49 protein-coding genes and 1 tRNA gene (1 of these 50 running past the window's edge) are annotated in these 57671 nt (G+C 37.9%); 23 read left to right on the top strand and 27 right to left on the bottom strand.

Translation table 11 applies throughout. The annotated features are described in order from the left end of the window. The 5 genes from leuB to bshC all read right to left on the bottom strand — a co-directional run. Positions 1 to 843, bottom strand: partial view of a 3-isopropylmalate dehydrogenase gene (leuB, locus tag EGI26_RS09375; protein WP_255077874.1) — the 5' portion only. The gene continues 228 nt to the left of window position 1, outside the view; the window shows 843 of its 1071 coding nt (coding positions 1-843); its start codon is at positions 841 to 843; its stop codon lies off the left edge, out of view. Between the two features lie 70 nt (positions 844 to 913). Beyond that, a complete protein-coding gene (locus tag EGI26_RS09370; protein ID WP_255077873.1) occupies positions 914 to 2425 on the bottom strand; it encodes an alpha-isopropylmalate synthase regulatory domain-containing protein in 1512 nt (503 codons plus the stop codon). Between the two features lie 89 nt (positions 2426 to 2514). Then, complete coding sequence (gene leuD / locus EGI26_RS09365) at positions 2515 to 3108, bottom strand: 3-isopropylmalate dehydratase small subunit (RefSeq protein ID WP_255077872.1); 594 nt, start codon at positions 3106 to 3108, stop codon at positions 2515 to 2517. 62 nt (positions 3109 to 3170) lie between these two features. Next, positions 3171 to 4568, bottom strand: coding sequence for a 3-isopropylmalate dehydratase large subunit (gene leuC, locus EGI26_RS09360; protein WP_255077871.1), 1398 nt, complete (start codon positions 4566 to 4568; stop codon positions 3171 to 3173). Between the two features lie 278 nt (positions 4569 to 4846). Continuing rightward, positions 4847 to 6391, bottom strand: a complete 1545-nt coding sequence (bshC, locus tag EGI26_RS09355; RefSeq protein ID WP_255077870.1) for a bacillithiol biosynthesis cysteine-adding enzyme BshC — start codon at positions 6389 to 6391, stop codon at positions 4847 to 4849. An 80-nt stretch (positions 6392 to 6471) separates the two neighbouring features. Here bshC and mnmD point away from each other — a divergent pair, with 80 nt between their 5' ends. The 5 genes from mnmD (at position 6472) to EGI26_RS09330 (ending at position 10656) form a co-directional block, all read left to right on the top strand. Beyond that, positions 6472 to 7104, top strand: a complete 633-nt coding sequence (mnmD, locus tag EGI26_RS09350; RefSeq protein ID WP_255077869.1) for a tRNA (5-methylaminomethyl-2-thiouridine)(34)-methyltransferase MnmD — start codon at positions 6472 to 6474, stop codon at positions 7102 to 7104. Positions 7105 to 7173: 69 nt separating this feature from the next. Then, entirely contained in the window at positions 7174 to 8520 is a 1347-nt protein-coding gene (locus tag EGI26_RS09345) for a sugar porter family MFS transporter (RefSeq protein ID WP_255077868.1), read from the top strand. 244 nt (positions 8521 to 8764) lie between these two features. After that, on the top strand, positions 8765 to 10036 hold the full coding sequence (locus EGI26_RS09340; RefSeq protein WP_255077867.1) for an aminotransferase class V-fold PLP-dependent enzyme: 1272 nt from the start codon (positions 8765 to 8767) through the stop codon (positions 10034 to 10036). A gap of 79 nt (positions 10037 to 10115) precedes the next feature. Continuing rightward, positions 10116 to 10373, top strand: a complete 258-nt coding sequence (locus EGI26_RS09335; RefSeq protein ID WP_255077866.1) for a type II toxin-antitoxin system ParD family antitoxin — start codon at positions 10116 to 10118, stop codon at positions 10371 to 10373. After that, on the top strand, positions 10366 to 10656 hold the full coding sequence (locus EGI26_RS09330; protein ID WP_255077865.1) for a type II toxin-antitoxin system RelE/ParE family toxin: 291 nt from the start codon (positions 10366 to 10368) through the stop codon (positions 10654 to 10656). Before EGI26_RS09335 ends, EGI26_RS09330 begins: the two co-directional genes overlap by 8 nt. A 42-nt stretch (positions 10657 to 10698) precedes the next feature. Here EGI26_RS09330 and EGI26_RS09325 read toward each other — a convergent pair whose 3' ends face one another. Then, positions 10699 to 12687: a hypothetical protein gene (locus EGI26_RS09325; protein ID WP_255077864.1), complete on the bottom strand. Its 1989-nt coding sequence runs from the start codon at positions 12685 to 12687 to the stop codon at positions 10699 to 10701. A gap of 221 nt (positions 12688 to 12908) precedes the next feature. Here EGI26_RS09325 and EGI26_RS09320 point away from each other — a divergent pair, with 221 nt between their 5' ends. Together EGI26_RS09320 and accD are read left to right on the top strand one after the other, a co-directional pair. Continuing rightward, the gene (locus tag EGI26_RS09320) at positions 12909 to 14009 is read left to right on the top strand and encodes a M48 family metalloprotease (protein WP_255077863.1); all 1101 of its coding nucleotides are present in this window, start codon (positions 12909 to 12911) and stop codon (positions 14007 to 14009) included. 145 nt (positions 14010 to 14154) lie between these two features. Then, positions 14155 to 15003: an acetyl-CoA carboxylase, carboxyltransferase subunit beta gene (gene accD, locus EGI26_RS09315; RefSeq protein WP_255077862.1), complete on the top strand. Its 849-nt coding sequence runs from the start codon at positions 14155 to 14157 to the stop codon at positions 15001 to 15003. Between the two features lie 18 nt (positions 15004 to 15021). On the opposite strand, the gene EGI26_RS09310 is transcribed toward accD, so the two are convergent. After that, positions 15022 to 15918 (bottom strand): DUF4249 domain-containing protein, encoded by an 897-nt coding sequence (locus tag EGI26_RS09310; RefSeq protein ID WP_255077861.1) that lies wholly within the window; start codon positions 15916 to 15918, stop codon positions 15022 to 15024. 5 nt (positions 15919 to 15923) lie between these two features. Next, positions 15924 to 18314 (bottom strand): TonB-dependent receptor domain-containing protein, encoded by a 2391-nt coding sequence (locus EGI26_RS09305; protein ID WP_255077860.1) that lies wholly within the window; start codon positions 18312 to 18314, stop codon positions 15924 to 15926. A gap of 213 nt (positions 18315 to 18527) precedes the next feature. Here EGI26_RS09305 and nagB point away from each other — a divergent pair, with 213 nt between their 5' ends. Next, entirely contained in the window at positions 18528 to 20447 is a 1920-nt protein-coding gene (nagB, locus tag EGI26_RS09300) for a glucosamine-6-phosphate deaminase (protein ID WP_255077859.1), read from the top strand. 141 nt (positions 20448 to 20588) lie between these two features. Beyond that, positions 20589 to 20744: a hypothetical protein gene (locus EGI26_RS09295; RefSeq protein ID WP_255077858.1), complete on the top strand. Its 156-nt coding sequence runs from the start codon at positions 20589 to 20591 to the stop codon at positions 20742 to 20744. Here EGI26_RS09295 and EGI26_RS09290 read toward each other — a convergent pair. From EGI26_RS09290 to EGI26_RS09260, 7 genes are all read right to left on the bottom strand, one after another. Further along, complete coding sequence (locus EGI26_RS09290) at positions 20741 to 21472, bottom strand: RluA family pseudouridine synthase (RefSeq protein WP_255077857.1); 732 nt, start codon at positions 21470 to 21472, stop codon at positions 20741 to 20743. The two genes, EGI26_RS09295 and EGI26_RS09290, sit on opposite strands and share 4 nt — an antisense overlap. Before the next feature lie 2 nt (positions 21473 to 21474). Continuing rightward, the gene (locus EGI26_RS09285) at positions 21475 to 22626 is read right to left on the bottom strand and encodes a 1-deoxy-D-xylulose-5-phosphate reductoisomerase (RefSeq protein ID WP_255077856.1); all 1152 of its coding nucleotides are present in this window, start codon (positions 22624 to 22626) and stop codon (positions 21475 to 21477) included. Between the two features lie 183 nt (positions 22627 to 22809). Beyond that, a complete protein-coding gene (locus EGI26_RS09280) occupies positions 22810 to 23370 on the bottom strand; it encodes a GNAT family N-acetyltransferase (protein ID WP_255077855.1) in 561 nt (186 codons plus the stop codon). A 62-nt stretch (positions 23371 to 23432) separates the two neighbouring features. Then, complete coding sequence (gene ahcY / locus EGI26_RS09275) at positions 23433 to 24746, bottom strand: adenosylhomocysteinase (protein ID WP_255077854.1); 1314 nt, start codon at positions 24744 to 24746, stop codon at positions 23433 to 23435. Between the two features lie 223 nt (positions 24747 to 24969). After that, on the bottom strand, positions 24970 to 25836 hold the full coding sequence (locus EGI26_RS09270) for an FKBP-type peptidyl-prolyl cis-trans isomerase (protein WP_255077853.1): 867 nt from the start codon (positions 25834 to 25836) through the stop codon (positions 24970 to 24972). 42 nt (positions 25837 to 25878) lie between these two features. Next, complete coding sequence (locus EGI26_RS09265) at positions 25879 to 26715, bottom strand: FKBP-type peptidyl-prolyl cis-trans isomerase (protein ID WP_255077852.1); 837 nt, start codon at positions 26713 to 26715, stop codon at positions 25879 to 25881. Positions 26716 to 26743: 28 nt separating this feature from the next. Continuing rightward, complete coding sequence (locus EGI26_RS09260; protein ID WP_255077851.1) at positions 26744 to 27802, bottom strand: bifunctional oligoribonuclease/PAP phosphatase NrnA; 1059 nt, start codon at positions 27800 to 27802, stop codon at positions 26744 to 26746. Between the two features lie 110 nt (positions 27803 to 27912). Between EGI26_RS09260 and EGI26_RS09255 the strand changes: the two genes are divergently transcribed. After that, positions 27913 to 28332 (top strand): nucleoside-diphosphate kinase, encoded by a 420-nt coding sequence (locus EGI26_RS09255; RefSeq protein ID WP_255077850.1) that lies wholly within the window; start codon positions 27913 to 27915, stop codon positions 28330 to 28332. 73 nt (positions 28333 to 28405) lie between these two features. Next, positions 28406 to 29920, top strand: coding sequence for a trehalase family glycosidase (locus EGI26_RS09250; protein ID WP_255077849.1), 1515 nt, complete (start codon positions 28406 to 28408; stop codon positions 29918 to 29920). Here the strand turns inward: EGI26_RS09250 and EGI26_RS09245 are convergent, their stop codons facing one another. Together EGI26_RS09245 and EGI26_RS09240 are read right to left on the bottom strand one after the other, a co-directional pair. After that, positions 29921 to 30562, bottom strand: coding sequence for an outer membrane lipoprotein carrier protein LolA (locus EGI26_RS09245; RefSeq protein ID WP_255077848.1), 642 nt, complete (start codon positions 30560 to 30562; stop codon positions 29921 to 29923). 70 nt (positions 30563 to 30632) lie between these two features. Beyond that, positions 30633 to 33116, bottom strand: coding sequence for a DNA translocase FtsK (locus EGI26_RS09240; RefSeq protein WP_255077847.1), 2484 nt, complete (start codon positions 33114 to 33116; stop codon positions 30633 to 30635). A gap of 300 nt (positions 33117 to 33416) precedes the next feature. On the opposite strand from EGI26_RS09240, the gene EGI26_RS09235 reads away from it, so the two are divergent. The 3 genes from EGI26_RS09235 to EGI26_RS09225 are packed head-to-tail and all read left to right on the top strand — an operon-like array spanning position 33417 to position 37941. After that, positions 33417 to 34271, top strand: coding sequence for a ThuA domain-containing protein (locus EGI26_RS09235; protein ID WP_255077846.1), 855 nt, complete (start codon positions 33417 to 33419; stop codon positions 34269 to 34271). A 27-nt stretch (positions 34272 to 34298) separates the two neighbouring features. Further along, entirely contained in the window at positions 34299 to 37457 is a 3159-nt protein-coding gene (locus tag EGI26_RS09230; RefSeq protein ID WP_255077845.1) for a PVC-type heme-binding CxxCH protein, read from the top strand. A gap of 13 nt (positions 37458 to 37470) precedes the next feature. After that, complete coding sequence (locus tag EGI26_RS09225) at positions 37471 to 37941, top strand: FKBP-type peptidyl-prolyl cis-trans isomerase (RefSeq protein ID WP_255077844.1); 471 nt, start codon at positions 37471 to 37473, stop codon at positions 37939 to 37941. A gap of 73 nt (positions 37942 to 38014) precedes the next feature. On the opposite strand, the gene EGI26_RS09220 is transcribed toward EGI26_RS09225, so the two are convergent. Next, positions 38015 to 38596 (bottom strand): TIGR00730 family Rossman fold protein, encoded by a 582-nt coding sequence (locus EGI26_RS09220; RefSeq protein WP_255077843.1) that lies wholly within the window; start codon positions 38594 to 38596, stop codon positions 38015 to 38017. A gap of 224 nt (positions 38597 to 38820) precedes the next feature. On the opposite strand from EGI26_RS09220, the gene EGI26_RS09215 reads away from it, so the two are divergent. Next, a complete protein-coding gene (locus tag EGI26_RS09215; RefSeq protein ID WP_255077842.1) occupies positions 38821 to 39285 on the top strand; it encodes a lipocalin family protein in 465 nt (154 codons plus the stop codon). Positions 39286 to 39337: 52 nt separating this feature from the next. Here EGI26_RS09215 and EGI26_RS09210 read toward each other — a convergent pair whose 3' ends face one another. The 3 genes from EGI26_RS09210 to EGI26_RS09200 all read right to left on the bottom strand — a co-directional run bounded on the left by EGI26_RS09210 (position 39338) and on the right by EGI26_RS09200 (position 41959). Then, positions 39338 to 40600, bottom strand: a complete 1263-nt coding sequence (locus EGI26_RS09210; protein WP_255077841.1) for a sorbosone dehydrogenase family protein — start codon at positions 40598 to 40600, stop codon at positions 39338 to 39340. 87 nt (positions 40601 to 40687) lie between these two features. After that, positions 40688 to 41641, bottom strand: coding sequence for an alkaline phosphatase family protein (locus tag EGI26_RS09205; RefSeq protein ID WP_255077840.1), 954 nt, complete (start codon positions 41639 to 41641; stop codon positions 40688 to 40690). Positions 41642 to 41886: 245 nt separating this feature from the next. Then, positions 41887 to 41959, bottom strand: a tRNA-Met gene (locus EGI26_RS09200). A gap of 80 nt (positions 41960 to 42039) precedes the next feature. Here EGI26_RS09200 and EGI26_RS09195 point away from each other — a divergent pair. The 4 genes from EGI26_RS09195 (at position 42040) to EGI26_RS09180 (ending at position 46398) form a co-directional block, all read left to right on the top strand. Beyond that, positions 42040 to 43956, top strand: coding sequence for an LTA synthase family protein (locus tag EGI26_RS09195; protein WP_255077839.1), 1917 nt, complete (start codon positions 42040 to 42042; stop codon positions 43954 to 43956). After that, a complete protein-coding gene (gene era, locus EGI26_RS09190; RefSeq protein ID WP_255077838.1) occupies positions 43953 to 44840 on the top strand; it encodes a GTPase Era in 888 nt (295 codons plus the stop codon). The genes EGI26_RS09195 and era overlap by 4 nt, the downstream gene beginning before the upstream one ends. 177 nt (positions 44841 to 45017) lie before the next feature. Then, entirely contained in the window at positions 45018 to 45527 is a 510-nt protein-coding gene (locus tag EGI26_RS09185) for a phosphoheptose isomerase (protein WP_255077837.1), read from the top strand. 82 nt (positions 45528 to 45609) lie between these two features. Then, entirely contained in the window at positions 45610 to 46398 is a 789-nt protein-coding gene (locus EGI26_RS09180) for a hypothetical protein (RefSeq protein WP_255077836.1), read from the top strand. An 8-nt stretch (positions 46399 to 46406) separates the two neighbouring features. Here EGI26_RS09180 and EGI26_RS09175 read toward each other — a convergent pair whose 3' ends face one another. Then, positions 46407 to 47309 carry an SMP-30/gluconolactonase/LRE family protein gene (locus EGI26_RS09175; protein WP_255077835.1) on the bottom strand — a complete coding sequence of 301 codons (903 nt, stop codon included), beginning with the start codon at positions 47307 to 47309 and terminating at the stop codon, positions 46407 to 46409. Between the two features lie 6 nt (positions 47310 to 47315). Beyond that, positions 47316 to 48992: an amino acid permease gene (locus EGI26_RS09170; protein ID WP_255077834.1), complete on the bottom strand. Its 1677-nt coding sequence runs from the start codon at positions 48990 to 48992 to the stop codon at positions 47316 to 47318. Between the two features lie 232 nt (positions 48993 to 49224). Here EGI26_RS09170 and purH point away from each other — a divergent pair, with 232 nt between their 5' ends. The 3 genes from purH to EGI26_RS09155 all read left to right on the top strand — a co-directional run bounded on the left by purH (position 49225) and on the right by EGI26_RS09155 (position 52865). Continuing rightward, positions 49225 to 50739, top strand: a complete 1515-nt coding sequence (gene purH, locus EGI26_RS09165; protein WP_255077833.1) for a bifunctional phosphoribosylaminoimidazolecarboxamide formyltransferase/IMP cyclohydrolase — start codon at positions 49225 to 49227, stop codon at positions 50737 to 50739. A 243-nt stretch (positions 50740 to 50982) separates the two neighbouring features. Next, a complete protein-coding gene (locus EGI26_RS09160) occupies positions 50983 to 52377 on the top strand; it encodes an MBL fold metallo-hydrolase RNA specificity domain-containing protein (RefSeq protein ID WP_255077832.1) in 1395 nt (464 codons plus the stop codon). A gap of 32 nt (positions 52378 to 52409) precedes the next feature. After that, complete coding sequence (locus EGI26_RS09155; RefSeq protein WP_255077831.1) at positions 52410 to 52865, top strand: protein-disulfide reductase DsbD domain-containing protein; 456 nt, start codon at positions 52410 to 52412, stop codon at positions 52863 to 52865. On the opposite strand, the gene EGI26_RS09150 is transcribed toward EGI26_RS09155, so the two are convergent. The 4 genes from EGI26_RS09150 to EGI26_RS09135 form a co-directional block, all read right to left on the bottom strand. Continuing rightward, on the bottom strand, positions 52862 to 53086 hold the full coding sequence (locus EGI26_RS09150) for a hypothetical protein (protein ID WP_255077830.1): 225 nt from the start codon (positions 53084 to 53086) through the stop codon (positions 52862 to 52864). The two genes, EGI26_RS09155 and EGI26_RS09150, sit on opposite strands and share 4 nt — an antisense overlap. Further along, positions 53083 to 54030: a hypothetical protein gene (locus EGI26_RS09145; protein WP_255077829.1), complete on the bottom strand. Its 948-nt coding sequence runs from the start codon at positions 54028 to 54030 to the stop codon at positions 53083 to 53085. The genes EGI26_RS09150 and EGI26_RS09145 overlap by 4 nt, the downstream gene beginning before the upstream one ends. A 98-nt stretch (positions 54031 to 54128) precedes the next feature. Next, entirely contained in the window at positions 54129 to 54851 is a 723-nt protein-coding gene (locus tag EGI26_RS09140) for a hypothetical protein (RefSeq protein ID WP_255077828.1), read from the bottom strand. A gap of 102 nt (positions 54852 to 54953) precedes the next feature. After that, positions 54954 to 56426: an ATP-binding cassette domain-containing protein gene (locus EGI26_RS09135; protein WP_255077827.1), complete on the bottom strand. Its 1473-nt coding sequence runs from the start codon at positions 56424 to 56426 to the stop codon at positions 54954 to 54956. A gap of 116 nt (positions 56427 to 56542) precedes the next feature. Here EGI26_RS09135 and EGI26_RS09130 point away from each other — a divergent pair, with 116 nt between their 5' ends. Then, complete coding sequence (locus EGI26_RS09130) at positions 56543 to 57493, top strand: N-acetylornithine carbamoyltransferase (protein WP_255077826.1); 951 nt, start codon at positions 56543 to 56545, stop codon at positions 57491 to 57493. Positions 57494 to 57671: the final 178 nt, after the last annotated feature.

Genomic DNA, 57671 nt, shown 5'->3' with positions numbered 1-57671 from the left:
ATGGCCAGAGCCGTGAATGGGCTCATAAACGCCTGTACTTTCGCCAACTGAGGCCGAAGCAAGCATTCCCATAGATCCAGCTATTTGAGACGCCTCATCGGTCAATATATCACCAAATATATTTCCTGTCACCACCACATCAAAACGCTTCGGGTCTTTGATTAAAAGCATAGCTGCGGCATCAATAAATTGGTGCTCCAGTTCTACTTCAGGATAATCTTGGGCTACTTCAAGTACTGTTTCTCTCCATAGTCTGCTTGACTCCAACACGTTGGCTTTATCAACTGACATTAGTTTTTTACCACGCGTCATAGCAGCATCAAAAGCTTTACGAGCTATTCTTTCTACTTCATATTTGCTATAAATCATGGTGTCGTAGGCAGTTTTCCCTTCGTCTAAACGACCTCTTTCACCAAAATAAACGTCTCCTGTCAATTCTCTAAAGAAAAGGATATCTGCTCCTTTCAAGATTTCTGGTTTGATGCTTGATGCTCCCAATAACTCATCAAATAATTTGATAGGGCGAAGGTTGGCAAACAAACCCAATTCCTTTCGCATTCTTAAAAGACCTTGCTCAGGACGAACCTTTGCATGTGGGTCATTGTCGTACTTTGCATGTCCCACAGCACCGAAAAGGATGGCGTCAGAAGCACGCATTTTTTCTAACGATTCTTCCGGTAAAGGATCTCCAGTAGCTTCGATAGCCACGTGGCCCATAAGTGCCTCATCGTAGGTGAAATCATGGCCAAACTTGGCAGCGATTTTTTCTAAAGCCTTTTTACCTATTACGGTAACTTCTTGTCCGATGCCATCTCCTGGCACTACTAAAATGTGTTTTTTCATTTTGCTTTGTTTTGTATCACAGAGGTACACTAGGTTTTTCACAGCGTAACTCTTGTTTTTGAGTAAAATTTCAAATAATATTAAGCATCTTCCTGGTCGCCTCTATGGCCGATACCGTTTGGTCGGAGTCTAGTCCTCTGGTTTTTACGTCTTTGCTGTTGATGCTCCAAGTGATGATGGTTTCACATAGAGCGTCGGTTTTTCCACCTGGAGGTATTCTTACGGAATAATCTGTTAGCAATGGTAGCTCTTTGCCTTTTTTGATATAGATTTTCTTTAGAGCGTTCATAAAAGCATCGTATTGGCCATCTCCTTGGGCATTTTCTTGAAAAATCTCATCGCCAATTTGTACCTGTAAAGTAGAAGACGGCTGGAGGTTTTTAGAATGAGTTAGTACGTAATTAAGGATTTTTACATTCTCCGAAACAGCACTTGTGTCTAATACGTCAGAAATTATGTAAGGCAAATCTTCCTTTGTTACATTTTCTTTTCTATCTCCGAGTTCAATTATTCTCTGGGTTACTTTTTTGAGGTCAGCATCATTCAATTTTATGCCCAACTCTTGAAGGTTTTTTTCAATATTGGCTTTTCCAGAAGTCTTTCCAAGGGCATATTTTGTTTTTCTCCCAAAACGTTCGGGACTCAAAGTGCTCACATAAAGGTTGTTCTTTTTGTCTCCATCAGCATGAATACCAGCAGTTTGTGTAAATACATTTTCTCCCACAATTGGTTTATTGGCAGGAATTCTTAGACCTGAAAACGATTCAACAATTTTACTTATAGAATATAATGATTTCTCAACCACAGATGTCTTAAACTCGGGCATAAAATCGTTTATCACAGCCACAGCACTAGATAAAGCGGCATTACCGGTTCTTTCACCCATTCCATTTACAGTTAAATGTAAGCCGTGTACTCCCGCACGCAGGGCTTCCATTACATTGGCTGTTGAAAGGTCATAGTCATTATGTGCATGAAAATCGAAATGTGTATTTGGATATTCATTAATAATGGACTTCAGATAAGTATAGGTCTCTGAGGGCGTTAAAACCCCTAGTGTATCGGGGAAAAGAATACGCTTGACAGGTTGCTTAGTTAGAAAAGCCAAAAATTGAAAGACATAATCAGGAGAATTTCTCATGCCATTGCTCCAATCTTCAAGATAAACATTTACGGTTATGTCATTTTCAATGGCCAAGGCTATTACCTCTTCTATTTCCTTGAAGTGCTGTTCTGGTGTTTTTTGGAGCTGATGCGTGAGGTGATTCATGGAGCCTTTTGTAAGAAGATTCATCACTTTGGCTCCTGCCTGAAGCATCCAATCGATAGAAGCTTGGCCATCAACAAATGTCAAGACTTCTACTTTTTCAAGAAAACCATTTTCTGCAGCCCAATTGGTTATCAGCTTTACTGCTTGGAGCTCACCATCAGAGACTCTGGCTGAGGCCACTTCTATCCTGTCTACTTTTACTTCTTGTAGCAAAAGTTGGGCTATCGTAAGTTTCTCAGACACAGAAAACGATACTCCGCTAGTTTGTTCACCATCGCGGAGTGTGGTGTCCATTATTTCGATATGTCTCATCAGCTAAAAATTATGCTGTTGGCCATAAAACCAACAGCATGGATTATTTTATTGTACTCTTTTGAATAAATTCAAAAAATTGGGTTTGATCAAATACGTGTTTTTTCGAATTCACCAATTTCAGCTTTCATAGATTGCAGATAATCTATGTCGTCGAAACCGTTGGTCATATTATGTTTTTTGTAACCATTGATATCAAATGATTCTGATTCACCAGTGGCGGCAATTGTTACTTTTTGACTTGGCAAATCTACTATTACCTCTGCTTTTGGGTCGCTTTCGATAGCAGTAAATATTTTATCCAAAAACTCAGGACTAACCGTCACTGGCAATATCCCTATGTTTAGTGAATTTCCTTTGAAAATATCAGCAAAAAAGCTGGAAATCACACAACGGAATCCATAGTCATAAATGGCCCAAGCGGCGTGCTCACGACTAGAACCAGAGCCGAAGTTACGACCTGCCACAAGAATTTTTCCCGAATAAGTTGGGTTGTTAAGAACGAAATCAGCCTTTGGAGTGTCATCTCCATTGTATCGCCAATCTCTAAAGAGGTTATCCCCAAAACCTTCTCTTTTTGTCGCTTTCAAGAAACGAGCAGGAATAATCTGATCTGTGTCCACGTTTTCCAAAGGAAGAGGAACACAGCTAGATGTTAAGATTTTAAAACTATCGTATGCCATAATTTTTTATTTTTCAGCATAGGATTCAAACTAGAATCCTATTTTTTTAACTTAGATGTTAATTATAAAAATACTCTTGGATCCGTTACTTTACCAGTAACCGCCGCCGCCGCCGCCACCAATGGAGAAGCTAAAAGAGTTTTGGAGTTTGGTCCTTGACGACCTTCAAAGTTTCTATTTGAAGTAGAAACAGCTAATTTTCCAGCTGGAATTTTATCATCATTCATTGCCAAACAAGCCGAACATCCTGGCTGACGGAGAGCAAAACCGGCTTCGGTCAAGATATCCAAAATACCTTCTTCTTTGATTTGAGATTCTACGATATGAGAACCTGGAACCAACCATGCGGTGATATTATCTGCTTTTTTGCGTCCTTTCACAATCGAAGCAAAGGCTCTAAAGTCTTCTATACGTCCGTTTGTACAGCTTCCTAAAAAGACATAATCAACCTCTTTACCTATCATGCTTTCGCCTTCTGCAAACCCCATGTAAGCCAATGATTTTTTGTAGCTGGCTTCGCCATCTTTTACTTCACTTGCTTTAGGTATATTTCTAGAGATGCCAGTACCTAAACCAGGGTTGGTACCATAAGTGATTTGAGGCTCGATGTCAGCTGCGTTGTACGTAAGTTCTAAGTCAAACTCCGCACCTTCGTCAGATTTTAAAGTTTTCCAGTATGCAACTTGCTTGGTCCATTCTTCTCCTTTTGGACTTTTTTCACGACCTTCAAGAAACGCGAAAGTGGTTTCATCAGGGGCAATCATACCACCACGAGCACCCATTTCTATTGACATGTTACAAACCGTCATACGGCCTTCCATGCTCATGTTTTCGAAAACGTCCCCGGCGTATTCGGCAAAGTAGCCTGTAGCACCTGAAGCAGAAATTTGAGCAATAATATAAAGTGTTACGTCTTTTGGTGTTACTCCTTTTCCAAGTTTACCATTAACATTAATTCTCATTTTCTTTGGTTTCGGCTGCATGATACATTGTGAAGCGAGCACCATTTCCACCTCAGAGGTACCGATTCCAAAGGCAATAGCCCCAAATGCACCGTGCGTAGAAGTGTGTGAGTCGCCACAAACGATGGTCATGCCCGGTTGTGTAATACCGTTTTCTGGCCCTACCACGTGAACAATGCCATTTTTAGGATTTCCTAAGCCCCAGTGCGAAATACCATATTTACCAGAATTGGTCTCCAAAGCTTTAAGCTGATTGGCTGAAAGTGGGTCTTCAACTGGCAAGTGCTGATTGATGGTTGGCGTGTTGTGGTCTGCTGTTGCAAATGTTCTTTCAGGAAACAACACTCCAATTCCACGTGATTCAAGTCCGAGAAACGCCACGGGACTTGTAACTTCATGAATAAAATGACGGTCGATAAACAAGACATCTGGGCCATCTTCGATGTGCTTTACCACATGCGAGTCCCAAACTTTGTCAAAAAGAGTTTTCTTAGACATATTTTTCTTTTGATAAATTTTCGATGACAAAATTGCATGAAATAAAGGAAAGTGTGATTATCGAATTCGACCAAATAATAGCGTTTTTGGCTCAAATGACAAAATGGTCTAAATAAACAATAAAAAAGCGAAAGAAGAAACTTCCCTCGCTTTGTGTATATGTATAACCTATGATTGAATAAAAGAAGCACAAATGTAAAATAAACGCTTATCCTATTCAAAGGAATTGGTGTAATTTTTCGATACTATTCTGCTTTATTTTGAAGTCAAAAAGAATTTCAAACAAAAATAATGTTGAATTTAAAGTCCAAAGGGTCAAAGTTTTGTGAAATTTTCGCAATAAACTCGTGGTCGTTTAAATAGAAATTAAGGAAATTTTCGGAACGTTCTTGTAAGCCACCATTGGGGAATAGTTTTTCTTTCAGACCCTGTAACTGAGCCAAGGATGTTTCAAATTTTTTCTCTTCGGCTTTCTTGATTCTTTTCTCTAAATGCTCCAAGGATGTGGCATTTTTGACTTTCTCTGATTCCATAGCTGGCTTTAGCGTTGGATCAACTTCGGCTGCTTTTTTGATGATTTGGTCAAATGCCGCGGCTATTTGGTTTATTTCATCTGCTAATGAAAGAGAATTTTCAGAGTTTTTTTCTACAAAATTTCTTTTCAGAGTCACGTCGTCTTGAAACAACTCCTCAGCTTCTATTCCGAGTTTTTCCATTCGCTTTTTCGTGCCTTCATTTATGGCTAACCCAAGATTTCTTGGCAAAAGAATAGGAAATTGCACCTGGTGATGTTCAAAAATATCTTTTAGTTGCAACCAATAACAAACTTCAGACGGTCCACCAAGGTAAGCAAGGTTAGGTAAAATGGTTTCTTGGTAAATCGGTCTCAGAACTACATTTGGACTAATTTTTTCAGGAGTTTTTTCTAAAATCTCTAATATTTCGGATTCTGTAAAGCTTAAATCTGTGTTTACAACCACGTACTTTTCTCCGTTTTTCTCTATTCTTTCGCGTAGGTTTTCGTCTAAATAGAAGAAATTGATGTTTCGAGCGTGAATCTGTGTTTTGTATCCTTGATTTTCTAGACGAGCAGAGGTTTCGGCCACAATCTTTTCAGCTGCATTCTCCGTAATGTCTTTTTTTATTATTGGAGCAAATACTGACTTTAGTAATCTGTCATCACCGTCAATGCAGACCAATCCTTCAGCTCCGAAAAGCTCGTGCATATATTGTCTGACAGCTCCCGCTAAGGTACTATTTTCTCCATAAGCTCTTGCAAACACCTCGGGTTTATCTCTCAGGCCTTCAATGATTTGCAATAATTCAGATGGATTCATTCTACCCACCCCGCCTTTTTGTTCGGTTTCCCATTTGTGTTTTTGACCGAAGAGATTGAAGTAAGATATTTCTTCAAAATCATGATCTTCTGTGGCCATCCAATAAACGGGCACAAAGTTATATGCTGGAAAAGCCGCCTTCAGTTTTTTGGCCAAATTGATGGTACTCACTATTTTGTAAATCACATAAAGAGGTCCCGTAAAGATGTTGAGCTGATGGCCAGTGGTTACCGTAAATGTATTTTCGTCAAGCAGAATGTCAATATTGGGAGGATTTTCTATGCCTTGATATTGATGATTCAAAGCCTCAACCAACTCTTTTCTATGGCTAAATTTACGTTTAGAAATTGTTTCTTTGAAACCAGCTAGATCGGGAAAAGAACCGTAAAAACCACTCAATTGAGGATTTCTATCTATATAATCTGTGAAAAGTTTAGGAAAATGAGAGGCTTGCGAAAAAGGTATCTGCTTGTGAGTAATTTCCAAAATAGTTTGATTTTAAAAATGAAAACAAAGAAAAGCATGAATGGGTTTCAAAACTTATATTTGTGTCAAATTTAGCACAAATGATTGTTAGAACTACGGAAGACGGCTCCAAAACTGTTTATTCGGAGCAATTTAAACAATATTATCATTCGGTTTTTGGTGCGAAAACAGAATCGGAGTGGGTTTATATAGATCTGGGATATTTGGATGCCATCAAGAAATTCGGGGAAATTAGAATTCTGGAAATCGGATTCGGAACTGGCCTAAATGCTTTTTTAAGTCAGAAAATGGCAGAGGAACATCAAATCCCAACTTCTTATGTTGGTCTAGAAGCTTTTCCAATTCAGCCAGATTTATTTCAAAGCCTGAATGAGGATTTGCAAATTTATCACACTTGTGAGTGGGAGAGGCGGCTTAGGCTTTCGAAATATTTTAGCTTTGAAAAAAAGGAAATTCAAGTAGAAAACTACGAATCCAACCAAACTTTCCATTTGATTTATTTTGACGCTTTTGCTCCAGATGCTCAGCCTGAGCTTTGGACTGCCGAAGTTTTCGAAAAATTAAGAAAAATGCTCGTTAAAGATGGAGTTTTGACCACTTATTGCTCAAAAGTTATGGTACAGAAAAACCTGAAGAAAGCGGGTTATAAAATAGAAAAACACCAAGGACCTCCCCATAAAAGAGAAATCTTGAGGGCTATAAACTTGGGTTAATGCTTCTTCAGAAATTTATATAAATGCCAATTATTTTCATAGTTTTGTGAAAAATACATTACAAAACCTATGAGCAAAAACACTATTATTTATTTTATTGCTGCCGTAGCAGCCACAGGAGGCCTACTCTTCGGTTTCGATACGGGTGTTATCAATGTTGCCCTTCCTTCACTTCGTGAACAATTACAACTTACCCCATCGCAAGAAAGTATGGTGGTAGGAGCGGTACTCTTCGGGGCAATGTTTGGTCCTTTTATTTCAGGATTTTTAACAGACAAATTGGGTCGTAAAAAAATCAACATCATTGCATCTTTGGTTTTTGTGGTGGGTTCAATATTGGCGGCTATCGCTCCAGATACCAATTCACTCATTGCAGGTAGATTGCTTTTGGGTTTGGCTATTGGTATCGTGGCAGCTACGGTTCCATTATATTTGGCGGAGCTTTCGCCCAAAGACAAACGTGGTAGAATGGTGACGTTCTTTCAGTTGGCCATTACTTTAGGTATTTTGCTCTCTTATGTGGTCGGGTATATTTTTGGGGATGCCGAAAACGCTTGGCGATTGATGTTTTGGGCGGGATTTGTGCCAGCGATTATTTTGTTTGTTGGCATGTTATTGGTGCCAGAAAGCCCAAGATGGTTGCTCACAAAAGGAAGAAATGAGGAAGCTCTAAAAGTCCTGAATCAGCTAAGAACGCCTGATGAAGCCGTTGCAGAATACAACGAAACCTTGAAATTGTTAGAAGAAGAAAAACTCAATAAATCAAGCTGGATGGAGTTATTCATGCCAAAATTGAGAATTCCACTTTTCATCGGAATCGGGATATTTGCCATTCAACAATTTTCGGGTATCAATGCTATCATTTATTACTCCACAGATATTTTTAAGTCACTTTTTAGTGATTCGCAGGCTACTTTGGCCACCGTTGGTGTAGGAATTGTAAACTCATTGGCCACCATTTTGGGTATGCAGTTTCTCGACAAATGGGGCCGTAAACCATTGCTTTATACAGGTTTGATAGGTACCGCGGTTTGTTTGGGTACTGTTGGTTTGGCATTTTTGTTTGAAAGTAGTTTACCTGCAGGGTTAAGACAAATGATGTTGGTGGGCGGAATTTATACCTACATTATTTTCTTCGCCATTAGTTTGGGGCCATTGGGTTGGTTATTGATTTCGGAAGTTTATCCGTTAAAAATCAGAGGGTTTGCCTCAAGCATGGGAAGCTTCAATCACTGGTTTTTTGACTTGATGGTGGCAATTTCGTTTCCATTGATGCGTGCCACTTCCTTAGGAAAGAATGGCGGCATTTTCTTCATTTATATGATTGTGGTACTTCTAGGACTATTTTTTGCCAAATTCGTAGTTTTCGAAACCAAAGGACTTAGCTTGGAAGACATTGAGAAGAAGTATAATTGATATTTTGAGATTTTTTGAAGTGAAAGTGCAGGTCCTTTGGACTTGCACTTTTTTGTTTTCCAAGTAGGTAAATATTAATTTCTGAATGGAAACTTGCCGATACCGGCAAGAATTTCCTCTAATACCAATGTCTATTTTTAGTTTTTTGCCGATAAAAAATTTAGTCTGAATCTTTTCTCGGGTTTTATCTTTAAAATCTCCCAATTTTTCACAAACTTACTATCCCAAACTCATCAATAAACCAATGCTAAACAGAAGGTCCTTCTCATCAAAACTTATTTCAAGTGCTTTTTTGCCATTTCTTAAAATACCAGATGCGGGTTTCTTGAAAGAAATAAGCGATTACGTTGGTTCAGCCAACCCAAGTGCGGATGATGAAGACTTTTGGGCTCAGATTAGGATGGCTTACACGACATCTCAACAAATTGTAAACCTCAACAACGGTGGAGTAAGTCCATCCCCTAAAGTGGTGCAGGATGCCGTAGAACATTACAACAAGCTGGCCAACGACGGGCCTTCCTACTACATGTGGCGTATAATGGACCAAGGAAGAGAGCCTTTGAGAGAAAATCTGGCAAAGTTTGCCGGAGTTTCACCAGAAGAAATTGCCATCAATCGCAATGCCACAGAAGCTATCGATACGGTCATATTGGGTTTACCTCTTCAAAAAGGCGATCAAGTGGTACTGTCAAAGTACGATTACCCCAACATGCTGCATGCGTGGCGACAAAGAGAAGTGAGAGACGGCATAGAGTTGGTTTATGTAGACATTGATTTGCCTTTGGCTGATAATGAGCTGATTCTGAAAAAATATACGGAGAAATTTACCCCCAAAACGAAAGTGGTACATCTTACGCATGTGGTAAACTGGAACGGGCAGATTTTACCGGTCAGGAAAATTGCTGATGAAGCCAAAAAGAAGGGCATAAAAGTGTTGGTCGATGGGGCTCATTCGTTTGCCTTGTTAGACTTCAAAATTCCAGAACTCAACTGTGATTTTTATGGCACAAGCCTGCATAAATGGCTTTCTGCTCCGATAGGCTCTGGTATGCTTTGGATTAAGAAAGAAGAAATCAAGAACGTCTTTCCGCTCATTCCAAATGGTGATCCATTTAGTGTAAACGTTAGAAAATATGAGAATCTAGGTACACGTTCGTTTATGATTGAGCAAGGAATCGGCACGGCATTGAATTTCCAGTACACAATAGGTAACAAGCGAAAGGAAGACCGCATACGGTACCTGAAAGACTATTGGACCAAAGAAGCTGTAAAAATACCGAGAGTGAAAATGTACACACCGTTAGATGCTCAATACTCCTGTGCCATAGCCAATGTAGGTATGGAAGGTATGGAGGCCGGTGTAATAGAATCCAAGCTTTTTGAGAAATTCAAAGTGCATACTTCGCCCACCAAATGGGAAAAAATTAACGGAGCCAGGGTTACACCGCATGTTTACACTTCTTTAAGAGATTTGGATAGGCTTTTGGAGGGATTGCTTTATGTTTCTAAGCTGTGACTTGGATTTTTTGAGAAATTGCTTTTGCCAAATACCAAGAATTGGTATATTCACATTTAAATTCTAAATAATTAAGAAAATGGGAAATAACACTTCTGTTTTATTAGGTGATCATTACCAAGAATTCATAGTTTCTCAGGTAAAATCAGGTCGATATTCATCAGCAAGTGAAGTTGTGAGGTCGGCGTTGAGACTACTGGAGGAAGAAGAACAAAGAAAAAATGAATTTCTGAGAGGAGCATTGAAAGCCGGTGAAGAAAGTGGTTTGGCGATTCCATATAATTCTGAGAAGTTCAAAGAAAAGATGTTTGCCAAATATGTAGAAAAAAATGTTTGAGGTTCGAATCACACCCTTTGCTTTAAAAGACCTTGAGGATATTTGGTTTTATACTTTCAATGAATGGTCTTTGGACCAAGCCAACTTGTATCAGGATTTTTTGGATAGAGGGATATCAAAAATATCCGAAAACCCTTTTCAAGGGAAATCCTTGGACAATCTAAAATTGGGGTACTACAAGTTCAATGTTCAGCACCATTCAATTTTTTATTATATTGAAGAAAGTTCTGTTGTAATAGTCAGAATTTTACATGAAATGATGGATACCGGAAGGCATCTATAATTGTCAAAATTCTCGTTTTTTATCATAGAATTCTTAATACTTTTAATACTTTAACTTTCTATAAATTCTACACTCATGCTCAGCCACAAAATCTGCCGAAGTATAAACAAGCTCGTAATTATCTTTATCCGTCAAAGAAAGCTTACTTTCAGCATGAAAATTCACGACAAACAAAAAATTCCCAATGCTCCATTCAGCTACAAAATTAGTTTTTGACGGCTTCGTAATCCACTTAAAATCAGTAAATTGAGTTTCTTTTTGTATGGTTTCGAATAGAAGCTTCATTTTTTCTAATTCAGAAAAAAGGCCATAGTTTTTACCCCAAATAAAAGGCCCGTGGGTCACTTTATCGGTTTCGGCGTCGTCGTTTATCTGAAAAACGTAGAGTTTGGTGTATTCCTCGTTCAGACCACGTTCGAGGTGTGGATTACGGCATTCAAAGCCCAAAGACATGTAAGAGGGTAGAACTGGCAGGAAAAGACCCACAAAAAACCTCAAATGATTGCCTTTTTTATAAAATTCATCAAACCTAGGATCGTCCTTGTCCGCAGTTATCATCGTGAAATTCGGAGCAAACTTTCTGTTTTCAGCCAATGAAATATAATCCTCTAATTGGGTCATAAACACCTCTGAACCTACCGGCGAGGCCTGTAAGTCTCCAAGCGTGCTATCTGCTTCTATGGCTTCAAGGTGGTCCAATTCGTTGCCATAACCCATGGTATCAGGTGGAGCAATGAAAGTCTCGGCAAAAAATCCGAAATGCTTTACGCCTTTAGCCACAATGTAGTTTTTGATCGCTTTCAGTGGGTCATAAAACTCACCTATTTCACTTGGAACACCTCCCGACCTTGGCTGCACATGGGCCATATCACCCCGCATAAAGTCAAAATTGTAGGCTTGCTGGCACTCATAATATTTCTGACAAACATAGTCCCAAGCCGGAATATTTGGATTCTCAAATTCCAGCTCCTGATTATGTTCGGCATGATAAAACTTGTATCGCGTTAGCGGTCCAAATACCCTTGACATGGCCTCCGGCTTATCAAATTGGTAATTGTACCATTTGTTGCCCATTTTATCATAAATGAAATCGTTTTCTACCAAATGCAGCCCTCTGTAAGGCGGAGCCATGGTTACGGGTAAGGTTTCTAATCCATGATAGAGCAATTGCTGCATCATTTCTAGTCTTCTGCTTAATCTTTTATCTCGCTCATCCACCCGTCCAAACAGAATTTCTAGTCTTTGTTGCTCGCTAAGAATCGGATTGTTGAAATCAAAAAATACTGATTTGCTGTAGGAAATCAAACTGCCATTAGCTGTGCCATGTTGGTTTAAATATTCCCAAATAATATCTTCTACTTCAAGCCCATTTTGGGTATTTACTGATAAAATAGTATGATCTTTTCGCTTTACCCACTCAAACATTTGTGGGTGCAAAAACACCAATTCCGAGAACCTATCTGTATGCGGAATTATGTCCAATCCTACATATTTCCCCATCATGTGAATGAGATTGCTTACTACTTTGAGCTGTTTTTCTACTGTATCGAGGCTCGGTATAGCATTTTTTAATTCTTCACTAAAAAACTCTGGGTTGATATTCCAGCTCACTTTACCGTACAAACTTGAAACCACTCCAGGCTCCCAAATGGGCAAAATATGAATGGAATCGTGGCAGCTACCTATGGTTAGGAGGTATTTGATAAGATTAAAAATATTGCCAATTGTACGGATATTCACGCCGACCATATTGGTGGTTTTTAGCCAGTCGCCGTTTTGTTGGCCTTTTAGTGGACTAGGATAAGTAATGCCAGGATTAAGAGCTTGTCCAAGTTTATCTGTCCCGAATCGAGACTGCAGAATTTGAAGTATATCGAACACATTCAGCCCAACTGATATTTCGGGAATGAGTTTGGATACGAAGCTCATTTCTTGATTTGCATAGGCACTCTTAAAGCCAGAATGGCCATTTCTCCATACATCAAATGGACTTTGAGCACTGTTGTTTTCCATCTTATCTTTAATTATCATAGGTTTTCACCGACAAAACTATCAATATTTGCTTAGATAGCAGATTTTTTTCGAACTTTTTGGAAGAAATGCCTTTCCGCGAAACTCCGTTTTATTCTTAATTCTGCTGTTTTTTTATTCTTGATTTTTCAAGAAAAATCAAAATATAATAAGTTTCGTCTACTTCAAGTATTATTTTGTGTGCCAATTTCGTTTGTTTACAAAACTTATAAACGCTATACATGAAGCTATCAATCGGTGTTTTGCTTTTTTCTTTAATTAGCTCTACTTCTTTTGCTCAAAGCAACACGGGAATAATAGTTGGTAAAAACTATTACGGGCAAGCAATAAATGAGCGTGAGATATGTAACTGGGTAGCTTTTTCTACTCGGCCAGAGGTCAGTAAAGCTATTGAAAACATTGTGAGGAGGTCGGGTTTGAAGCAGAATTTTTATGTGATGGAATGCCCAAATACCGACAATTGCTTTGCCGCGACTCGAAATGGCGAGCGGTTGATTGTGTACGACCCAAAGTTTATCAACAAATTAAGTAACGTTACAAAAACCGATTGGGGAGCATTAAGTATTTTAGCTCACGAAATCGGGCATCATTTGCAAGGGCACACCATAAAACAAGGAGGTTCGGAGCATGAAAAAGAACTAGAAGCAGATGAGTTTTCAGGTTTTGTAATGTATCAAATGGGTGCAAAACTTAAGGAAGCCCAGTCGGCTATTGCCAGTTTAACTACCGAATATACTACTTCCACGCATCCTCCGAGAAGTTTGAGGTTGAAATCAATAGAGAAGGGTTACATTAATGCACGGGAGTTATATCCTGATATTCAAGCTATTAAATTGGAAAGAAAGCCTGAAGTTTCGACCGAAAAAGTGTTGGACGAAATCATAATAGAAACTACAGTATCTAGTGACTCCGAGACTTTGCCAGTTCGTAAAAAAGGTTGCGTTGATGGCAATTGTCTAGAGGGTTTTGGTGTGGCAATTAACTCCAAAACATCAGAGAAGTTTGAAGGGAATTGGCATGTGGGCAAACGCCACGGTCAGGGTACAGAATATTACAAAGATGGCAAAAAGAAATATGAGGGTTCGTTTTCAAACAGTTTGTACAACGGCAAAGGCACGCTTTTTCTTAAAAATGGAGACAAATACATTGGGGGTTTTTATCAGGGGAAAATGCATGGTTATCAAAGTACTTATGTGTATAGAAATGGGGACATGATTATTGTAGACTTCATTGCGGACCGAAAAGAGGGTAAAGCAAGGGTGATTTATTATGGTGGTGTGGAGGGTACAAAATACTTTAAAAACGATGAGGAAATTCGTTAAAAAGCATCTTTTTTTTGGTTTTGAACTGGTTTTGACAAATATATTTTGGTTTGACTTACCATTCTATTTCAAATAAAAAACAGGCTTTCTGCATATCTGGCATAAAAAATCTTTTATATTTGTCCCTCCAAAATCTTACCATTTTATGTCTTGGTTTAGAAGAACAGAAAAAGGGATTAACACTCCCACCGAGCTCAAACGTGAAACTCCTGACGGTCTTTGGTATCAATGCCCAGAGTGCAAAAATGTAATGCATACACGTGAGCACAAGCAAAATGCCTTTACTTGTATCCATTGCAACTACCACGACAAAATAGGCTCAGAGGCTTATTTCAGTCTGCTATTTGATGAAGGATCGTTCACTGAGCTGGATAAGGATATGATTTCGGGTGACCCATTGAAGTTTGTTGACACTAAAGCTTATCCCGATCGTATAAAAACCACCGTAGAAAAATCAGGCTTAAAAGACGCTTGTAGAACGGCTTACGGTAAAATGCATGGGCAAAATATTACGATTTCTTGTATGGACTTTGGCTTCATCGGTGGTTCAATGGGATCGGTGGTAGGAGAAAAAATAGCACGTGGCATAGACAATGCTATAAAAACACGAACACCATTTTTGATGATTTCAAAATCTGGAGGAGCCAGAATGATGGAAGCTGGGTTTTCACTAATGCAAATGGCCAAAACTTCGGCCAAATTAGCTTTGCTTGAGGAAGCCAAATTGCCTTATATATCACTATTGACGGACCCAACAACAGGTGGAGTTACTGCATCTTTTGCTATGCTTGGTGACCTCAACGTGGCAGAACCAGGCTCATTGATAGGTTTTGCAGGCCCAAGAATCATTAAAGAAACGATTGGTAAAGACTTGCCGAAGGGATTCCAAACTGCTGAGTTTATTCTGGAGCATGGTTTCCTTGATTTCATAGTCGATCGTAAAGATCTTAAAGATAAGTTAGCGAGTCTTTTGTCTTTATTGTGTAAAAAGTAATAATATTAGAATTTAATTTTACTGCTTTGGCCTGGCCTTATTTTTGTCTATTACTGTCTCAAAAGTACTTACTTTGGATACTATAAATGCTCCTAAGGCTTTCTTGGTTGACTTGGAGTTTAGGTTAAATATGTTTGTTGGAATGTTACTTAATGGCGTAGCAAATATTCCGCCATTCGTTGATTCCTGCCTTAGTTGTAGCAAATAGTAATAAGCTTCAGTAGGAATAGAAAAGAGCTCCACCTTCAGTTTATCTTTATCCGAAAACAAGGTTTGGTTTAACGATTGCCTGATGGGCAAAATAAACATCAGACCATCTGACTTTGAACCAGGCGAAAATCCAGCATCGTAAGCAAGTGAAATATCTGTGGGCTTAAATCTCAATGTGTCGTTTTTGTACGACCTTACCAAATAGGTATCTCCCTCGCCAACGGGATCATTGGCATAAAACTGAGCTAAAAAGCCATCTTTAGGGCCACCGTTTGGTGGCGTTATTGGGAAATTAAATACTTCATAGGCGATAGAATCTATTTTCGGCACCCGCTTGAGTTGTGATAGAGAATAATACTGCTCATTTTCATATTTTACAGCCAATGCCACTTGCTCGTTTTCGTTTAAAAACTTCCCAGTTTTTGGTTTATAGGTATAAATCCCGTCGTTGTTGGGGTCTGTAAACACATGGGCAGTACTGTCTTTGTTATATACTATTACCTCGGCACCCAAGGCCGGCCTGGGGGCAGAATCCTCAAAATAGGGCTGCGAAATAGTTAGTTTTACGCTTTGTTCTTTATCTTCGTCAGTGAGCCACGCATCTACCACTAGTTGATTTACTCCATCTTTTACGTCAAAGTCTATTACTTCTTCACAAGAAAACAGTGCAGCCGAAACTATAAGTATTGATAAGATTTTTTTCATGATTTTTAGAATTTGAAATTGTATGTAACTGCCGGAATAATTGCCGCAAAAACCGAATATTTTACAGCCTCCGTTTTGGACGGGTCATCAGGATTTTGACGCACATAAACCGAAAATGGATTTTTTCTATTGTAAACATTATATACCGAGAACACCCACTCACTTTCACCTTTTCCAAACAAAGCATGTTTGTTTTTACGAGTAGCCGAGTAGTCGAGCCTGTGGCTGTTCGGAATGCGGTAGGTATTTCTATCGTCAGTATAATTGTGCGGCAGTGCTATGCCTTGCCATGCAAACTTATTGGTTGGAAAACTCGCAGGGGTGCCACTTGAGAAAGATAAAGTTGTACCCATAGACCATTTTTTGGACAAATCCAGAATACCAACCACCGAGATATTGTGTGCTTTGTCGATCCTACTGGCATACCAATCGTTGTTGTTCAGCCCATCAATTTTTCTTTCAGTTCGGGCTATGGTATAACTCACCCAACCATTGAGTTTGCCTTTATTTTTTTTCACAAAAAACTCGGCACCATAAGCTCTACCAATACCATACATGAGATCACCTTCTACTGCTGGATTGAGTAACAAATCTGCATTTCTTATGTAATCAATCTGGTTTTTCAGGGTTTTGTAATAAACTTCAACTGAAGTCTCGAAAAGATTTTCTGAAAAATTCTTGAATAAACCCAAGGCCACTTGATCGGAGAGTTGCGGCTTGATGTTATTGCTGCTTGGTGTCCAAACGTCAAGTGGAGAAGAAGCCACGGTGTTAGAAAGCAAATGAATGTACTGTGCCAATCTATTGTACCCAAGTTTTATGGAGGTGCTGTTGTTTATTCCCAAGTTCAGGGCAATCCGAGGCTCTAAGTTGCCATAATTTTTGATGGCTTCTCCTTTTTCTGAGGTTCGAGTTGAGGTTATTTGTTTTCTTTCTCCAGGAATTGTATTTTCATTAAAAGTATACACTGTTCCAGGGCCCATGTAGCTATAGAAAGAGTACCTAAGGCCATAATTAAGGGTTAGTTTGTCGGTCAGTTTTTGCTCATTTCCAATGTACAGAGCAGATTCCATCGCATATTTACTATCTAAACCAATGGAGCGAGATTGCCCACCCGAAACCGCAGTGGCTTGTCCAGGATTAAAAGTATAATATATGGCTTGTCCTCCAAATGAGATTGTATTTTTAGAGTTCAGATAATAATTAAAATCGGGTTTTATGCTGTAATTCAATATGTTCGACTTCCATTCAAAAGAATCTTGATCATTTTCATTAGATAAATCAGAGTCAAGGGAATAGTCATAGTTTGAGTAAAAAACGGTTGTGTTCAGGAACAGTTTATTGTTGAAAACATGGTTCCAACGAAAAGAAGTTGTGGAGTTTCCCCAATTAAAACCAAAGTCGGCCCCGAATACGTCACGACCGAAGTAGCCAGAAAGGAAAATAGTATTTTTGTCGTTTATTTTATAATTGGTTTTTGCCGTAAAATCATAAAAGTAGAATCTAGACCCTTTCAAGTCGGAGTTCAGAAAAGGCTTTGCCAGAATGTCGATGTACGATCTTCGCAAGGCGATTATAAAACTTCCTTTTTCTTTTAGAAAAGGTCTTTCGTAGGCAAATCTTGAAAAAATTGTCCCCAATCCACCCGAGAATTCAGGTTTTTTTGAATTTCCCTCTTTCATTCTTACATCTAGTATTGAAGAAACTCTACCTCCATAAGTGGCAGGTATTCCTCCTTTTATCAGTTTTACGTCTTTTACAACGTCCGGATTAAAAACAGAGAAAAACCCAAATAGGTGTGAGGAATTATAAACTGGAGCTTCGTCAAGTAATACCAAGTTTTGGTCGATTCCACCACCTCTTACATTAAATCCGGAGGAGCCTTCACCAACAGAACTTACGCCTGGAAGAAACTGGATACTTCTTATCACATCCACCTCTCCAAGAAAGGCCGGCATTTTTTTGATGGTTTTCATTTCTACTTTGTTCACTGACATTTCCACGTTTTTCACATTGTCATCTTCTCGTTTTCCGGTCACAACTACTTCATCAAGGAGCTTTCCTTCTTCAGATAGTTCAAAGTTCAACGTTTGATTGTTGTCATGGGAATATTCTTTTGAAACAGAGTGGTATCCGATATAACTGGCTACAATGGTGTATTTGCCTTGGGGGGCAGTTATAGAATAAAAACCGTAAACATTTGTACTTACTCCAATTTTCAGTTCTTTCAAATAAACGTTTACCCCAATCATGCCTTCCCCGTTCTTTGCTTCGCTTATTTTGCCGCTTATAGTGTAATTATTTTGGCCAATTACAATATTTGAAATTCCGATTGTGTAAATTAGGAGGAAATAAACGACCTTAAAGGCAAAATGTTCTTTATAAATTTTTGACATTATTTAATATTCAGTGTCTTGTATTTTTGGATATCTTATTTTAACGTCTCGCTTAGTTAAATAGTTTTTAATTGTTTAATTTCTAATTTAGTCACAAGTTTATCTGTATATTATTCAATTATCGGCAATTAGTTTTTAAAATATTTTAATAAGTATAATCTGAAAAAGAAATTTTATATTATTTTTGCACAAAAAACATCTAATTGATTCATTATGAGTAATGCTCTTTTCAAAGAACCAATAGCTTACGAAAAAATACCGACGCGAATTTTTAATGATCCAAGAGAAGCCTCAAAATCTGTGGCACATGAAATTGCTGATTTGATTAAATTAAAGCAACAAGAAGGGGAAAAGTGTGTTTTGGGCTTAGCAACGGGGTCTTCGCCTAAGACAGTCTATGCTGAACTTGTAAGAATGCACAGAGAGGAAGGTTTAAGTTTCAAAAATGTGGTATCATTCAATCTCGATGAATACTATCCCATGGAGCCAGATGCTATTCAAAGCTACTGGAGATTTATGAAGGAACAATTGTTTGATTTAGTAGATATTCCAAAAGAAAATTATTTTTTACCGTTGGGAGATATTCCTCAGAATCAAATAGAAGACTTTTGCAGAAGTTATGAGGCGAAAATAGATGATTTAGGCGGCTTAGATTTTCAGTTATTAGGTATTGGGGGAAACGGTCACATTGGTTTTAATGAACCAGGGTCTTTGATTAACTCCAAAACTCGTTTGATGATGTTAGATCATTCTACAAGAGCTGCAGCGGTTATGGATTTTGGTGGAGAGCTTATAAAAGTTCCAAAGAAAGCCATAACTATGGGTGTATCAAAAATACTACATGCAAAGCGTGTTGTACTTCTTGCTTGGGGAGAAAGGAAAGCTAACATGATTGCTGATGCAGTTGAAGGCTCCGTTTCTGAGCATAATCCATCTTCATACCTTCAAAGTCACGGTAACGTTCTGTTTGTGGTTGATACAGCGGCAGCTTCAGACCTTAAGAGGATGAAGTCGCCATGGTTAGTGGAAGATGTTATTTGGGACAGCAAATTGACCAAAAAAGCAGTCTGTAGTTTAGCTTTAGATTTAAAAAAGCCTATTCTTAAACTTACCAACAAAGATTACAACGACAATGGCTTATCAGATTTATTAGCAGGGTATGGTCAAGCATACGAAATAAACATCGAAGTATTTAACCAACTTCAACATTCTATCACGGGTTGGCCAGGCGGAAAGCCGAATGCAGATGATACAAATCGCCCTGAAAGAGCTCTTCCAGAAAGAAAAAGAGTTATAATTTTTAGTCCGCACCCGGACGATGATATTATTTCAATGGGCGGTACTTTTCAAAGATTAGTAGATCAGGGTCATGAAGTCCATGTGGCTTATCAAACTTCGGGAAATATTGCAGTTTCTGACGACGAAGCTATAAGATTCATTGACTTTGTGGTTGATTTCAATAGGCAGTTTGGAATCAATAATGATGAAACAGCAACAATATTTGAAAATGCAAAGTCGTTTCTTCAAAACAAAAAAGACAGTGAGCTTGATACAGCAGAAGTAAGACATGTAAAAGGTCTTATACGAAAAGGAGAAGCCAAAAACACTTGTCGGTTTGTGGGAATTCCTGTAGAAAATGCTCACTTTTTAAATATGCCATTTTACGAAACAGGGCAAGTTCAAAAAGCCCCATTAGGAAAAATGGATATAGAGATTACCAAAGATTTGATTGAAAAAATCAAACCACATCAAATATATGCTGCTGGAGATTTGGCTGATCCTCATGGAACTCACAAGGTATGCCTTGATGCCATTATGGAGGCAGTAACACATTTGAAGCATAAAAACTTTATGAAGGATTGTTGGGTTTGGTTGTATCGTGGTGCTTGGGCTGAGTGGGAAATCCATGAGATAGAGATGGCTGTACCGATGAGTCCTGATCAGGTGATTCAGAAAAGGCTTGGAATATTTAAGCATCAATCACAAAAAGATGGGGTTGTATTTCAAGGATCAGACGCAAGGGAGTTCTGGCAAAGAGCCGAAGAAAGAAATGGAGTCACGGCTGAACTATACAATAAACTAGGTCTAGCAGAATATGAAGCCATGGAAGCTTTTGTGAGATGGAAATATTGATAGTTTTAGAGAAAGTTTTTTGATACTTTTTCTAAAAAACTTGCATTATTCAAATATTTTATTTTACTTTATGGGCAAATGGTACGTTTTTTGCATTGAAATACATGTCTTTTCAATTATTCACGTACTTAACTAACCATTATGAAGAAAATAAATTTTTTTATGACTGTTCAATGGCTAATTTTTATGCCATTGATACTCCCTTTAGGAATTATTACTGGTGCTTTTGAGGGGGTGAAGAAAATATTTGAACAGGCCACATCTGATATACTTGAAAAGCAGGAGGTGGTTTCTTAATGTATAAAACCGAGGTTTTCTAATTTGATATCCTCATCATCGAGGCTGAGAAACTCTTCCCAAAATGGTTGTTCAGGAACAGCAGCTCTACAAATTATTGGTTCGTTTTTTACTGGATGCAAGAAATAAATACGTCTTGCATGAAGGTTTATCGACCCGTCCTGGTTTCCTCTTGGTGAGCCATATTTTACATCTCCTTTTATTGGGCAACCTAGCGATGCTAGCTGTACTCTAATTTGATGCGGTCTGCCAGTAATTGGGCTTACTTCTATCAAATGATATTTATTTATGTTTCCCATATATCGGTAAGTAAGCTCTGCCTTTTGCGAATCTGGCACTTCTGTATCGTAGGCTGTTACGGTGTTAGAAGCACTGTCTTTTTTGAGCCAATGCACCAGTCTGCCGGCTTTCTTTTCTGGTTTTTTATAAGTAACTGCCCAGTAGGTTTTTTGCACCAATCTTTTTCTGAAAATTTCATTCATACGCGTAAGGGCTTTGGAAGTCTTAGCAAAAACAACAATGCCGCTTACAGGTCTGTCAAGTCTATGAATAGTACCCAAGAAAACATCCCCTGGTTTGTTGTGGGTTACCTTGATATATTCTTTTACATAATCCTCTAGGGTTTTGTCTTTGGTAATATCTTCGTGCACGAGTACACCTGCAGCCTTATTTACAATTATAAGGTGGTTATCTTCGTATATTACGTGAAATGGAATTTTTGGTTTCATGTTTATTTTATTTTGTTTAAAGCTGCCTGTCTTGTTGATTTATCGGTTTCTATGTAATCTTCCAGAGAAGGTTTTTCTACAAAATTAATGGTCTGCATGCAGTATGCTATGATATCAGACATTTCTAAAAATCCTATCCTATCTTTCAAAAACGCGTCCACTGCAACTTCATTGGCGGCATTTAATATACAAGGCATATTTCCGCCTTTCGATAGAGCTTCAAAAGCCAAACCAAGATTTCTAAATGTTTCTAAATCTGGCTTTTCGAAAGTCAGGTTGGGGTAATTTGTAAAATCAAATCTTGGGAAATCAGACTTTAGCCTTTTAGGAAAACCTAGGGCGTACTGAATCGGCAGTTTCATGTCTGGCAAACCTAACTGAGCCTTAATGCTGCCATCTTCAAACTGTACCAATGAATGCACGATGCTTTGTGGATGAACTATAACTTCAATTTGCTCAGCCTTTAGGTCAAAAAGCCACTTGGCCTCTATAACTTCCAAGCCTTTGTTCATCATACTAGCCGAATCGATGGTTATTTTGGCTCCCATGTCCCAGTTAGGGTGTTTTAGGGCTTGTTCTTTTTTTACACTTTTGAGAAATTCTTTATCTTTTCCTCTAAAAGGCCCACCCGAAGCTGTCAATATTATCTTTTCGATGGGATTTATATATTCACCAACCAAGCATTGGAAAATAGCCGAATGTTCAGAATCAACTGGTAAAATATCTACTTTGTGTTCTATGGCCAGTTTTGTAACTATCTCACCAGCAACTACCAAGGTTTCTTTATTGGCAAGAGCTATGTGTTTTCCTGCTTTTATGGCGTTGATGGTCGGTATCAACCCCGAATAACCTACCAATGCTGTTAAAACGGTATGAATGCTCTCGTTTTCAACGACCGATGCCAAAGATTTTTGACCACAATAAACCTTAATATCTAATGAATCAAGGGCGGCATTAACTTTGTCATAAAGCATTTCTTCGCCAATAACCACAACGTTGGGCTTGAATTTTACGGCTTGCTCAATCAGTAAATCGGCGTTGGATTGGGCGGTCAAAACTTCTACTTCGAAGATATCGTTATTGGCAGCTATTACGTCCAAGGCTTGTGTTCCGATAGAACCCGTCGAACCCAATATGGCTATTTTTTTCTTCATCAAAAATCCTTAAAACTAAAATGGTTTGCAAAAATAGTGGATTTATACCTAAAAGTGGCTAGTTAGGTGGAATATGTGATTAAGTTTGCGATAATGGCACGCAGATGACACGGATGCAAGCAACGCTGATCAACACAGATTTTATTGGAAAATGTCTTTATTCAATAAATACTTTTATTGCTCTTAATGTTGAAAATCCATTACCACAATATTCCAGTTACTCTCTGTAAAGCTGTCGTAAAAAGTATGAATTACTTCAAATCCACTTTTTTGGTGTGCTTTTAAAGAACGGGGATTGTGTTCGCTGATATCCGTCACCGCGAAATCGTATTTTTCTTTGAGCTCGTCTTTGTAAAATGCATAGAGTTTTTCTACCAAACCTTGGCCTCTGTAGTTTTTATCGATGCAGAGTTGGCCCACAAAAATGTATTTGTAGGTTGTCATTGGGCGGCTTTTGTAAGTCAAACTAGCTACCGTGGAAAACAAATCATCAAAAACAGGCATGTCTTTGGCAGCACTTTCGAGCATCGCTATGGCGTACGCAACCACTTGGTCATTATCAGTAATGATTACGCAAGGTTCGGCATTATTGATTTTTTTCAATTGCTCAAAAGTATGCTCTGCCGTTACGAATCCTTGAGATTCCTTTTCGGCATCGGTCAAATATTTCTTAAGATTTCGCTTTTGTAAATCTAATATTTGTAAAAGACTTTCGTCGGTACGTGCTCGTTTGAATTTCATCATAAAATAAAAAAACCACCCTCACCAAAAGTAAGGATGGTTGTCTTAAAAAACAATAATGTATATCAATATCTGTACATTTCTGCTTTGAATGGTCCTTCAACATTTACGCCGATATAATCAGCTTGTTCTTTGCTCAAGATGTCCAACTTAGCACCAACGTGAGCCAAGTGGAAAGCTGCAACTTTCTCGTCCAATGCTTTTGGCAATACATAAACTTTTTTCTCGTAAGCCGCAGTGTTGTTCCAAAGCTCCAACTGAGCCAAAGTTTGGTTTGAGAATGAGCATGACATCACAAACGATGGGTGACCCATAGCACAACCCAAGTTTACCAGTCTGCCCTCTGCCAAAATGATAATATCTTTTCCTTCCACAGTGTACATATCCACTTGTGGCTTGATAACGTTTTTGCTGCTGCCATAGTTTTGGTTTAACCAAGCCATGTCAATCTCATTGTCGAAATGGCCGATGTTACAAACAATGGCTTTGTCACGCATTTTCAAGAAATGCTCGCTTCTGATAATTTTGTAATTACCGGTGGCAGTCACAAAGATTTGAGCTCTTGTACAAGCTTCGTCCATGGTAACTACTTCAAAACCATCCATAGCAGCTTGCAAAGCACATATCGGGTCAATTTCTGTTACCAATACTCTACATCCTGCTCCTCTCAATGATTCAGCAGAACCTTTACCTACGTCCCCGTATCCAGCTACTACTGCAACTTTACCGGCCAACATCAAGTCAGTTGCACGACGAATAGCGTCTACCAATGATTCTTTACAGCCGTATTTGTTATCAAATTTCGATTTTGTTACTGAGTCGTTTACGTTGATAGCTGGTAACAATAAAGTCCCATTTTTCATTCTTTCGTAAAGACGGTGAACACCCGTAGTTGTTTCTTCTGAAAGTCCTTTGATGTTAGCAACCAATTCAGGATATACATCAAAAACCATGTTGGTTAAGTCGCCACCATCATCAAGAATCATGTTCAATGGTTGTTTTTCTTCTCCAAAAAACAATGTTTGCTCAATACACCAGTCAAACTCTTCGGCTGTTTGGCCTTTCCAAGCATAAACCTGAATACCCGCAGCAGCAATTGCAGCCGCAGCATGATCTTGTGTAGAGAAGATATTACATGATGACCAAGTAACCTCAGCTCCTAATTCTACCAAAGTTTCAATCAAAACGGCAGTTTGGATAGTCATGTGAAGACATCCAGCCACTCTAGCACCCGTTAAAGGCTTAGAAGGGCCGTATTCTTTTCTAATTTCCATTAAACCGGGCATTTCTGCTTCGGCCAATTGTATTTCTTTACGACCCCATTCGGCCAAAGAGATGTCCTTTACTTTGTAAGGAACGTATGCATTTTCTGATTTCATAAAAGGTATTTTATCTATAAATACTTGATAATTTGTTGCTATTGTCTAATAACGCAACAAAATTAATATAAAATATCTACAAAATAAAAGATATTTAGTAAAAATGACTATTGAGTAATATTGATGGGGTGTTTTGACCATTAATTAGCATTTTATGGTTGCCATAAAGCAAAAGAGACCTAGCAATGCCAAGTCTCTTTTAATATCTCAGTGAATAGTCGAACTACAGACCGTTAACCGTAACTATCTCTATATCAAATATTAATGGGGTGTATGGTGGAATCGTACCACTTCCGGCACTCCCATAACCAATAGATGATGGAAATATAATTCTCGCTTTTTCTCCCTTTTTTAGTTTTGAAATACCCTCAGAGAATCCAGCAATAGTCGAAGAAGAACCAATAACTATACCAAATGTTCCGCTATCAAAGCTGGTTTCGTTTAAAAACATACCGTTGTATTTTACAGATACGTTGTCACCAGCTTTTAATGAATCATTGGTAGTTTTTGCGTTGGTTCTAATAAAACGAAGACCAGTATTGGTTTTTTCGGTAACTGTTAGATTTTTCTTTTTAACATAATTATTGATTTTATCGTCTTCCGACAACAAATCGACCAATTCTATCTCAGCCACAATGACGGCATATTTTTCTACACCTGTCGGTGGATTTTCGTAATATGCCTGATAGGATGGTATTAGGAATGTGCCTTTTTCACCTTCTTTTAAAAACAATAGGGCATATTTGAATCCATCAAATGCCGGAGTGGTATAGAAATTAAACATGACAGAATCTGCTGCTGTTTTTTTTACAATTTCAAATCCGTCAATAGTTTTTAAGGAATAGGCTAAGTGCAAATCATAGGCCGAAGAAACGGCCAAGCCAGCACTATTAGTCTTGGAAATGTTATAATAGATACCTGTGGCAGCATTTTTTGTTAATGTCAATGAATTGGTCTGACCATATTCTACGATCTTCAATTCTTCATTTTTTGTTAACGCATCGAGGTCTGTTTCTACATATTTTCCCAAACAAGAAGAAAGCACAATGCCAGATACTATTAAAACTACGAACCTTTTCAATAAAAACATTTTAAATACTATTTAAAAATAAAGAACGGTAAACTCAAGTTATTATTTCTTGATATCAGTTAGCGTAATATCAAAAACCAAAGGAGTATTAGGTGCTATTGGGCCGCCACCTTGCTCTCCGTATGCCAACGCCGAAGGTATAATAAAAGTGCTTTTGCCACCTTTCTTCATTGTTTTCAAAGCAAGTTCCCATCCTGGAATTACTTTGCTTTGACCTAACGGCACTTCAAATGGCTGACCGTTTGATTGGTCAAATATTTTGCCATCCATAAATTTGCCAACATATTCTACTACTACGGTTTGTCCATCTACTGGCGTTGCCCCGGTACCCACACTATTTTCTGTGTAGTATATTCCTTCGGCAGTTTTTAGTGCGTTTTTCATGCTTTTAGCTGCATAATCGGCAACTGTTTTCGGCTCAAGAGATTTTTTGTCGGCTGCTTCTTTCTCAAACTCAGCTCTGGTCTGCACTTTGTGCATTTTTACTATAAACTTTAAATCACTACCTTTTGCAATTCCTGGCGAAAGTGGTTGTCCCATTAATTTAAACAATGAGTCAGCGTTTACCAGCACTGTGGTGCTATCTCCTTCGCCAATGTGATAAAGTGCGTTTTCAAAAGAACCCTTAAATGCTCCTTTTTGGATAGGAACTATAAAAGCTTGTCCTTCTTTGTAACTGTCTTTAATAACTGAATCAGTGGCTGTTTTGATAATTAAATCAAAAGATATAATATCTCCGTCCTTACCTACTTTGCCTGATTTTCCTTCTTCGTGGATTTGCAATCTATCACCGTCTTTTGTGGTGGTTACTTTGAACTTATCACAAGAAACCAAGCCCAAAACAGCGAGGATTGTTAAAACGCTAAATGTAAATTTCATCTGTTTGTATTTTATGATTATAAAAATGTTAATTTGGTTGTAATTCTAATTGAGATTTTAAATAGGGCAGCAAAGTTAAGAATTTTTGGACAGTTTCTTCAAGGGATAGACTAGACCTTCCTCCAGCGGCGTTTTTATGGCCACCGCCTTCGAAGTAGTCTCGAGCCAAATCAGCCACCGAAAAATCATGAACTGATCTAAACGAAATCTTTATAAGTCCTTCTTTTTCGATAAATATGGCAGACATTACCGAGCCCGCTATGGATAAGCCATAGTTTACGATTCCCTCGGTATCGCCGTTTTTGGAGTTATATTTTTTTAATTCTTTTTCTGAAATATAAGTATAGCAAACTCGGTACTCTGGCAGATAGGTCATTTTCTTGCTCAAAACAAAGCCAAGAAACTGTAGCTTCTCGAAATCGTTCTGGTCAAAAAGACTTCTGTGAATTGCAGATGGAACTACTCCTTTGGCTAACAACTTGCCCGCAACATTGTGGACTTCGGGCGTAGTAGCCGGATATTTAAAAGAGCCAGTGTCAGTTAAAAGTCCTGTATATAAGCATGTTGCGATGTCGAGGTCAATCATAGCCTCATGACCCAATTTAACTATCATTTGATAAATAAGCTCGCAGGTTGAGGAAGCGTGCTCGTTCCAATAGAGTAAATCTCCGAAGGTTTCGGGTTGCTCGTGGTGGTCAATGATTATTTTCTTGGAAGAAGAACTCAAGACTACGTCTTTCATATCTTTCATTCGTGAACCCGAAGAAAAATCGGTGCAAAAAATCAGGTCCGCTTCGGCAATGAGTCCGTTTGCAAGTGCTTTGTTTTTATTATCGTATACCACAATAGAAGAAACTCCAGGCATCCAAGCTATGAAATCGGCATAGTCGGTAGGACTTATAAAAGTGACTTTTTCAAAATCAAACTTTTTGAGATAATTCCAAAGCCCTAAAGCTGAACCAAAGGCATCACCGTCAGGATTTTGGTGACTTGTGATTACAATATTTTTAGCTTTTGGGGTCCAATCTAAATATAAATCCAGCTTCTGTTTGTCGTCCGTAAAATACTCTACCATATTATTTTTCAATTCGTTCGCAATTTACGAAGCTATTTTCTTAAAATCTCTACTTGTTACAAATAATAGAACTTGTTGAAACGAAGCCAAAATGTATTATTTTTGCAAAAAAACAAAATAGCATGTCAAGCAATAGAACGTATTCGATGGTAAAACCACACGCAGTGGCAGATAATCATGTGGGAGGAATTTTGAAAATGATAGAAGAAGGCGGATTTAGAATTGTTGCCTTGAAAAAAACACAACTGACAGCAGCTCAAGCTGGAAAATTTTATGAAGTTCATGCAGAGCGTCCTTTTTATGGTGAATTGTGCGAAATGATGTCAGAAGGGCCTATCGTTGCCATGATTTTAGAAAAAGAAAATGCAGTTGCTGACTTTAGAGCATTGATAGGTTCTACAGACCCCGCCGAAGCAGCAGATGGAACGGTGAGAAAAGCGTATGCTAAATCAAAGGCTGAAAACGCTGTTCACGGTTCAGATTCTGACGAGAATGCAGCCATCGAAAGTGCGTTTTTCTTTAGTGGATTAGAGAGATATTAATAATTTAGGAAATATCAGAAAATGGCATCTTTGTTTATTAGAGATGCCTTTTTTTATGAATAAATGGTTCAAAATGAGAATTTTGTTGTACTTGGGATTCGTTTTTTTACTTATTTCTTGTGGTGAAACTGTTACTAAAAAAGAGTATCAGTCACCTGAGAAGAAATGGGGAGAACTTTTTGAAGAGGTGCAAAATCAGAAAATCTTTGATGATTCCAAAGTTTTTGCAGATGCCATACCAAAATTTAAATCTGACAGCATTTTAATAAAATTTGAAGAGCAAAGGTTAACAGTAGGGTTTGATTTAAAGAAATTTGTAAGCGAAAATTTCAAATTGCCGGATTATGCCCTAAGTGAGGAAAAGTCAAGTTTGGCGTTTGAGAAATACCTCGAAACCACTCTATTGGCACTGAAAAGAGAACCCAAAGACGACAACGGATCGCTGATTCCTACCCGAAAAAGTTATTTTGCGGGTGGCAGTAAATTTGAGGAATCAAATTATTTCCGTAGTTATTTGACGCTAAGAGCTTTACAGGCACTAAAACAAGACACATTGGCTCTCAATCAGGCCATAAATAATGCTCAATTTATCCAAGATTTTGGACACGTACCTGCAGGAAATCGTACTTACTATATGTCAAGGAGCAATCCGCCTTTGTTTGCTTTGATGATAAAAAAGCTTGCCGAAAAGGACCCCAAACAATTGGATATTTTTAGTACACAACTTATGCGTGAGTACCAATACTGGATGTCTTCAGAGTCGAATGAAGAAGTTTCTAAACAAAAAGAAGCAAAAGAGAAGGGTCAGAAGGCGTATCAAAAGGTAGCATTTTTGCCAAATAATAATCTACTGAATAGGTATTTGGATATTGAAAATGGTTCTTTGGCGGAACAGTCACAATCTGAAAATACCTCAAGTGATTTTTATAAAAACCTAAGGGCAACTCAGGAGTCTGAATGGACAGATGGTAAAAGATGGCTTTCAAATTCTGGTTTGGCCAAAACTACCGATATTTTACCAGTGGATTTGAATGCACTCTTATATTTCATTGAAACTACTTTGAGCGAGGTTTATGGGGCTAAAGGAAAGGCTGATTATGCCAAAAGCTTTGGTTTGTTGGCTCAAAAACGAAAAGCTATTTTCAACCAATATTTTTGGAACGAAAGGATGGGTTTTTATTATGATTATGATTTTGTGAATCAAAAACAGAGAGAATCTTCAACCTTGGCAGGTGTTTTTCCACTCTTGGTCGGTTTAGCGGATCAGAAACAAGCAGATAAGGTTGCAGAAAAATTAGAGAGAGAATTTCTCAAAAATGGTGGTTTATTAAACGAGCTAAATGGTTCAGAATTAGGAGTCGCCGAGTTTCAGTTTTATGCTATTGAAGCTCTAAAAAAGCACGGGAAAGCGGAATTAGCCCAAAAAATTAAGGACAAATGGTTAAAAACCAATCAGGAATATTTTACAAAATTCGGGAAGATTGAGCCGAGCTATAATGTGTATCAATCGATGAGCTCACAAAAAAACTCCCATCAACAAAGAATTGACGGGAGCTTAAGTGTTTTATTGATTCTTTTGAAAGAGTGATTATCTCAAATCTACGACCTCTACTCCTGGATATTTTGCTTTGTCAAATGTAAAAAGGGCATCAGTTGCAGGTACGTTTGGTACAAACTTGTCGATTCTAAAAACCGTTTTTTTGCCAGACTTATCCCAAACTTTCCAAGTTTTAATGCTCTTATCGTTCTTATTTACAGATATTTGTATTTTAGCTACATTAGACTTGCCCGATGTTGGCGATAGCTCAACTACCTCATAAGATGCCGCTCCTTCTTTTTTCTCTTCTTTAAAAATGTACTTGTAGCCTTTTTTGTAGATGCTGTATATTTTGGTTGGAGAAAAATCACTGTCGTCGTTCGGATTGAAGTCCGAAATATTCACCTCGTTGGTTTCCTTTACATAGGTATAAATATCCTTGCCGTTGTTGAATATCTCTTGGCCAGCAGTTTTTAGTTTGAATTTATTCCCTTTTACGGTTACATTACCAGTAAAAACATTGCTGAGCTTCATGTTAGCCCCCTCTACACCATACGTAAAGTTAGCATTGAAGGTTTTCAATGCTTTGTATTTTGCACTCATGGCATCTAATATAGCCTCGGCTTTTTTGTCCTGTGCCACTGCACTCCATCCAAAAAACAGTGCTGTTATTATTAAGAATCCCTTTTTCATTATCATTGGTTTGTTTATAGGTTAGACGCAATCTGAAGCCAATAGTTTATTTAAACCTACGCAAATCATTTTAGCTTCGCTGCAAATTTCGTAAAATTTCTTCTAAATGTTCCAAATCTTTAATCAAAACTTCTCTGGCTTTGCTACCTTCAAATGGCCCAACTATACCTGCACCTTCGAGTTGGTCAATAATACGCCCAGCACGGTTATAGCCCAGTTTCATTTTTCTTTGTATGAGCGAAGTACTTCCTTGTTGATGAATAACCAATAGTCGGGCGGCATCATCAAACAGAGCATCCAATTCTTTAGGGTCAAAATCCAGTGTATCTGGCTCGTCATCGCCATAGAATTCTGGCAGCAGATATGCCGACTCAAATGCTCTTTGTTCGCCAATATATTCACAAATACTTTCTACTTCTGGCGTATCCACAAATGGACATTGAATACGAATGATCTCTGAACCCGTAGAAAGCAACATGTCTCCGTTTCCTACCAATTGCTCGGCACCACCTGTGTCCATAATGGTTCTGGAGTCTACTTTGGCAGTAACTTTGAAAGAAAGTCTTGCAGGGAAGTTGGCTTTAATCAAACCCGTAATTACGTTGACCGAAGGTCTTTGCGTAGCCACAATCAAGTGAATACCTATAGCCCTTGCCAGCTGTGCCAAACGAGCAATTGGTTGCTCGACCTCTTTCCCAGCCGTCATCATTAAATCGGCTAATTCGTCAATGACTAATACAATATACGGTAAAAACTTGTGCCCTTTTTCAGGATTCAAACGACGTTTGATAAACTTCGCATTGTATTCTTTTATGTTTCTTACCCCAGCATCTTTCAAGAGATTATAGCGGTTGTCCATCTCTATACAGAGCGAATTAAGTGTGTTTATTACTTTTTTGGTATCCGTTATGATCGCTTCTTCGGCATTAGGCAACATAGCCAAAAAATGCCTTTCTATTTTGTTGAAAAGCGTGAGCTCCACTTTCTTGGGGTCTACAAGAATGAATTTGACCTCAGATGGATGTTTTTTGTAAAGTAATGAAGTCAGAATGACATTCAAACCTACAGACTTTCCTTGTCCCGTGGCACCGGCCATAAGTAAGTGAGGCATTTTTGCCAAGTCAGCAATAAAAATTTCGTTCGAAATCGTTTTTCCTAAAACTATAGGCAGTTCATAACCCGACTTTTGAAATTTATCTGATGCCAAGACCGATTTGATGGACACCATTTCTCGGTTTTTGTTCGGTACTTCTATACCAATTGTACCTTTGCCAGGCATTGGTGCTATGATACGAATACCCAAAGCCGCAAGGTTCAGAGCAATGTCGTCCTCAAGGTTTTTGATTTTCGAAATTCTCACACCCGCTTCGGGAACAATCTCGTAAAGCGTCACCGTAGGTCCGATAGTGGCTTTTATTGATGCTATGCCGATAGCAAAATTGTTGATAGTTTCTACAATCTTGTTTTTGTTGGCTTCAAGCTCTTCGTTACTAACTTTTGGGCCATTGTTGCCGTAATCCATCAAAAGCGATAGTGGTGGGTACTGATAATTCGAAAGGTCGAGTTTTGGGTCATATTCTCCAAATTCTTTCAACAGTTCGTCAGAATCTTCTTCTATTTGCGTTTTAGACAAAATACTTTCTTTTATTTCTTCAACAGAAGGTCTCTCTTCTTCTGGAGATTCTACCGTGAACGCTATATTTCCACCCTTAAAAGGTTCTTTTGCTAAAGAAGAAGGTTCAAAAACCACTTCTTTTTCATCAATTTTTACTGTTGATTCGGCCTTTTGATTCGGTTTTATTTTATCAAAAAACTTATCGGCTAGCGAAGTTGGCTTTGTTTCTACTTCATCGTCCTCAATTTCTTCAAAATCCTCTTCAACGTCATTTCCGAATGTAAACTTTCTCTTTTTTGGGAAATATCTACTCAAAACATAGTCGTCGATTTTGGTAAAGCCATGAAAAAATACCAGCCAAATGAATAAAGATAACAGAATCACCAGAAAGCCGCCATAGCCAAACATGGCAAAAAGGAATTCATTGGTATGGTAGCCCAAGTTACCAGTAAGTGTAAGTGTCTTTATTTCAAAGACATAAACAAAATAGCCAAAGAAAATAGATATGAAAAATAAGTAGAAAACCGAGCCAATGGTGTATCTGTTCAGGTTAAAGCGGAATAAATCCTCCTTAAATACAAGACGAAAACCTGAGAAAAATATTATAGGAATGAGCAAAAAAGCTGAAATTCCAAACCAGATATAAATAAACCAATGGGCTATATTTGCTCCAAACCATCCGAGTGTGTTATTGGTTTTTTTGTCAAGTTTGGATATCACATTTTCCATGCTTTCTTGCAGCACGTCTTGGTCGGCAGAGCCAGTGAAGACATAAGAAACAAATGCTATCAATAAAAAGACCGATAACAAAATAAGGAAAACCCCAGCTATAAATGGCAATTGGCCATTTTGAGGCATGATGTTTCCCGGAATTGGGGAAGACGGACGCTTTTCAGACGGCTTGGCGGCCTTCTTTTTAGCTCGAAAAGAATTGGACATCGTAGTATTTTTATGGGAAAGCGAATGTTCAACAAAATTAAAACAATTTAAACGAACATCCGACAATCTTCTTTTTCTTTTTGGGTAAAATTTGTTTAAAACTAACGATTAAATTCTGAATCCTTCAACAGAACTCTTACTAATTCATTATTAATCAGAATTCTGGAGTCTCTAGAGAAAGGTAGCTTTTGGTGCTGTGCATTTTGGTTTTCAAAAAATTAAAGTCCAGCCCGACAATTATTAATTTTTTTTATTAACAGGAAATGACTAAGTTTATTGGACAATATTCAACCCTCAAATATGCAGAAATTAATCCTTCTTTTTTGGCTAACCTTATGCCTGACTTTCCAAAAAGATGCTATCGCACAGAAAAAGCCTTTGATAGTTTTTGTGTGCGGTGACCACGAGTACAGCGGTGAGCAAACATTACCTATTTTAGCAGCCGAGCTAGAGAAAAACTATGGATTTCGGGCGAAAGTCTTAAAATCATACCCAAATCAAAATTCGGAAAAAAATATTCCCGGTTTAGAGATTTTAAAAGAGGCCGATTTGGCGGTGTTTTATTTACGATGGAGGCAGTTGGTACCCGAGCAGCTCGCTCTAATAGAAGATTACCTAAAGTCAGGAAAGCCAATTATGGGCTTCAGAACCACCACGCATGCCTTTAATTTTCCGAAAGGACACGAATCTGAAAAATGGAATGCCTTTGGGGAGTTTGCTCTTAATTCACCTCCTGGATGGGGCGGGAAAGCCGCTCATACGCATTATGGACACAATAGCACCACCGATGTGTCGGTCATTCAAGACGCAAAGAAACACCCAATTTTGACAGGCGTACCACCAAACTTCCATGTAAGTTCTTGGCTATATAGGGTGCTGCCAGACTATCCAACCAAAGGTTCGGAGTGGCTTTTGATGGGCAAATCAATTAATCCAGACAAAGCAGCTATCGACAATCCAGTGGCTTGGGTCGGAACAAATTCTTTCGGTGCCAAAGTTTTCACTACTACGCTTGGTCATCCAGAGGATTTTTCGGTTGAGGCTTTCCAGAGATTGCTCATTAATGCGATTCATTGGGAGTTAGGGAAAAAGGTACCTAAGAAATGGAAAGGAAAAATAGATATCAATGTGCCTTACAGAGGCATGGTAAATTAATTTCTAAAATATTATTCTTGAAAAATTATGGCCTTCAGCATAAAATTTATTCTCCTCTTTTTTGTCTTTACTTTTTCGAATTTTGATTCGTTTCATTGGTTTAAGCCAAATCCTATTGAATTAAAAAATGATGCACACATTTCGATGGTGGGTGGGAATTTGGGTTCGAGAATGATGAATTACGGTCATTTTGAAACAGAATTATATGTAAGAAATCCAGAGAAAAATCTCATAATCAGAAATATGTGCGATGGCGGTGATACGCCTGGTTTTAGGCCACACGCAAGTCGCAATTTACCTTGGGCTTTTCCGGGGGCAGAGAAATTTCAGACCGAATATGCTAAGAATTCTGAAAGTGAAGGGCATTTTGAAACTCCTGACCAGTGGCTTACTCGTTTGAAAACAGACGTAATAATTGGCTTTTTTGGCTACAGCGAGTCTTTCCAAGGAAAGGCAGGATTACAAAATTTTAAAAACGAGTTGGAAGCATTTATAAAACACACCAAAAATCAAAAATATAATGGAAATGAAACCTCAAAATTGGCTATTGTTTCACCAATTGCCTTTGAGGATTTATCAGCCAAGTTTGATTTGCCGAATGGCGTGAAGGAAAATGCCAATCTGTGGATGTACACACTAGGTATGAAGGAAGTATGTGAAGCTAACGATGTTTTGTTTGTTGATGCTTTTACTCCCTCAAAAAAATGGTATGATTCTTCTTTAGAGCCTCTCACAATCGATGGTTCGCAATTGAATGAAGAGGGTTATAAAAAGTTAGCCTTTTTACTTTCTGATTCAATTTTTGGAATTGTAGATTTTGAAGTCGAGCCAAACCGTGATTTAGTACGTACCGCCGTGATGGAAAAAAACTGGATGTGGCACAACGACTACAAAATACCGAACGGAGTGCACGCTTATGGAAGAAGATATAATCCATTTGGACCCGATAACTATCCCGACGAAATAGCCAAAATCAGAGAGATGACAGATATTAGAGACAGAGCGATTTGGCTTGCGGCTTCAAAAGGCGAAAAACTTGATGTGGCGGCAGAAGATAAGAAAACAAGGACTTTACCTCCCGTAAAAACCAACTTTAACCCAGAAAAAAATGGTAGTCTTGAATATTTATACGGTCAAGATGCTTTGGATAAACTCAAAGTGCCAGCTGGATATAAAATTGAGCTATTTGCCTCGGAGAAAGAATTCACAGATTTGGCCAACCCCGTTCAGATGTCCTTTGATGGAAAAGGACGTCTATGGGTGGCTACTATGCCCAGCTATCCGCATTATAAACCTGGTGATACTAAGCCAAATGATAAAATTCTGATTTTGGAAGACACCAACAACGACGGTAAAGCCGACAAGCAAACAATTTTTGTAGAAGGTTTACACCTCCCTTTAGGTTTTGAAATCGCTGCTGAGGGTGTATATGTTTCTCAGGGAACTAACTTGAAGTTATTTACAGATACCAATGGCGACGACAAATCTGACAAAGTAGAAATTCTGCTTAGTGGTTTTGACGACCACGACACACACCACAACAGCAGTGCATTTTGTGCAGATCCTTCTGGTGCTATTTACACTGGAGAAGGTGTTTTTCTACATACCAATGTTGAAACTTCTTACGGTACGGTTAGAGCTACCAATGGCGGTTTTTACAGATATAGTCCGCAACTTAAGAAACTAGAAAGAACCGCTCAGCTCGCCATTCCTAACCCTTGGGGAATAGCTTTTGACCATTGGGGGCAGCCATTTTTTGCTGAAACTTCTAGTCCGGACGTGCGGTGGATGATGCCTGGAACGGTTTTGCCTCGTTATGGCGAAGCTACACACAAAGGATTTCAGTTGATAGAAAAAGATCACATGGTGCGTCCGACTTCAGGATTAGAATTTCTTTGGAGCAGACACTTTCCAGACGAAGTACAAGGCGACATGCTGATAAACAACACGATTGGTTTTTTAGGAACAAAACAACATAGTATTGTGGATGACGGAACGGGTTACAAAACCAAACACCGTCAAGATTTGATTGTGAGCGAAGATCGAAATTTCAGACCTGTAGATATGGAAATAGCTCCTGACGGCTCCCTTTATGTCATTGACTGGCACAACATACTCATTGGACACATGCAACACAATGCACGTGATCCACTGCGTGACCACGTCCATGGAAGAGTTTATAGAGTCACATACCCTTCCAGACCAATGCTTACACCAGCCAAAATAGACGGTGCAAGTGTTGAAACTCTACTGGACAATCTTAAACTGCCGGAATACCGTACAAGATACCGCACTCGCAGAGAGTTGAGAGGAAGAAGCCCCAAAGAAGTGTTACTGAAAGTGACAGCTTGGGTGGCCACTTTAGACAAAAATGACCCGAAGTATGAACACCATGTTTTGGAAGCCCTTTGGGTAACTTGGGGTCTTGGAAAAGTAGATCAGAAATTACTGAAACAGATGCTAAAAGCAAAAGATTATCATGCAAGAGCAGCAGCGGTAGAAGTATTAAGATTTACAACGCACCAAGTGCCAGATCATGCTCTTTTATTGTCACAAGCTGCTCAGGATCAAAACAGTAGAGTAAGATTGGATGCCATAGTGGCCGCCTCGTGGATTGGGAAAACAAAAGGCTTACCTATACTAGCAGTAGCCGAGAAGAAACCATTAGACGAGTGGATGATTCATGCCCACAAAACAGCAGTGGCACATCTCAGTGGTAAAGCTGTAGTCAAAGAAAAGGCCGCCGTGATTGCCAGTGTTTTAAAAGGCAAAGACCTAGAAATGTTTAACCTAGGAAGAGAAATTTATAACAAAGAAGGCTACTGTGGTACTTGTCACCAGCCAGATGGAAAAGGACTTCCAGCTTCTGGTTTTCCGCCATTGGCAGGTACAAACTGGGTGAAAGGAAGTGAAGAAAGGCTCATAAAAATAGTTCTGAATGGTTTGATGGGAGAGATTGAGGTAAACGGCAAAAAATTTCCGGGTCAAGTGCCCATGACTCCATACGGTGGTTTGTTGAACGACAAAGAGGTGGCAGCAGTGACCACTTATGTCAGAAATTCATTTGGAAATCAAGCTTCACCAGTTCAACCCGAAAAAGTGAAGCAGGTAAGGGCGGCCAGTTCAAAAAAGAAAGATTTTTATAGCCCAAGACAGCTTATGGAAATGCATCCAATGGAAAAATGACGTAGTTTTGTGGATGAATAAATTAAAAATAATTGCATTGCTCTGTATGTGGGCAGGGATATTGGCTTGTAACACAAAAAAAGTAAAAGACACAAAAATGAAAGAATCGGAAGAAGTACAGATAGAAAATTATATAAAAAAGAATGATTTGAAGATAGATTTTAAGTCCAACAGTGGCTTGAGGTTTATACTTAATCAGGAAGCAAAAGATGGAATGTCTTTAAAACAAGGTCAGTCTGTAAAAGTAAAATATTCAGGAAGATTGCTCAATGATAAGCAGTTTGATGCAGGGTCTTTCAACTTTGTGTTGGGGATAGGCCAGGTAATTACAGGATTTGACGAAGGCATAGCTAAGCTGAAAGTTGGAGAAAAAGGAACCTTGATTTTCCCTTCGTCTATAGGATACGGTGCTGCAGGTGCAGGTAGCGATATTCCGCCAAATTCGCCTTTAATTTTCGAAATTGAAGTTTTAGCAGCAAGGTAGAACGATTTTCATAAATCGTTCTACACTGTTTTTTAGATTGTAGAAGATTGGAAAGCAATTTAGGAAAATTGCACTAAAGCTGCTCTTTCTTAAGCCATTTTTCGGCATATTTGGGCTCGTAGCTTTCCATTTTATCCAAGAGGCCATCTATAGTTTCATCTACAATAACCATGTTCCTGTTTTCTCTTTTCAAAAAGCCTTCGTCCACCATCACATCCATTTGTTTGAGTAGATTGTCATAGAATCCGTTTACGTTCAAAATCCCAACCGGTTTTTGATGCAGACCGAGTTGCCCCCAAGTCAGTATCTCAAATAGTTCGTCCATACTTCCAAATCCGCCAGGCATTGTAATTATTCCATCTGATATTTCCTCCATTTTGGCTTTCCTTTGATGCATGGTTTCTACTACTATCATCTCTGTGAGATTTGGATTTGCGACCTCCATCTTTACCAAAAAATCCGGTATGATGCCGATGGCTTTTCCCCCGTTTTCCATTACAGTTCTCGATATTACGCCCATAAGGCCCACATTTCCAGCTCCGTAGATAAGAGATATGTTTCTTTTGTTAAGAGCCAAACCTAAGTCTTTGGCCGTTTCTTCATAAATTTCTTTGTTGCCGGAGTTGGCACCACAATACACCAAAATTGAATTCATCGTATTCTCTAAAATATTCTTTTTGTGGTCCAAAAGTACATTTATTTCTTCTTTTACATAAATAATAGGTACAAATTAATCATTTGGCTTTGTATTTGCTTTATTTCAGTTTTTATCGGTAACAATTGATAATTAAGCCTATGAAATTGTTCTAGAAGGCAAAAAGATGGTTTTTTTATGTACTTTTATTGATACTTAGGATTTATTAAACATAATTAACAAAAATGAAATTCTTAAAACTTCGGTCTCTTGTTTTGGTAGCAGTATTACTCATTGGATTGGGTGGTTGTAAAAAAGAGGATGTTGGACCAAACTCAAAAATTGTTGGCACTTGGAAAATCACAAGTGCAGTTTACAAAGATTCATCAGGTCCTTTAGAATTTTGGGCTTTGTACAATGCTGTCTATGCTTGTACAAAAGATATTACAATGTCGTTTACCGAGGATGGAAAGTACTCTGTATCCGAGCCAACAGGGTGTGTAGATGAAGATGGAGTATCATTGTTTTTGTTTACCAAAACGGGGACTTTTACACTAACAGACGATATCTCACTAGATATTATAGAGAATGATGCCACCCCATATAAGGGTAAAGTAGTTTTTGCAGATGGTAAATTTACTTGGACTTATGACGAGGTATTTCAGGGGGAAGCCACTTCACTAACTGTAACATTTACGAAGGTAAAATAACTGAGTAATGTAGAAAATGGTGATTCGTTTATACGACGAATCACCATTTTTTTTATTTTCTGCTGTTATAAACTATTTTAAAGATTGTGCCTCCAAGATCATCACTCACGTACAGAGCACCGTCTAGGCCTTGTGCCAATCCGCACGGACGATGTTGAATTGGACCAGTTGGCTTCACCAAGTCAGTACCAGCAAAATTATCTGCAAAAATCTCCCATTTACCCGACGGTTTTCCATTTAAGAAAGGGACAAAGGCTACAAAATAGCCCTTTTTTAGTTCGGGAGATTGGCCATGAAAAGCCACAAAAGCTCCATTTCGGTATTTGGCAGGAAACATTTTTCCTGAATAAAAGAGTAAATCATTTGGACCTAAATGTGCTGGAAATGCAATTAATGGGTTTATTGCTTTCTCTCCTCCGGTCATTTTACCGTCTCCTCCGTATTCTGGGGCTACTATTTTTTTCTTTTGAAATTGGTCATAATATATATACGGCCAGCCAGCGTCGTCCCCTTCTTTCAACTCATAGAGCGTTTCGGCGGGAAGCTCTTGGCTCTGTTTTGGCGTGTAATATTGCGGATAGAAATCATGAAACTGCCCGCGGCCATGAATTGTGGCAAACAAAGTATTGGTTTTGTTATTCCAAGCAGTGCCCACAGCATTTTTTACACCAGTGGCATATCGTTTTCCATCTGAATAGGCCTGGTTTAGTTTGGAGGCATTGAATTTCCAAATTCCACCGGCAGAATCCAGAATTGTACAAGGCATCATTCCCTTTCCTGTGCCTTTTTCTCTACAAGGGTCATTGTAGGAACCTACAGTTACGTAAATATTGTTGGCGTTGTCCAATACGAATGGTTTTGCGTTGTCTCGGCCTTTGTCTACCAATCCTTCAACAATTTTTTCGGGGGCATCAACATTAATAATTTCTTCTTTTTCATTGAGTTTGTATCTCATAACACCAGTATTGGAGGAGGTGTACAAGTAGCCATTTTTTATCGTAATTCCGGTTCCAGGATAATTTCCGAACATTTCGGTCTTTTCTATTTTGCCATCTTTATTGTCATCCCTGAGTACTACTATTCCTTTTCCATCCTTCAGTTTAGAAAGTTTTGCGTAGATTACACCATTCTTAGAAACCGTTAAATGGCGAGTAGGACCCAATTCTGTTCCGAGGATGGTAGCCTTAAAGCCGGCAGGAACTGTAATTTCACTTTTCGGAACATCAGATGGTGTTTTCTTTCTGGTTATTTCAGAAGGCTTGAAAGAGATAATAACAAACGTGGCCAAAGTTGCCAAAATCAAAGTTTTTTTCATGTTTTTAAGGAAGAATAAATGTTTTATAAATGTAAATGGATTTTTTGTAAAACCCACACATAATTCTTCCAAAACGGACTTTAGTCTTTAAAAAAATGAAACGCCCTCCAAGTTTTCTTTTACAGATTTCGGGATTTCAATGTTTAAAAATTTACAAACTGATGGAAAAATATCAACCACGGCCAAGCCATTTCTAAATCTCTGAGTCTTCGGTTTTTTATTAATCGCTATCCATGTTTCACGTTCTCTGTCTGATTGTCCACCGTGATTTTTGCCAGTTTGTGCGTCACGACCATGGTCGGTAGTTACTATCACTAGCCAGTCTTCTTTGAATTTCTTCTCTCTAAGACTTACTGCCTCATATACTTGACCAATCAATTGGTCTGCGTGTTCAACAGATTCGTAGAAAGTTTTACTGTCACCATGTCTATGGCCCATGTCATCGGTAAATTCCAAATATAACCACGATACATCAGGGCCCTTTGATTTTATAGTTTCTGCAGCTTTTTCGGTTACTAGTTTGTCAATATTTTTGATGTAAATCTTATTTTTATCGTGTGGGAATGCCACTGTGTCCAATTCATAACCGTCATATTTATTGTCTATCTTCAAGTTGTTAGTGGCTGTAAGCCCTTCGCCCAAAAGCTTGGTGCGGTTGTCGAGCCAAGTAGAGAAAACCCCTAGCTTAAAGTTTGGATTTGCTTCTTTTGCAACTTTGAAAAAAGTAGGATAGTTATAATTCGGAGCTTCTATACCGTTTCCCCACACATTGTGTTTATTGGCCCAAGTGCCGGTCAGCATGGAATTATAACCAACGGCTGATATGGTCGGCGATTCAGTTTTTCCACCTTTTTCGCCACCAACATATGCTTTACCAAAACCACCTTTGGATGTAAGTTTATCTAAATGAGGCGTATTTACTTTGGTAATAACATCGTAAGGAATGCCATCAACCAATATTACCAATACCTTTTTTTGTTGGGCGAAAGAAAGTGTTAAAAAGAAAAGATTGAATATAAATAAAGAGATTCCTGTTTTCATTTTGGAATTAAAAGTTTTGTCAAATTAAAATTAAAAAAAAGACAAAAACCTAAAACCAAAAACATTTAATATAAAAATAACAGGTCGGGAAATTGATTTCGGACTTGATTGAATAAAAAAATGAGGTCCTTTGACCTCCTTAGTAGCGGGAACAGGAGACTAGCCGTCCGCCTCGCCCCATTGCCCTTCGGATCATATCCCTAAAAGGCAATAAATAAAAAAAGGAGGTCGATTGACCTCCTTAGTAGCGGGAACAGGACTCGAACCTGTGACCTTCGGGTTATGAGCCCGACGAGCTGCCAACTGCTCCATCCCGCGATATTGGACTGCAAAGGTAAGACAAATTTTTCTATTATCAAGTATATTTGTAAAAATATTGTATTTACATCGCCATCAGAATGTTCAATTCAATTAAAAAATTAGCAAAACTCTCATCATTAACCTTGATTCTAAGAATTTTGGCTGTTTTGTTTTTGTTTTCCTTGTCTCGCTTACATTTTTATTTTTCCAATCTCGCTTTCTTTGACAATATCGGTTTTCATGAGTTCAAAAGGATTTTTCAGGGCGGCATAAGGTTCGATACCGTTAGCGTCCTTTATCTTAATCTACCTTTTGTTTTAATTTATATATTCCCCGGAAATCACCTGCAGGGTAAGAAGTTCATAGTTTTCACAGACGTTTTGTTTTTTATAACCAACGCCATCGGTCTTTTGGCCAATTGTATCGATGGGGTTTATTATCAATTTAATCTCAGGCGGTCTATATTTTCCAGTTTGGTAGAGCTTCAGGATATAAATAATCTGAGTAGTCTTTTGCTTAGCTTTTTTATACGCTATTGGTCTGTTTGGGTAGTTTGGGTATTTTTTTTGGTTAGTATTTGGTTGATTATCAAATATATAAAACCGTCAAGGACTTTTAAAAACAAACACACACAGTTTGACTTTGCTATTATTTCGGTCTTTTTTATTGTGGCGGGCTTACGTGGAGGTGACTTGTATCATTCCACAAGGCCTCTGGGGCTCAATCATGCCGGAGAGTATGTAGAACAGCCGCATCATACGGCATTGGTTTTTAATACGCCTTTTACGATTTTCAAGACCTTGGGCGGCAGTAAAATTAAGAAGCTAACGTTTTTTCAAAATGATATTGAGCTTGAAAAAGCATTCAACCCTATTCATTTGGCCGATTCAAGTAATACTTTCAGGCCTTACAATGTTGTGATTATTATTATTGAAAGTTACAGCGAAGAGGCTTCAGGAGTTGTAAATAAAGACAAAACAACTGGTGGGTTCACTCCTTTTTTGGACTCTTTGAGGCAAAAGTCATTCTATTCTGAGTATAGTTTTGCCAACGGGAAGAAGTCTATTGAGGCTCTTCCGGCTATTTGGTGCAGCCTACCAAGCTTTAAGCAACCTTTTGTGCTTTCTCCATTTTCGACCAACAAGTTGAATAGCTTACCAAGCATTCTGAAAACCAAGGGATACCATACTTCGTTTTTTCATGGAGCCCCAAATGGCTCTATGGGCTTTCAGTCTTTTGCCAATTTGGCAGGTATCGACCATTATTTTGGTAAAACCGAATACGCCAATGAAGCAGATTCGGACGGTATTTGGGGTATTTGGGACGAGCCTTTTTTGCAGTTTTTTGGCAAAAAACTTGACCAGTTTCACCAGCCTTTTTTCAGTACTGTTTTTACGCTTTCCTCACATGATCCATTCAAAATTCCAAGTCATCTAAAAGGCAAATTTAAAAAAGGCCCACATCCGATTTATGAAACCCTCAGCTATACAGATTTTGCCTTAAAACGGTTTTTTGAATCCATAAAAAATAAACCTTGGTTCCGAAATACCGTTTTTGTTATCACGGCAGATCATACGAGTTCGCACGCAACTTTACCAGCCTTTAGCAATAACCTTGGTAGGTTTAGAGTACCAATTTTCTTTTACTTTCCGGAAAAAATAGAGCCTACAAAAACTGCAAAAATGATTCAACAGATAGATATATTTCCAAGTTTAATGGCCTTGTTGAAATTCGAAAAACCGTTTTTGGCTTTTGGCAAAAATGTATTTTCAAATCAGTACAAAGATTATGCGATTAACTACTTTGAAAATTACCAATGGCACTCTGGAAAATATGTTATGCTCTTTGACGGCGAAAAACCGCAGGGATTATTTAATTTTGCAAATGAGGCATTGCTGAAAAACAATTTATCGAAGAAAGAGCCCCAAAAATTAGTGGAAATGCAATTGCAGGCGAAAGGATTTCTCCAACAATATCAAAACAGATTGATAGAAAACAGATTAACAGTAGAATGAAAGAACACAAGGCGGGATTTATTAGTATTGTTGGCAAGCCAAATGTAGGAAAATCTACCTTGATGAATCAGCTAGTGGGCGAGAAATTGTCTATCATCACCTCCAAGGCTCAGACTACTCGCCACAGAATAATGGGCATTGTTAATGGCGAAACCGCAGATTTTGACTTTCAGTTGGTCTATAGCGACACGCCGGGTATCATAAAGCCCCTTTACGAGCTGCACAATGCCATGATGGAATTTGTGCATGGCTCTATTGAAGACGGTGACGTGATACTTTTTGTGACCGATATTTATGAAAAATACGACGAGGAAGACGTAATTCAGAAATTACAGAAATGTCAGAGTCCAATAATCCTAATTATCAACAAGATAGATTTATCAACCCCAGAAATAGTACAAGAAAAGATAGATCACTGGAAGGCGGTTTTGAATCCAAGTTTGATCCTTTCTATTTCGGCACTGCAAAAAGTAGGAATTGATGGCCTTCTGGAAAATATCATCAATTTGATGCCTGTGCATCCGCCATATTTCCCGAAAGAGGAATTAACTGACAAGCCAGAAAGGTTTTTTGCGGCCGAAATCATCCGAGAAAAAATATTCTTGAACTATAAAAAAGAAGTCCCTTACAGTTGTGAGGTCGTGATTACGGCCTTCAAAGAAACTGACGACATCATAAAGGTTTCTAGCGAAATTTATGTGGAAAGAGCTACTCAAAGAGCGATTTTGTTGGGGCATAAGGGAGAGCGAATAAAGGTTGTGGGCACTGAGGCTAGAAAAGAAATGGAACAGTTTTTCGGAAAAAAAGTGTTCTTGGAACAATACATAAAAGTGGAGCCAGATTGGCGGCAGCAAAAAAACAAATTGGAGAGATTTGGATATTAATTTATTGCTACGGTCAGACCCAAAGGTCGGACCTGAAAGTAGTTTGAGATGATAACCAGAGCAATGTGTGGCAAAAGGTAGAAAGTTTGTGTGGGCACAAACTTCAGATAAAGGGACACAAATTATGGCAAGGAAAAGATAAACCAAAAAAAGAGTTTTTTAACCAATTCATAAAAAATGAAATTAGAAAAGAGCAACACAAAAGAACTTGTTTTTGAATCTATTGCAGAGTTTATAACAAACGAAGGATTCTCTGTTATTTCGAAAGACCAAAATCGCCCATGGGGAGGCTTTTTTGTGATAGATGAATCACAAGCTCCGGCATTCATAAAAAGATTTTTTGCTCATTTGAGTTTGGCCGATTTTGCTGGATTTGAAAAACTTAGTCCCAAGATTCTGGTTGTTGCTCCGCAGATGCGACTTTCATGGCAATATCATCACCGTAGAGCCGAAATATGGAAACTGATAGGTGGAGTTGCAGGCGTAGTAATATCAGATACCGACAAAGAAACCATACCTCAACCACTACAAATTGGTCAAGTTATAAACCTCAAATGTGGAGAAAGACACAGACTTTTGGGAGCAGATGGCTGGGGAGTGGTAGCCGAAATTTGGCAACATACCGACAAAGAAAACCCTTCTAATGAAGATGATATCGTTAGAGTGCAGGACGATTTTGGGAGGTGAGAAAAGATTTTTTAAACATTAGACCATAACTGTAAAGAGTTTTGGTCTTTTTTTTGCTACAAATTCTTGAAACCACATTTAAATGAATTCTTTTTTTAAGAGCATTATTTATTCCACAATCAGTTGTTTTATCTTTTCATCTTCTTTTTCTCAAGACAGGATTCTCACTAAAAAAGGGGATACTTTAAGTGTTTTTGTGAAAAATATTGAAGCCCTAAAGGTTTTTTATGTCAAAACAAACACTCAGGCATCTGAAACATTTGAAATTTCAAAATCCTCTCTTCATAAAATAATATGGAGAACTGGTAAGGAATATATTATAGATCAGGAATATGAAAATTTAGCTTTATTGTCAGCTCTGAAAAATCAGAATTTGGGGACTTTTAGCAATCAAAAGGCTACTAAGGATGTCCTTTCAAAGGATGTCTTAGCAACTAAACAAAATATTTTATTTCCAGAAATAAAAATTGATACTTTGCCTCCTGCTCCAATTTTGAAGCGAGGATATAGGTTTTTTTACTACGTATATAAGGTTAATGGTCAGCGTGTTAAGGCTAAAAAGATGGAAGAGGTCATGTGGAAGTATGACAAACAAAGTCATTTTATATTCTCAGATGGCCTTTATGATGTTAAAACCCACAGAAGGAATTTTTGGATAGGATCAGCCGCTAGATTAGCAAGTATACCGTTGGTTTATGTAAGCCCAGAATTACAAGGTGGGGTGAGTTTTGGACTTAGTATTTACAATTTTGTGCAAGAATTGAAAGTCTGGAAAGGCCGCAAAGCCATGAAAAACGCCATTCAATTATACAATGATAAACGGAGGTCAAATAGCCTAAAACCTGCGAATGCAGTCATAAGACCACGTTAAGCTTCATCTCAATTCACCCCTTTCACATTCATATCCAAAGTGTAAACAGACTCCGAGGCGGTGATAAACAATAGCTTACGGTTTTTACCACCAAAACAAATATTGGCCGTCCAGCCAGATGGCACAGGGATTTTAGCTATTTGTTTGCCGTTTTTGTCAAAAACGGTTACACCTCTTCCTGTCAAATAGAGGTTTCCTTCGTTGTCCAGTGTCATTCCATCAGAGCCCATTTTGGCAAATAATTGACGGTTTGTTAATTTCCCGTTTTCATCTATGTCGTATTTGTAGGTTTTGCTGGCACCAATATCAGCCACAAAAAGGTTTTTGCCATCTGCTGTGCCCACTATCCCATTCGGTTGTTTAAAATCTTCATCCATAATTAGAGGTACTTTGGCTCCTTTTGGCAGGTAGTAAACACGCTTTTTGTCAATTTCCTGCGTTTTTCTGGTCCAATAATCTCTTGGGTAAAATGGATCTGTAAAATAGATTCCATCTTTATTGTCTTGCCAAAGGTCATTTGGGCCGTTGAGGAGTTTTCCCTCGTAATTATCTAACAAAACTGTATGATTTCCCTTTTTATCAATAGACCACAGTTGGTTTTTCTCGTCTGCACATGAAAGAATATTCCCTTTTTTGTCAAAATATAAGCCATTTGATCTTCCAGCATTTTCCAAAAATACGCTCAATTGTCCTTTGGTATCGTATTTCCAGATTTTATTGTTGGGTTGGTCAGTAAAAAACACATTTCCTTTTTTGTCAGCGGCTGGGCCTTCTGTAAACTTAAATTGGCTCGAAATCTTTACAAGTTTTGCTCCTTTTTTAACAAAACTCAAGGTGTCAAAATCTTGGGCAAAACCACCCAAACTTATTAACGAGAAAAGAATTAAGAACTTAAATTTGATTTTTTTCATGAAAAATTAAGCTTTGTTCAATTTACTGTTTTTATAGCCGTAAAGAAAATATATGGCGATTCCAATTACAACCCAAATCAGGAACATTCGCCAGTTTGACCAGCCGAGCTCGGTCATGAGGTACAAATTAGTAAGAATTCCCATTACTGGCAGAAGCGAAAATTTGTATTTCAAGGCCAAAACAGATATGGTAAGCCAAGCCAACCAAAAAACAACAATTAGTGGTTTTTCTGAAATATGTGCAAATATTCCGTCGGTATAATAGTGAGTCCAGTACAAACCGCCAAGAAATACGATGCCAATTATGAATTTGCCATTCACATACGGCACTTTGAATTTGGAGTTTTTGCTAAGACCTGTGTGATCCATGTAAAGTATACCACAGCAAACCAATATAAACGCAAAAAATGTTCCTACGCTCGTGAGGTCAATAAAAAACTGCATATTCATAAAAAGCGATGGAATACCTACAAAAAGGCCTGTAATGATGGTTGCAAAACTTGGAGTCTTATATTTTTTGTGAATTTTTGAAAACTTCTTTGGAAGCAAGCCATCTCTACTCATCACCATCCAGATACGGGGTTGTCCCACTTGGTAGGCAAGTAAAGCACTTGTAATAGCCACAACAGCACTCACGGAGATAATCCCAGCCATCCAGTTGAAATCTACTTTTTCGAAAACATAAGCCAATGGGTCATTAACACCCAATTCTTTATAATTTACCATACCCGTAAGCACCAAGGTGATAACCACGTATAATACTGTACAAATAGCCAAGGTAATCAACATGGCCTTGGGCAAATCTCTTTGCGGATCTTTACACTCCTCGGCGGTTGTAGATATGGAGTCAAAGCCAATAAAAGCAAAAAATACAGAAGCCACACTCATCATAACACCCTTCATACCGTTGGGAGCGAATGGCTTCCAGTTGGCAGTATCAATGTAAAAAACGCCACCGACTATTACCAATAATATCACCGCCAATTTTATTACTACTAAAATATTTGAGGCATTACGAGACTCTTTTATACCTGTGTAAATCAGAGCGGTAATGAGAGCAGTTATGGCACCCGCCGGTAAATTAAATATGATTTTTATCCCACCAATCGTTGGAGCATCAACGTATGCTTGAGCCAAGGCCTTCATGTTTGATGCTATTTCTCCTAAAGTTCCGTTTGCGGTTGCATTTTGAACATCTTGATAAGCCAATTTTGCTGTACCAGCATCTATAGCCAGCCATCTAGGAAAATGGACTCGGAAAATATTTTCCAACATACTGACAAAATATTCGGACCAAGAAATGGCTACTACCATATTGGAAACTGCATATTCAAGCACCAATGCCCAGCCAATAATCCAAGCGAAAAGTTCGCCAAAAGACACATAAGCATAAGTATATGCACTGCCGCTCACGGGTACAGTGGATGCAAATTGAGCATAACTCAAAGCGGTAAAAACACAGGCAATTGCGGTAAAAACGAACAAAAGAGAAACTGCGGGACCACCATTGAAGCTTGCTCGACCGATGGTACTGAAAATACCAGCACCTATGATGGCCGCTATTCCGAACATGGTTAAGTCTCTGACGCCAAGTACTTTGGCAAGGCCGCTACCATGTTCCACAGAATTGACATCTTTGATGGCTTGATCAATGTTTTTTCTACGAAAAAGTGATTTTAACATAGTTTATAGGTTATTTTTTTGTTGATTTTCTAAAACTTAGGGGTTTTTCTAGAAAAAGAATTCTTGTAAAATTATTAAAAAAATGCCGCTATGCTAATTTAAACAATATTTTATTACGCGTGGTGCGATTTTCCAAATCGCTTAATGGTATTCATGCATCTTGAAAAATCGCACTACGTTAGTCGATTAATTTAAAAAGCCGTACTTTTGCACAAAATTTCAAAAAATCAATATGTCAAAGAAAATTGAGTCGGCACTCATTTCGGTGTTTTATAAAGATGGATTAGACAAAATCGTTAAACTTTTACATGAAAACGATGTAAAAATATATTCAACTGGCGGTACTCAAAGCTTCATTGAAGAAATGGGAATTCCCGTGATTGCGGTTGAAGATCTAACTTCTTATCCATCTATTTTTGGAGGAAGAGTAAAAACGCTACACCCGAAAGTATTTGGAGGTATTTTGCATAGAAGAGACAATCAGGACGATGTGAAAACTGCTGCTGAACTCGAAATTCCTGCTATTGATTTAGTTATTGTTGACCTTTATCCTTTCGAAGAAACTGTAGCCTCGGGAGCTTCAGAAGATGATATCATTGAGAAAATTGATATTGGTGGAATTGCCTTAATCAGAGGTGCTGCCAAAAATTTCCAAGATGTTTTGATTGTCTCCTCAAGAACTCAATATGACGATGTTTTTGAAATTCTTTCTGCCAAAAACTGTGGAACTGATTTCGATGATAGAAAAAAATATGCAAAATTGGCTTTCGGAACCAGCTCACATTATGATTCAGCCATTCATGCCTATTTTGCTGGTATCGAAGACGGCGGAAATTTCAGAGCATCGGAACAAACGCCATTACGATATGGAGAAAATCCGCATCAATCCGCTAGTTTCTATGGAAATCTAAATGAGATGTTTACCCAATTGCACGGAAAAGAACTTTCGTACAATAATCTTATGGACGTGGACGCTTGTGTGCGTTTGATTGAAGAATTTGAAGATTTGACTTACGTAATTGTAAAACATAACAATGCTTGTGGAGTAGCGACCGCCGCCACTTCGCATCAGGCGTATCTGAATGCACTTTCTTGCGACCCAGTTTCTGCCTTTGGTGGAGTTATCATCACCAACGGAAACGTAGATTTAGCCACGGCGGCGGAGTTACACAAACTTTTCTTTGAAATTTTGATTGCACCTTCATTTGATGCTGATGCTTTAGAGATTTTGAAAAAGAAAAAAGACCGCAGATTGTTAATCAGAAAAGAAGTAAAAACTTCAAAAAAACAGTTTAGAACGCTTCTGAATGGGGTTTTGGAGCAGGATAAAGACCTTTCGACAGAAAAAACGGCTGATTTTAAAGTTGTAACGAATACGGTTCCAACTGATGACCAAAACAAAGCTTTAGAATTTGCTTTGAAAATATGCAAGCATTTGAAATCTAACAATGTGGTTTTGGCGAAAGACGGACAATTACTTGCCAGCGGCGTTGGCCAAACATCGAGAGTAGACGCACTCAAACAAGCGATAGACAAAGCAAAAGAATTTGGTTTTGATTTAAACGGTTCTGTGATGGCCTCTGAAGCATTTTTCCCGTTTCCAGACTGTGTAGAAATAGCCGGAAATGTAGGAGTAACAGCAGTGGTTCAGCCAGGAGGTTCAATAAAAGACCAATTGTCAATCGACTATTGTAATGAAAACGGCATAGCAATGGTAATGACTGGCGTTAGACATTTCTTACATTAAAAAAGGACGGTCAGACCGCAGGTCCGACCTGAAAGGCATAGAGTAATTAAAAAAGCAGAAATTCAATTGTTGAGTTTCTGTTTTTTTGTTTGACCCCAAAAAAAGATTTTTGAAATGTATAGAGGAGAAATGACAGAAATTCAATCATTGAGTTTCTGTCATTTTGTTTCAAATCACCAAACAAATGCTTATTTTGCATAAAAAAAGCTATTGGCTACATGCCAATGGCCAAATACTAAAACAATGAAACTACAATTTTTTGGAGCAGCACAGCAAGTAACAGGCAGTAAACATCTTTTAACTACCTCAAAAGGCACAAAAATACTGCTAGATTGTGGTATGTTTCAAGGTATCAACACAAGCGACATGAACCTTAACTTTGGGTTTAATCCTCTTGAAATAGACTATTTATTACTTTCGCATGCACATATTGATCATACAGGCTTGGTGCCAAGGTTGGTAAAAAAAGGGTTCAAAGGCCAAATATTTTGCACTGCTGCCACAAAAAGCCTTTGCGAGATTATGTTGATGGACTCTGCTCGAATTCAAGAAAGAGATCTCGAAAGAGTTAATAAAAGAAGAAAAAATAGGGGAGAAGACGAGCTGGAGCTTTTATATGAAGAATCAGATGTAACAGAAGCCTTAACTCAGTTTGAGGTAGTTTATCTCAATAAACCATTTTACCTGGAAGAAGGAATTAGAATAGAATATTTTAATGCGGGTCATATTTTGGGTAGTGCGGGCATCTTGATTCATTTAGAAGAAGAAAGCAACACTAAAAAAATCTATTTTACTGGTGATATTGGTCGACCGAATGATAAAATCCTACGAAGTCCTGAGCGTTTTCCTCAGGTAGATTATTTGATTTGTGAATCAACTTATGGAGATCGACTGCACGAACCAGAGCTAGATATGAAAGCTCATTTGCTTGAATTGGTGCATAAAACATGTGTCGTAAAACGTGGAAAGTTGATTATCCCGGCTTTTGCGGTTGATAGAACACAAGAGTTGGTTTTTGCATTAGATCAATTAGAAAGTGAAGGCAAACTTCCGCGAATTCCTGTGTATGTCGATAGCCCATTGGCTGTAAATGCCACAATGGTCATGAAAAAGCACAGAGAAGATTTTAATCCCGATATCCTCAAATACATTGAAAGAGACGGCGATGCTTTTGGCTTTGATAATCTGCACTATATCACCGAAGTAGAAGAGTCAAAGGCCCTGAACGAGTCAAAAGAACCCTGCATAATCATTTCAGCGTCAGGCATGGCCGAGGCTGGAAGAATTAAGCATCATATAGCTAATAATGTCGAAGATCCCGACAATACCATCCTGATGGTGGGGTATTGCTCACCGAATTCATTAGGTGCCATGCTCAAAACGGGTCAGCCGACGGTTAAGATTTTTGGGCAAGAGAAGATTGTTAAAGCCGAAGTTGCTATCATGGACTCATTCTCCGCACATGCGGACTATTCGGAGATTATTGAACTTCTGAAGTGCCAAGATTCAGAAAAGGTGAAAACATTGTTTTTGGTACATGGGGAATACGATACTCAAAAGGCATTCAAAGAGAAATTAACTCTTGAAGGCTTTAAAAATATTATTATTCCAAGTCAAAGTGAAGGCTTTGCTTTTTAAAAATTTACGAGAACATCATTTCTATTATTTTTATGAATAAAATATTTCAATTATTACTCGCTCTAACTTTCATTGGTCTGATGTCTGTTGAAATTTTAAAACCGGTAAAATGGACTTTTGCTAGTACGCCATCAAAACCAACAATAGGGCAAACGGTAGATTTAGTCTTCACAGGGAAAATCGAAAAGGATTGGTATATCTATAGTTCTGAACTTAAAGTAGAAGGGCCTAACCCAACCGAATTAGATTTGATTTCTAATGGAACTTATCAAAAAGTCGGCAAATTGATAGCCGTAAATCCTAAAGAGAAGTACGATAAAATTTGGGAAGGGACAATACATTATTTTACAAAAGAAGCGAAATTCATCCAGAAGATCAAGATATTAAAGGCAGGGGCAACTGTTGAGGGTAAAATAAATAGCTACACCTGCACACTAAAAGATGGAAGTTGTATTCCAAACAAAGATAAGTTTAGCTTTAAGTTTTAATATTTTTTGGACAGCTCATCTATAAGACTTTCATAAAAAATTCCCCATCCAAAATTAGATTCTAGGGATTCTGTAGACTTATTATAGGCTAATTTTAGCCTGAAGTCTGATATTTTTTTTAAAATATTTTCAGGATTTTTATTTTTCATAATTACAGTTTTGGCCTCCTTTATCAGGGCTTTATTCACTTTGTCTATCTCAGGTATTTCACAAGGTTTCATTTTTTGAAAGGGGGAAATATTTCTAATTCAGAAATTAATACTGGGAAGGTCCATTTTGCTCTATTTAATACCAAGGACTGCATTCCACCTCCTGATGTTTTATAATTATTTTCTATGGTTTGGGCTATTTCGCTTTCAAATATTATAGCAGTTTTTCCTTCTTTTAATTGTATTTTGTAAACGTCATATTTTGCAGAATGACTTACAGTTGGCAGACCAAACCTCTGTTCTAAACTCTCTGAAATATACTTTTTTATGTCTTCAATTTTTGTCCAAAAAGGAGTAAATGGAGAAGGAGGGGGATTACCTTTAGGTATAATTTTATATAAAATATATCCTTCTCCTATTATGATTTTTTTTGGAATAGTGTTGCCACTATTTATCAAACTCTCCACAAACTGGGGTGCAGAAGCTTCTGTTCTCATTTCATCAAGTAGGCTTTTTTTTACTTCTTTTATGTCAATTCCCAAGGGTTTGAAACCTGAGGAGTTGCCCAAGCTATCAAAGTTTGATTTGAGGCTATCTACCCACCAAGTTCGAAGCAGAAATGTGGGTCTTTGCAACCTAACAGTATTTTCAAATTCTTCTTTAAAGGACTGGATTTTGCTCTTATTTCGGTTTAAAAAAGTGGCAGTTTTTAGTAAAACATTGTTTACTTTTCTTAAGCTATCATCTATAATACAGGCTTTCCAAGCGTGTATTATAGATTTTTGTTCAAAAAACAGTTCTAAAGGTTTCTCATAAAAGTCATCTATAAAAGCCCTTTTTTCTAATGAATCTAATGAATTAGTATTGATTAAGTATTCTAAGGAATCTCTGTGATTTTTTATAGAGTCTGAGCTGATTTTTTCAATTTTTGAAACATTAAGTTTTGATAATAAACTTCCTTTAGCTGTTATGGAAATAAATACAAATATTAATAAAAAGGTTGTTTTTTTTATCATTTATTAAAAGGTAAAGTTTGACAACATTATTAGGTAAGAAATCTTAATAAATATTGTTTCTATTAATTTTAATGGTTAATTTAATAGTTTATAGAGTGTTATGAGATTGGTGTAAGAGGCAAAGTCGGCAATCTGTATTTTTCTAATACTTTATACAATATAAGTAATTCTCCTAAATTTAAGAACAAGCGGGGTAGCAAATAAAGGTATTTCCAGTGTAAATCGTCGTGAAGTCCGGAAAACAAAAATGCCATATCTGCCAACACAACTAACAACACACCTATCCCAACTTGATGCAAAATTTTATCTTTAAAGTTGGAGCCATAAATAATCATTATGTAAAGGATTAGTAAGGATATGACAACGTTTGGTTGGAGCTTATCTAGACTTTCAAAAGTGCTAAGAAACAAACAAAATATAAAGCTTCCAAAAGCAAGATTTAGAATATTTTTTAATCTACTGTTAGAAATAAAATTTGAGCCAAGAGTAACAAATATTACAGACCATAGCACCCTTTGACTCATTACGAAAACCATATCTACTGCCACCGTATCACTAAAAGGAGAAAGATAATTGATAAATTCGTTGGCTATGTCTAACAACTGGATGCAGAAAACACAAATTATAACTGTATCTTTAAATGAAATGTATTTCTTAAAAATGATATAAAATAGAATCAATAGATGACAACTTTGGTTAATTATCTTCCCAAGAATCATATCTGAATATGTTAATGGTCCGTCTTCCAAAAAGATACTAAAGAAAAATATATTTGATATGATTAAAATAGCTAAATACAATCCCAGAAATCTATTCGACATTTCAAAAAATGGTTAATTAACGTTTTCAAGCTTAAAATTCTTTTAATGGATGGACTTGGAGTGTTTTTAAGAATTTAGTGCAACTGAAAATTTGTGCAATAATTACAATTTTAACTCCTTTCCTTCAAATAAATTTAATCTTTTATTTATACAAAGCGGGATTTCATCTTCATAATGAGTAACAAATAACAGCGTTTTATTTTGATGAATCGCAATTTCATTGAGAATAGTTCTAAAAAACACCATTTGGTTATAATCTAAGCCTTGGCATGGTTCATCGAGAATGAGCAATGCAGGGTTTTTTACCAATGCCCTAGCCAAAAACACCAGCCTTTGCTGTCCAAAAGACAATTGATTGAGTTTTCTGTCTTTTACCTCAAAGAGATTAACCAAATCTAAGTATAGTTCGGTTAACTCCAACTGCTGTTCGGTGAGTTTTTGAAACAAGCCTGCTGAATCAAAAAATCCCGAAGCTACGACTTTCCAAACCGTGCTGTTTTTGTTGAAATAAAGATGAAGCTCGGGCGACACAAAGCCCATCTTTTGCTTTAGATCCCAAATACTCTCTCCGCTGCCTCGTTTTTTATCAAAAAGATATAATTGGTTTTGGTAGCATTGTGGATTGTCTCCAGTAATGAGTGATAAAAGCGAGCTTTTGCCAGAACCATTCGGCCCCATCAGTGCCCATTTTTCTCCTTTCTTAACTTCCCAGTTAATACCTTGCAGTACCAGTTTGTTGCCATATCTTACATGCCCGTCATTGATTTTTATAGCCGTTTCGAAACTGCTAAATTGAGGAATAGATAAATTTTCTATTTTTTTCAAAATTTCAGTGCCTATGCTATAATTTATTGCTGCCTTCGGGATAAATTCTGCTAGTTTACCGAAAAATGAAAGTTTGCCTTTTTCAAGGAATACTACTTTTTCAAACTTTTCAGGAATGTCATGAGCATTGGCAATCAATATAATTTGTGTTTCTGTAAAATCGGATAATAACAACTTCAACTCCCCTCTGCTTTTAATGTCTAAGCCTGTAAACGGGTTGTCTAAAAGCAAAATGTCGGGTTTCTTCAAAAGGGCATTTGCTATTAATGTCCTGCGAGTTTCTCCATTCGATAGAGAGGTGATTTTTTGGTGAACTAGGTGTTCTAATTTTAGCTTTTGTACAATTACTCCTAGCCAATCCTCCGAATACAGGGGAGGCTTAATTTCTACTGAGTTCTCATTTATAGTTCCGACTGGAATGACCTGATTTTGCAAAACTTCATAAACCGTTGGCCCCAATTCTGCGTCTTGAGAGTTGAATCTTTGTTGATAATATTGATAAACTGGCCCAACCAATCGATGAAAACTATAGTCTCTATTTACACTTACTATTTTCTTTGTTTTGTCTTTTTCTATTTTGCCTTTGGTTGGAAAAACAGAACCAGCTATTGCATCTAAAAATGTACTTTTCCCTGAGCCGCTTTCGCCTAAAACCACTACATTTTCGTTGTTTTTAAGTTGAAAATTGAAGTCTGAAAGAATGGTAAAGTTGTTTTTAGAAATTTCGACATTTTTGAAAACGATAGACATGGTTTATAGTTTTTCGAGGCAAATTAAGAGATTTTTCAATTTTTTCTTTCTCGATGAAGCTTTAAAATTGCTTTAAAGCTACATTTGTTCAATTTTTATCAAGCGAATAACAAGAAATGAAGCATTTTATAAACCTCAATGACGTTTCAGACGTAGCCGAACTCGTAAAAGTAGGTCTAGAACAAAAAGCCAATCCATTTGCCAATAAACATTTGGGATTGAATAAAACAATAGGGCTTTTGTTTTTCAACTCCAGCCTGCGTACCCGAATTTCAACTCAAAAAGCAGCTCTGAATTTAGGAATGAATGTGATAGTGATGAATGTAGGCTCAGATTCGTGGCAGCTGGAGTTTGAAGATGGTGTTGTAATGGATCAAGGCAAAGCAGAGCATATCAAGGAAGCAGCGGCAGTTTTGGGTCAATATTGTGACATTATAGCCGTAAGAGCCTTTGCCGAACTTAAAGATAGAGACGAAGACTATAAAGAAACCGTTCTAGAGAGTTTTAGGAAATATGCAGGTGTTCCTATTGTAAACTTAGAATCAGCCACTCGCCACCCTTGCCAATCTTTGGCCGATTTGATTACTATTGAAGAACTGAAAACCGTAGAAAAACCGAAAGTTGTTCTTACTTGGGCACCGCATTTTAAGCCACTTCCGCAAGCTGTTGGCAATTCGTTTGCCGAATGGGTACTCATGACTGATTATGAATTCGTAATTGCCAATCCAGAAGGCTATGATTTATCTCCAGAAATTAGAAAGAATGCCAAAGTGGTTCATTCTCAAGAAGAAGCATTTGCTGGAGCAGATTTTATTTATGCCAAAAACTGGTCGTCCTATGAGCAATACGGGCAAGTACTCACACAAGATCCTTCTTGGAAAATTACCCCAGAAAAAATGGCTCTGACCAACCAAGCCAAGTTTATGCACTGTTTGCCAGTAAGGCGTGGCCTGAAAGTAGCAGACGAAGTTTTGGATGCTGATTATGCTGCGGTTATCCAACAAGCAGGAAACCGTGTTTGGTCTGTGCAGGCGGTTATTAAGCAGATTTTGGAGGAGACGTTGTAATTTTTTTAACATTAAGGTAGCAGCAGAGTTGGCAACTTTTAAAAAGTTGTCAACTCTATCTGACAGAGTTTCCGAAGGGTTTTGCTTGATTTCAAAATCACAATTTTCTTCCCTCATAATGTCGTAATCTGCCGAATTGGTAGCAGAATTTTTTATATTTGTTCTTTATTCAACCTAA

The sequence above is a fragment of the Lacihabitans sp. CCS-44 genome, from assembly GCF_024343735.1.
Taxonomy (GTDB): domain Bacteria; phylum Bacteroidota; class Bacteroidia; order Cytophagales; family Spirosomataceae; genus Leadbetterella.
The sequence above is the reverse complement of the archived record's forward strand: the minus strand, read 5'-3'. Positions and strand labels throughout refer to the sequence as shown.

Excerpts from the sequence above, each read along its gene's own strand:
- EGI26_RS09370 (WP_255077873.1), bottom strand. The coding sequence starts at position 2,425 with ATGAGACATATCGAAATAATGGACACCACACTCCGCGATGGTGAACAA.
- leuD (WP_255077872.1), bottom strand. The coding sequence starts at position 3,108 with ATGGCATACGATAGTTTTAAAATCTTAACATCTAGCTGTGTTCCTCTT.
- leuC (WP_255077871.1), bottom strand. The coding sequence starts at position 4,568 with ATGTCTAAGAAAACTCTTTTTGACAAAGTTTGGGACTCGCATGTGGTA.
- mnmD (WP_255077869.1), top strand. The coding sequence starts at position 6,472 with ATGATTGTTAGAACTACGGAAGACGGCTCCAAAACTGTTTATTCGGAG.
- EGI26_RS09345 (WP_255077868.1), top strand. The coding sequence starts at position 7,174 with ATGAGCAAAAACACTATTATTTATTTTATTGCTGCCGTAGCAGCCACA.
- EGI26_RS09340 (WP_255077867.1), top strand. The coding sequence starts at position 8,765 with ATGCTAAACAGAAGGTCCTTCTCATCAAAACTTATTTCAAGTGCTTTT.
- EGI26_RS09335 (WP_255077866.1), top strand. The coding sequence starts at position 10,116 with ATGGGAAATAACACTTCTGTTTTATTAGGTGATCATTACCAAGAATTC.
- EGI26_RS09330 (WP_255077865.1), top strand. The coding sequence starts at position 10,366 with ATGTTTGAGGTTCGAATCACACCCTTTGCTTTAAAAGACCTTGAGGAT.
- EGI26_RS09325 (WP_255077864.1), bottom strand. The coding sequence starts at position 12,687 with ATGATAATTAAAGATAAGATGGAAAACAACAGTGCTCAAAGTCCATTT.
- EGI26_RS09320 (WP_255077863.1), top strand. The coding sequence starts at position 12,909 with ATGAAGCTATCAATCGGTGTTTTGCTTTTTTCTTTAATTAGCTCTACT.
- accD (WP_255077862.1), top strand. The coding sequence starts at position 14,155 with ATGTCTTGGTTTAGAAGAACAGAAAAAGGGATTAACACTCCCACCGAG.
- EGI26_RS09310 (WP_255077861.1), bottom strand. The coding sequence starts at position 15,918 with ATGAAAAAAATCTTATCAATACTTATAGTTTCGGCTGCACTGTTTTCT.
- EGI26_RS09305 (WP_255077860.1), bottom strand. The coding sequence starts at position 18,314 with ATGTCAAAAATTTATAAAGAACATTTTGCCTTTAAGGTCGTTTATTTC.
- nagB (WP_255077859.1), top strand. The coding sequence starts at position 18,528 with ATGAGTAATGCTCTTTTCAAAGAACCAATAGCTTACGAAAAAATACCG.
- EGI26_RS09295 (WP_255077858.1), top strand. The coding sequence starts at position 20,589 with ATGAAGAAAATAAATTTTTTTATGACTGTTCAATGGCTAATTTTTATG.
- EGI26_RS09290 (WP_255077857.1), bottom strand. The coding sequence starts at position 21,472 with ATGAAACCAAAAATTCCATTTCACGTAATATACGAAGATAACCACCTT.
- EGI26_RS09285 (WP_255077856.1), bottom strand. The coding sequence starts at position 22,626 with ATGAAGAAAAAAATAGCCATATTGGGTTCGACGGGTTCTATCGGAACA.
- EGI26_RS09280 (WP_255077855.1), bottom strand. The coding sequence starts at position 23,370 with ATGATGAAATTCAAACGAGCACGTACCGACGAAAGTCTTTTACAAATA.
- ahcY (WP_255077854.1), bottom strand. The coding sequence starts at position 24,746 with ATGAAATCAGAAAATGCATACGTTCCTTACAAAGTAAAGGACATCTCT.
- EGI26_RS09270 (WP_255077853.1), bottom strand. The coding sequence starts at position 25,836 with ATGTTTTTATTGAAAAGGTTCGTAGTTTTAATAGTATCTGGCATTGTG.
- EGI26_RS09265 (WP_255077852.1), bottom strand. The coding sequence starts at position 26,715 with ATGAAATTTACATTTAGCGTTTTAACAATCCTCGCTGTTTTGGGCTTG.
- EGI26_RS09255 (WP_255077850.1), top strand. The coding sequence starts at position 27,913 with ATGTCAAGCAATAGAACGTATTCGATGGTAAAACCACACGCAGTGGCA.
- EGI26_RS09250 (WP_255077849.1), top strand. The coding sequence starts at position 28,406 with ATGAGAATTTTGTTGTACTTGGGATTCGTTTTTTTACTTATTTCTTGT.
- EGI26_RS09245 (WP_255077848.1), bottom strand. The coding sequence starts at position 30,562 with ATGAAAAAGGGATTCTTAATAATAACAGCACTGTTTTTTGGATGGAGT.
- EGI26_RS09240 (WP_255077847.1), bottom strand. The coding sequence starts at position 33,116 with ATGTCCAATTCTTTTCGAGCTAAAAAGAAGGCCGCCAAGCCGTCTGAA.
- EGI26_RS09235 (WP_255077846.1), top strand. The coding sequence starts at position 33,417 with ATGCAGAAATTAATCCTTCTTTTTTGGCTAACCTTATGCCTGACTTTC.
- EGI26_RS09230 (WP_255077845.1), top strand. The coding sequence starts at position 34,299 with ATGGCCTTCAGCATAAAATTTATTCTCCTCTTTTTTGTCTTTACTTTT.
- EGI26_RS09225 (WP_255077844.1), top strand. The coding sequence starts at position 37,471 with ATGAATAAATTAAAAATAATTGCATTGCTCTGTATGTGGGCAGGGATA.
- EGI26_RS09220 (WP_255077843.1), bottom strand. The coding sequence starts at position 38,596 with ATGAATTCAATTTTGGTGTATTGTGGTGCCAACTCCGGCAACAAAGAA.
- EGI26_RS09215 (WP_255077842.1), top strand. The coding sequence starts at position 38,821 with ATGAAATTCTTAAAACTTCGGTCTCTTGTTTTGGTAGCAGTATTACTC.
- EGI26_RS09210 (WP_255077841.1), bottom strand. The coding sequence starts at position 40,600 with ATGAAAAAAACTTTGATTTTGGCAACTTTGGCCACGTTTGTTATTATC.
- EGI26_RS09205 (WP_255077840.1), bottom strand. The coding sequence starts at position 41,641 with ATGAAAACAGGAATCTCTTTATTTATATTCAATCTTTTCTTTTTAACA.
- EGI26_RS09195 (WP_255077839.1), top strand. The coding sequence starts at position 42,040 with ATGTTCAATTCAATTAAAAAATTAGCAAAACTCTCATCATTAACCTTG.
- era (WP_255077838.1), top strand. The coding sequence starts at position 43,953 with ATGAAAGAACACAAGGCGGGATTTATTAGTATTGTTGGCAAGCCAAAT.
- EGI26_RS09185 (WP_255077837.1), top strand. The coding sequence starts at position 45,018 with ATGAAATTAGAAAAGAGCAACACAAAAGAACTTGTTTTTGAATCTATT.
- EGI26_RS09180 (WP_255077836.1), top strand. The coding sequence starts at position 45,610 with ATGAATTCTTTTTTTAAGAGCATTATTTATTCCACAATCAGTTGTTTT.
- EGI26_RS09175 (WP_255077835.1), bottom strand. The coding sequence starts at position 47,309 with ATGAAAAAAATCAAATTTAAGTTCTTAATTCTTTTCTCGTTAATAAGT.
- EGI26_RS09170 (WP_255077834.1), bottom strand. The coding sequence starts at position 48,992 with ATGTTAAAATCACTTTTTCGTAGAAAAAACATTGATCAAGCCATCAAA.
- purH (WP_255077833.1), top strand. The coding sequence starts at position 49,225 with ATGTCAAAGAAAATTGAGTCGGCACTCATTTCGGTGTTTTATAAAGAT.
- EGI26_RS09160 (WP_255077832.1), top strand. The coding sequence starts at position 50,983 with ATGAAACTACAATTTTTTGGAGCAGCACAGCAAGTAACAGGCAGTAAA.
- EGI26_RS09155 (WP_255077831.1), top strand. The coding sequence starts at position 52,410 with ATGAATAAAATATTTCAATTATTACTCGCTCTAACTTTCATTGGTCTG.
- EGI26_RS09150 (WP_255077830.1), bottom strand. The coding sequence starts at position 53,086 with ATGAAACCTTGTGAAATACCTGAGATAGACAAAGTGAATAAAGCCCTG.
- EGI26_RS09145 (WP_255077829.1), bottom strand. The coding sequence starts at position 54,030 with ATGATAAAAAAAACAACCTTTTTATTAATATTTGTATTTATTTCCATA.
- EGI26_RS09140 (WP_255077828.1), bottom strand. The coding sequence starts at position 54,851 with ATGTCGAATAGATTTCTGGGATTGTATTTAGCTATTTTAATCATATCA.
- EGI26_RS09135 (WP_255077827.1), bottom strand. The coding sequence starts at position 56,426 with ATGTCTATCGTTTTCAAAAATGTCGAAATTTCTAAAAACAACTTTACC.
- EGI26_RS09130 (WP_255077826.1), top strand. The coding sequence starts at position 56,543 with ATGAAGCATTTTATAAACCTCAATGACGTTTCAGACGTAGCCGAACTC.